Raw genomic sequence first — 56,926 nt, forward strand, 5'->3', positions numbered from 1 at the left:
GCCGATGCATGCAGCCGCTTCGAATGCGCGGTCTGCGTCCTGCTTCGGGACCGGGGTTGCGTGAGCATCCGGGGCTGCACCGGTGTTGACCGAAATGTAGCCACCAGCCTGGATGATGCGGTCCAGTGCGGAACGGTTGACAACCAGGTCCTTGATGATCGGGAATGCTTCTGCACGCCACGGCTCAATGGTGATGGTGTCACCGTCATGGAAAGTACGCATGTGAAGCTGGCAGGTCGTGGTGACCTCTGGGCCGTGGGCAATGCCGTTGATGACAATGCCACACTGACCGCAGATACCTTCACGGCAGTCAGAATCGAATGCGATGGGTTCTTCACCACGTGCGAAGAGTTCCTCATTGAGGACGTCAAGCATTTCAAGGAAGGACGACTCCTCGGAGATTCCCTTCACCTGGTACTCGTGCATCGCGCCACGGTCCTCGGGACCATCTTGGCGCCAGATCTTCAGTGTCAGGTTCACTTGTAGCTCCGCTGCTTCAGCTCGATGTTGTTGTAAATGAGGTCTTCCTTGTGGAGGATCGGTGGCTGGTCTTCGCCACCCCACTCCCACGCGGCGACGTACAGGAACTTGTCGTCATCACGAAGCGCTTCACCTTCGGGGGTCTGTGACTCGGCGCGGAAGTGGCCGCCACAGGATTCCTCGCGGTGAAGAGCGTCGATGCACATGAGTTCACCAAGCTCCATGAAGTCGGCAACGCGACCAGCCTTTTCGAGGGACTGGTTGAGTTCACCAATGGATTTGCCGGGAACGCGAACGTTCTGCCAGTAGTCTTTGCGAAGTTCGCGAATCATACCGATTGCCTTCTTCAGGCCTTCCTCGGTGCGCTCCATACCGCAGTATTCCCACATGATGTGGCCGAGTTCCTTGTGGAAGGAATCAACCGAGCGGGAACCGTTGATCGACATCAGGGTGTCGATGCGCTTCTGAGCCATCGAGAGAGCTTCGACAACGTCAGCGGACGATTCGTCCAGCTTCGGCAGATTGAAGCACTTGGAAAGGTAATCGTTGATTGTGTTCGGCAGGACGAAGTAGCCGTCCGACAGCCCCTGCATGAGCGCGGATGCACCCAGGCGGTTGGCGCCGTGGTCGGAGAAGTTTGCTTCGCCAGCAACGTACAGACCGGGAAGGTTGGACTCGAGATCGTAGTCAACCCACAGCCCGCCCATGGTGTAGTGGACTGCCGGGTAGATGCGCATCGGCACCTCGTAGGGGTTGTCGCCCGTAATGCGCTCGTACATATCGAACAGGTTGCCGTACTTCGCAGAGACGGCGGCCACACCCATGCGCTCGATCGCATCGGCGAAGTCGAGGTAGACGCCGCGGGCGACGCCGGCGATCTTCGGGCCGACGCCACGACCTTCGTCACACATGTTCTTTGCCTGACGCGATGCAATATCGCGGGGAACCAGGTTGCCGAAGGACGGGTAGATGCGCTCCAGGTAGTAGTCGCGATCCTCTTCGGGGATCTGACGCGGGTCCTTTTCGCAGTCTTCAGCCTTCTTGGGAACCCAAATACGACCGTCGTTACGGAGAGACTCCGACATGAGGGTCAACTTCGACTGCTGATCGCCGTGCTGCGGGATGCAGGTCGGGTGGATCTGCGTGAAGCAGGGGTTACCGAAATAGGCACCCTTGCGGTATGCGCGCCAGATTGCGGTGGCGTTACACCCCATCGCGTTGGTCGACAGGAAGAAGACGTTGCCGTAACCACCGGTTGCCAGGATAACTGCGTCAGCGACGTAGGTTTCCAGCTTGCCGGTTGCCATGTCACGGGCGACGATGCCACGGGCGCGACCATCGGAAACGATGATCTCAACCATTTCGTGGCGCGAGTATTCCTTGACCGTGCCGGCTGCAACCTGACGTTCCAGCGCCTGGTAGGCGCCGATCAGGAGCTGCTGACCTGTCTGGCCACGCGCGTAGAACGTACGGGAGACCTGGACACCACCGAAGGAGCGGTTGTCGAGCAGACCACCGTATTCGCGCGCGAACGGAACGCCCTGTGCGACGCACTGGTCGATGATGTTCGCGCTGACCTCTGCCAGACGGTAGACGTTGGTTTCGCGGGCGCGGTAGTCACCACCCTTAACCGTGTCGTAGAAGAGGCGGTAGACGGAGTCATTGTCGTTGCGGTAGTTCTTCGCAGCGTTGATACCACCCTGCGCAGCAATAGAGTGCGCGCGACGAGCGGAGTCCTGGTAGAAGAACACGTCGACGTTGTAGCCCATTTCGCCGAGCGAAGCAGCAGCAGCGCCACCCGCAAGGCCGGTGCCTACGATGATGACACGGAGCTTACGACGGTTAGCCGGGTTCACCAGAGCGGCGGAGAACTTACGCTGTTCCCAGCATTCGGCGATTGGCACATCAAGAGGAGCCTTGGCGTCAGCGATCTTCTCGCCTTCACGGTAGAGGCCCTTGATCAGGGTTTCAGTCATGAGTAATCAGCTTCCTCAAGAGATGAATCCGGCGGCGATTGCGATCGGAGGTGCCATGAACATCACGAAGATGATGGCGCCAACGAGGCCGGAGAGGACGATCATCGGCTTACGAGTCGCGGGGCGAACCCAACCGAGCGTCTGGAACATTGACCAGAAGCCGTGCGAAACGTGAATACATGCAAGACCGACGAAGATTGCGTACACGATGACGAGCAGCGGCGAGTTGAACGATGCAACCATGCGCTCGTAAGGCGTCGAATCAGCGGTGAAGCCCGTGCGGACAGTGCCGGTCGTGAAGTGCAGGATGTGGAAGATGAAGAGGAACAGGATCAGAACGCCGGACATGCGCATGGTGCGCGCGGCGTACGAATCGGTAACGGACTTCTTCACGACGTAGCGGGTCGAACGTGCGCGACGCGAACGCTTCCACGTGTATGCAGCTGCGTACAGGTGGATGACAAGCATCAGGAGCATCGCGGCGCGGAATACCCAGATGAATCCGCCGTGCGGGAAGATCGGCACGAAAGCCTCTTCCTTCAGCCAGTGTGCGTAATGGTCATACGCTTCCTGACCGAGGAACATCTTGAGGTTGCCGTAGGAGTGGAACAGCAGGAAGAAGACGAAAATGAAGCCCGAGATGGCCATCAGTTGCTTAATAAAAACACTGGTGGTCCACGCGCGGCGCTTCTTCGTTGCGACATTTGTAGTGGCCATGTCCCAAGAATATCCACACGTCTTCAAGCGTTTTAGGACTGTTGTCCGCCCTTGGTCCTAGATGAGCGTTTTGTCAGCTCAGTTTTCCGCGTAATTTAGCTAAATTCTTAGGGGCTTCCTTGGCGGTTTGGAGGCTGGTTACGCGTGCGACAGAGATGTTTCAGGCGGGTGTTGACTGCCTTTTACCTAACCGTCCTGTTTCAAATTTCGGGCATATGACAGTTTTGAGAAACCCGTCGTAAAACGCAGGTGCGCGCCTACTTGTGTGCTCTCTTCCGTCACCGTCACGCTCGACATTGAAGGGACGAGGCCACCCACACTTTCAGTTCGTCAGATCCAATCGCATGGCGATGCCGTCTTCGAGTGGATTCTTGAAATATCCCCTCAAGCGGTCCAGGACGATAAAACCTGAGCGTTCGTAGAGGCGTCGTGCAGCTTCATTCGACTCGCGAACTTCAAGGAACACGTAGTCCGCTCCAGCTTCACGTGCGCGAGATACCAGCAGGTCGAGGATCTGTTTACCCAGGCCCTGGCCTCGTACATGGGGGAAAACGCCGATTGTCATAATGTCGGCGCCATCGCCCACCACTTTCACTCCCCCGTAGCCGACAACCTGCAGGTCAGGGCCATCTGGGAGGGCCGCCAGGTAGTAGGTGGAAAACGGGGAGGCCAGCTCGTCGGCGATCATTCCCCACGTCCATGGGTCCTCCGGGAAAAGAGCTTCTTCAAGCGCAACCAGGATCTCTTCATCCCCCGGCTTTGCCTGATGGATCTCAACCGGAACGCCGGTCACATGCGCTCCATCGGCTGGCCGTGAATCTCGGGACGGCGCAAGTAGAGCGGCTCGGTGCCGAGGCGATCTTCTTCACCCTTGGCCAAACGAGCAGAAACAATACGCGACAGAACTGCCGGATCTCCATCAACGATCGGCCCCTTACCTGCGGGGGCAAGGCAGTCGACGGAGTGAGCGGGAAGTTCACCCGCGCTGATGATCAGACCGTCCGCATCACGCATCGAGTTGAGCAGGCTCTGAGCCGTGCCAACCTCAAGGCGGCCGATCAGACGCACATCATCGGCACCTTCTGCGACGTAGTGTCCCCAGTACAGTTCCTTACGGCGCGCATCAGAAACGGCGTACACGTGGGTGTCCGGGGGAAGCAAGTCGAGTGCCTGGCGGGCAATGACATCCAAGCTTGAGGCTCCGTAGACGGGCACGCCTGCCGCGAGCGCAAACACTCGCGCGGAGACGAGGCCCGCGCGCAGACCGGTAAACGGTGCAGGACCCGTACCAACCAACACGCGTTCAATACCAGCGTCCTTCGCCTCGACCGGCAGACCGGCTTGACCGAGTGTCTCGCGGACAAGCTCGGTGATCGATTCAGCGTGGTGACGCGTTGATTCGTTGTGAGCGTGTCCCACCACGGTTCCGTCTTTCAAGACGGAAACGATCGTGGCGGCGGAGGTATCAAGGCTCAGTTCAATCACAGGGGTAATCCTACTCGTCGGATCAGCGAGTCACGATGTGAGCTTCGGGAGCGGGCGATCCCAAGAAACGCGGGGCTTGCCAATCAGTCTTCGTCCAAGGTGGCAATCAGTTCGCTGGCGCGTGCCATGACTGCTTCGAGAACGCCGTCCCAGCGGTTGCCGTGCGGGTGGAGCGTAATGGTGCGCTCGCCGTCATCCATCGTTTCAAGGTCGATCGCGTCTCCGTCGTGGGCAGCTTCACCACCGGTCTTGCGCGTGACATCAATTTCGAGGCGCTCATCAGACAGGGCTTCCGTCTTACCTTCGCCCCATTCGACGACGGTCACGGACTCTGCCAGAGAAGAATCGAGGTCCAGGGTTTCGAGGTCTTCGAGGTCGCGGATGCGATAGGCGTCGGCGTGGATCAAGTCAGGACCGTCACCGAGGTTCGGGTGAACGCGGGCCACGATGAACGTCGGGGATGCCACACGGCCTCGTACCCCGATTCCTTCACCCACGCCTTGAGTGAACGTCGTCTTACCCGCGCCCAAACCGCCACGCAACATGATGAGATCGCCGGCACGCAGGTTTTCACCCAAAGCGCGCCCGAGGCACCGCGTTTCATCAGCGGAAGCAGACACCAACGACTGGGGTTCAGCGGTCATGAACAGTTCTCCTCACGTCGAGCCGCGCCAATATAGAGGCGCGGGATGCGTTCGCCCAAGCGGGCAACGATTTCGTAGTTGATGGTGCCGGCTTGGCTTGCCCATTCGTCAGCCAGTGGCGCGCCGGTGGCCGGGTCACCGAAAAGGATGACGCCGTCGCCAACCTGTGCGGGCGCATTCTCGGTGCGGCCAGTCGGCAGACCCGCCTCACCCGATGCCGGGCCAAGGTCGATGATGAACTGGTCCATACACACTCGGCCCACAATATGCGTGCGAATCGGCTCCCTATCCGTGTTGACAAGGACGGGGGCACCGTTCGATCCGGCGCGCAGAATACCGTCGGCATATCCGAGGGGCACCAGACCAACCCAACGCCTCGAGGATGAACGCCACGTGCCACCATATGAAGCAGGGGTGTCCTCTTCGATCACTTTGACACTGGTCAGTGGCGCCTGCAGGGTCATCGCGGGACGCAACCCCAAGTCAGATGCGGACGCCACGGCGGAGTTGGGGCTCAGTCCGTACATACCGATGCCGGCGCGCACCATGTCGTAGTGCGCTTCGGGATGCCAGAGGATGCCTGATGTGGCACTCAGGTGGCGAAGTTCCGGCCTAATTCCAGCCTGCGCCAGAATTGTGCAACCGGCCTCGAAAATTTCAACATGCGCCGCGGTTGATGCATTGCCCTCGTCGCTGGGGTCGTCCGCGCGCGACAGGTGACTCCACGCGCCGATCACCTCAACAAGACCCTCGTCGCGGGCCATCCGCACTGCCGAAGCAAGCGCCGGCAGATCCGCAAGCGTCGAACCCGCGCGCGACATGCCCGTATCGATCTTCACGTGAATGCGCGCCTTCTTACCCGTTTCGCGTGCAGCCGCGCAGATCTGGGCCAGCACCCAGGTCCAGGACACCGACAGATCCAAGTCTGCTTCGAGCGCCTGCGCCCAGTCAGCTCCCGAGGGGGCGATCCACGTCAGAATCGGCGCTTTCTCACGTGCTATTCCAGCTTCGTCGAGCGCGTATCGCAGAGTGAGTGCTTCACCGAGTTGCGCGACACCGAGCCACGAAGCTCCTGCCTCAAGCGCAGTCATCGCAACGGGAAGAATTCCATGCCCGTAGGCATCTGCCTTGACAACTGCCATCTGAATGGCCGTCGGCGCAGATTGTTTCAGCACCGCCAGATTGTCGGCAATGGCGCTGAGGTCAACGACAGCGCGCGCCGGGTACTGGGCGAAAGCGGAAGACTCTTCGTTCATCACGCTTCTAGTATCGCACCGGTGAACAAGCGCGCGTTACGGAGGGTCATCATTGTTGCGTTCACCTTCAGATTCGCGCGTCTCCCACCGCGCTTGTTCACCGTTTCCTCGTCAAACCACACTGCGCTTGTTCACCATTTACTCGTCAAACAGCACTGCGCTTGTTCAAGAAAACAGCTCGTCAGCACCAATTTGTTGAAACGGAGCACTGAACAAGCGCGGTAAAAATCAGGCGAGCAACTCCCCGATCACGCTCGACACGCATTTTGCAATCTGGATTGCGGTCACCGGGCCACCACTCACACTCACCTTCGACGCAGCGCGTTCGCCAGCACGCGCGTGAACAAGCGCGCCCGCAGCCAGAGCTTCAACAAGCGAAGTAGTTGATGAGCCTCGTTCACTCTTCGCACCCCACTGTGCCGCAAAGCCTGCGAGCAGGCCCGCCAGCACATCGCCACTTCCTGCGACTCCGGCCCAGCCACTCCCTCGCGGAACAATAACGATTTCGCCTTGCGGTGTTGAAAGAATGCACGAGGCCCCTTTCAGCAGCACATTTGCTCCACTGAGCTTCGCAAGAAGACGTGCGGCCTCTACCGGGCACTGCTCAACCCACCAGCGAGGGCGCTTCTGGCCCCATTGGCTAAACATAGCCTCGGCTTCGCCTGCGTGAGGGGTGAGGAGCACCCGCTCCAAGCCTCCCACCGTCGCCACTTCTCGGACAAAGGACAGCGCACCCGCATCAACAATCAGGGGAAGATGCGAGGCAACGCAGAACTTTGCCAGCTCGAGCGCGTTCACACGCGTATCATCATCCATTCCCGGACCAACCAGACCCGCCTGGATTCGACCACCGACACCAACGATCCCCGGCTCGAGCGTCAACACCAAGTCAAGGACTTGATCGGGCGCATCCAGACGCACCATGCCCACGCCGGAATAGCTGGCACCCAGACAACTCAGAGCGCCTGCTCCGGGGTAGGTTTCTGAGCCGACTACCAAGCCTGCGACTCCGCGCGTGTACTTGTGGTCCGCCCAATCGGGGCGAATGACAGTGCGGGCAACATCTTGGTCGGTCACGACTCGAACGTCTGATTCTTGGGCGTTAAAACCCAGCGGAACACACTGCAGAGTCCCCGTGTAATAGGCGGAGGGAGGAAGGACGAGTGGTGTCTTCAGCAATCCCATAGTGACGGTCGTTGTCGCAGACACTACTGGCCCCGTCACTTCCCCATCATCTGAGAACTGCCCGGAAGGCACGTCGACCGCGACGACCTTCACTCCCCGCGCTTGTTGAAGCTGGGCAAGCTCCTCGATGAACGAGCGCGCCGGTTCCCGAAGCTCGCCTGACGCGCCAATTCCAAGAATTCCATCGATCCAGATAGGAGCTTCCAAAGCCGTAGCAATGTTTGAAATGTCAGTGAGCGCCCACAACTTCGACCGCGCTTGTTCACCGTCAGCGCCACCGGCTGGATCCTGCTGATCGGCAAGCTTTTCCTGAACAAGCGCGTAAGCATCAAGAATCTGCACACCTGCCTCAAGCGCAACTGATCGGCCTCGTGAATGAGACTTCGGAGCAAGAAGTAGAGCCGAGCAGGAAAACCCCTGTTCAGCTAGGTAGGCGAGCGCATACAGAGCATCGCCTCCGTTGTCCCCGCCTCCAACAAGCGCGCACACGCGAGGAAGCGTCAGATAATCATCGCTTTCAACGCATCCGGGTGAAAAGGCGGGTGAACGGTGAACAAGCGCAGTGTTGCCGCGGTGAACAAGCGCGGTCACGGCTTCAGCTACTGCGTGTGCCGCTCGCTTCATTAACCAATCCGGATCGCCATCTCCAGCTTCTGTGTGGCGCGCTAAAAAGTCAGCCTCAATGGCACGCGCAGTCGCGCGATCGTTCACGAAGATCATGCAGTGATAGTGTCACCCCTTTGGGCACGCATCAACCTATTGCGCGGATTGTCGCGGTTTCTTCACTCTCAGGGGTCGGTGCCTCACGGTGAACAAGCGCGGTCGCATACACCCCAAACGGTGAACAAGCGCGGTGGTATAAGACCGGGGGATGTGCGCCAAGGCGCGGACGAAAAGGCCTCAGGCGGCGTCGAGCCCCTTAGCGACCCCCGCAAGCACCGCGCCGACGATAACCAGCGCAACACCAATGACAGTCCAACACAGTTCGCGACCCACGCGGTGCTCACCCAGCCAGAGGATACCGAGAGGAGTCGAAATCAGAATGCCGAGCTGCGACAGAGTGAAACCGGTCGCGACACCGACGCGTCCAGCGCCGACCTGGAGTAGGACGACGGCGGCACCCCACATCAGGCCGAGTGCCGTCATTTGCGCCATTGGGAGACTCACTAGCTTCGGAGCCTCGTCCCCCTTCCGGCGCGTGTCAACGGCGTACGCGATCAGGGCAACAAGGAAGTAGCCCGTCGCCTGCGGCAACAGGATCGAGGGACCATCCAGCCCAAAGGCACGACCAATCAGCACGTAACTCGAAAAAGCGAAGGTCGACGTCATCAGCAAACGCGTTCCACGCGCCCAATCCAGGTTCTTCGTATCGGAGCCTTCCTCGGTGCGTGAGACGAACCAAATACCCAGAATGAGGACGATAATCGCAGTCGCACCGACCGGGAGCGCCCCACCGTGACGCCATTCGCCGAACAGAAGAACACCACCCAGCGAGATCGCTGCCAACTGCCCGCCCGTCGACACCGGCATCGTGCGCGAGACACCCAGCACGTTGAAAGCAGCGACCTGGTCCACCAAACCCCAGCCGACAATCAATCCGGTAACAAAAGCGACGATCACATCGCGCACATTCCACTGAACCCCAAGGAAGGGCGTGACGGCGAGCGCAAAAATAAAACCACCCATCGTCAAACCGAGAACACGCTGCTGGTCAGTTGTCTTGACCGCGCCGGTGATGGTGGTTTGAAGGCCAAACAAAATCGATGGAACGAGCGCCCAGAGAATGTCGATCACGATAATCTCAATCCTGTTTTGGTGTACGAGGCCGGACTCGCATACTCGGTCAACAAGCGGATACAGCCCGATGGTAGTGGGATTTGTCCCACGAAAGCGAAAACGTCCGCACAAAACGAATCCTGCGTCTGCCACGACGGGTGGCAGACGCAGGAAAAGTCCAGTCAAGGATGCTTACTCAACGGTCACAGACTTAGCGAGGTTGCGTGGCTGATCGACGTCAAGGCCCTTCACGGTTGCAAGTTCGCAGGCGAAGATCTGCAGTGGGACAACCGTCAACAGGGGTGCGTACAGCGTCGGGATCGGAGGAATCCTGAACACGATTTCAGCGAATTCGTCGACGGAGGTGTCGCCTTCTTCAGCGATGACGATGGTCTTTGCACCGCGAGCGCGAACTTCCTGAATGTTTGCCAGAACCTTGTTGTGCAGTTCGGGACGACGCGGGGTCGGAACAACGATGATGACCGGCTGGCCTTCGTCGACCAGTGCGATCGGGCCGTGCTTGAGTTCGCCGGCCGCGAAGCCTTCTGCGTGGATGTAGCAGATTTCCTTGAGCTTCAGGGCGCCTTCAAGGGCAACCGGGTATCCGACGTGGCGACCGAGGTAGATGACGGACGTCGCGTGTTTCATGGTGCGAGCAAACTGTCGGACAGTCTCGCCCTGATCGAGGATCTTCTGGATCTTCGCCGGCGCTTCAGCCAGCTTTTCCATGTAGTCGATGATCTCGTCGGAGTACTTGTTGCCACGAACCTGGGCAAGGTACAGGCCAAGGATGAAGCATGCGGTGACCTGAGACGTGAACGCCTTGGTGGAGGCGACAGCGATTTCCGGGCCCGCGTGGGTCAGCAGAACAGCGTCGGACTCACGCGAAATAGTCGAGCCCGGAGTGTTCACAATTGCCACGACCTTCGCGCCCTGCTCGCGAGCGTGACGGATCGCCTGGATCGTGTCCATGGTTTCACCGGACTGCGAGATAGCCACAACCAGTGTTTTTTCGGTGACGACCGGGTCACGGTAGCGGAACTCAGAGGAAAGCTCGACCTCGACGGGGATACGGCACCAGTGTTCGATCGCGTACTTGGCGACCTGACCGGCGTAGGACGCGGTACCGCAACCGATCATGACGATCTTGTCGACGCCACGCAGGATATATTCGGGGATACGGACCTCGTCGAGTGCAAGGTGACCGGTGGAATCGATACGGTCTTCCAAGGTTTCGCGAACACCACGGGGCTGCTCGTGAATTTCCTTTTCCATGAAGGTCGGCCAGCCGTCCTTCGTCGCGCGATCCGAAGTGAAGTCAACTTCGTATTCCTTGAGCGGAACAACATTCCCATCATGGCCAAGAACAGTCACGCCACGAGCCGTGACAATGGCCATCTGATCCTGATCGATCTCGACAGCGCGGTTCGTGTGCTCAATGAATGCCAAAACGTCAGAACCGAGGAAGTTTTCGCCATCACCCAAACCAACGACCAGAGGCGAAGACCGGCGTGCCGCAAGAATAACCTCCGGCGCATCGGCTGAAACGAGTAGCAGCGTGAATGTGCCCTGCAGGCGCTCAGTAACAGCGCGCATCGCAGCAATCAGACGACGAACAGTATCTTCGCCAGCGTGCACTCCGGCAAGAGAACCGCCCCACTGCCCAGCGGTCCCGGCCTCGTACATCTTGGCAATCAGGTGGACGACAACCTCAGTATCCGTATCGGACGCAAAAGTGACGCCATCGGCGCGAAGTTCGGCGCGCAACGCGTCAGCATTTTCGATGATGCCATTGTGTACCAGAGCGAAACGACCGTCTGCGGACGAATGCGGGTGAGCATTCGCAACAGTCGGACGACCGTGCGTCGCCCAACGAGTATGACCGATCGCAGCGAAAGCATCGGCAGGCTTGAGGACCTCGATCTTGTCAGCAAGGTTCGCGAGCTTACCGACCGCGCGAATTACCTTCAGGCCGTCCGGAGTTGACAGAGCCAAACCGGCAGAGTCGTATCCGCGGTATTCCAGGCGAGCGAGGCCCCCCATGACGACCTCACGCGAACGAGCCGACGGGGTGCAACCAATATGTCCAACAATTCCACACATGCAAGCAATTCCAGCACATCGAGCGGAGTTGCGCTCGTCGCCTTGCCCACGTCCGACAGATCCCCGCCATTCTTCACACTTTTGCCTCAAAGGTGCATTCGAACAAGCGAGTGCGAGACAATGCCATCGTGACTTCCCACAACGCACACGCTTACTCTGCGATCTCCCCTTTTACGCGCATTGAACGCGCCGATTGGGATAGGTTGGTCGACCACACTCCCCTGCCGTTGACGCAAGAAGACATCACCAGGATCGCTTCCTTGGGCGACCCCATCGACATGAGCGAAGTCGACGCGATTTATCGCCCTTTGTCTGCGCTCCTTCAGCTGTACGTTGACGGCAGGCGACGCACCGCCCGCGAGCGCGCCACCTTCCTGGGCGAGCAAACGCCCACACCCACCCCTTTCGTCATCGGAATTGCCGGCTCAGTTGCCGTTGGAAAGTCAACCGTCGCCCGTCTTCTGCAACTTCTGCTCCAACGTTGGGAGCACACCCCGCGCGTCGACCTGGTGACAACCGACGGCTTCCTCTATCCGAACGCTGTGCTCGAAGAAAAGGGCATCATGGCACGCAAGGGCTTCCCGGAGTCCTACGACCGTCAGGCTCTGCTGAATTTCTTGGCCGCCGTGAAGTCGGGGGCGGGCGACGTCACTGCTCCCGTGTACTCGCATGTCATCTACGACGTTGTCCCGGGCAAAATCCTCCACATTGAGGCTCCCGACATTCTGATCGTCGAGGGAGTGAACGTTCTGCAACCCCCGCGCCTCCACCCTGGGGCGCTCGGTGTTTCCGTGTCTGACTACTTCGACTTCTCGATCTACGTCGATGCTGAAGAATCCGACATCGAGCAGTGGTATGTCGACCGGTTCCTCACTCTTCGCCAAACTGCCTTCTCGCGTGAAGATTCCTTCTTCCGCACTTACGCCAGTTTGACGGACACGGAGGCCGAAGCGACAGCGCGCATGGTCTGGTCGGCAATTAACTTGCCAAACCTGCGTGAAAACATCGCTCCCACTCGCGAACGCGCCACGATGATCTTCCACAAAGACCAGGATCACCGCGTCGATTCGTTGCTACTGCGTAAGGACTAGCGACCACCTTTCCCAGTTCGTGTCAGGGGCGACGAGGTCCCTTCTGAGACGCTGAACGCCTCTGGTGGTGAAGACAAAGCTCAACGGGCTCGGTAGAGGATTCCCCTACCGAGCCCGTTGATTGTCTCAGTCACGCCCCTAAGCGGATGCCTCGTATCAGATCGCCAAGTTTTCCTTCACCACGTCAGCGAGTGAGGCTGCGACTAAATCAGCCTGTTCCTGGGTGGCGGCCTCAACCATGACGCGCACCAACGGCTCGGTGCCCGACGGGCGAAGAAGAACACGACCGGTATCGCCGAGCTGTGCTTCAGCAGCCTTGACAGCCGTCGCAACAGCTTCGTTCGTCGCTGCACCGCTACGGTCAACCCCGCCCACATTGATGAGTGTCTGGGGCAAGCGCTCAACGAACGCAGTCAGATCCGCCAGGGAGCGACCGGATTCCTTCACCATGCGAGCAACCAGCAGGGACGACAGGATGCCATCACCCGTCGTTGCATGGTCGAGATCAATAATGTGGCCGGACTGTTCGCCGCCCAGCACATAGTTGGAGGCGCGCATTTCTTCGAGCACGTAACGGTCGCCGACTGCGGTCTGAACCGTCTTAATACCTTTGTCACGCATCGCGAGAATCAGACCGAGGTTCGACATCACGGTCACGACAAGGGTGTCTCCCTTGAGCTTGCCACGCTCACGCGCATCCACCGCGAGTGCGCCCATGATCTTGTCACCGTCGATCAGGTTGCCTTCAGCATCGACTGCCAAGCAACGGTCTGCGTCACCATCGTAAGCGACACCGAAGTCTGCCTTGTGCTCGACGACGGCCTTCTGCAGGCCTTCAGGGTGGGTTGAACCAGCATTGAGGTTGATATTGCGGCCGTCGGGTTCAGCGTTGATCACGATGACCTCGGCACCCGCTTCACGTAGCGTTAGCGGACCGAGCTCGAAGGCGGCACCATTAGCGCAGTCAACGACGATTGTCAGACCATTCAAGTCCGTGTTCACAGACTTCACCACATGGTCAACGTACAGGCGCTTCGCCTGCTCATGTTGCTCGTCGACCTCGCCGACACCGTCGCCGGTCGGGCGATCCCACTCGGTTCCGATCAGTGCTTCAATCTCATCTTCAACCGCGTCGGGGAGCTTGTAGCCACCCTGCGCGAAGAACTTAATGCCGTTGTCAGCCATCGGGTTGTGTGACGCCGAGATCATGACACCCAAGTCAATGTCGTCCTGCGAAGCAGTCAGGTAGGCAACGGTCGGAGTCGTCACAACGCCAAGAAGAGTCACGTCCATGCCTGCGCTTGCAAGCCCGGCAGCCAGAGCGTGCTCAAGGAACTCACCCGAAATGCGCGTATCTCGACCAATGACGACACGCGCTTTCGTCCCGTCACTGCGGAGCGCACCAAAGTAGCGAGCAGCAGCTTCACCGATCTTCAGCGCCAGGTCAGCCGTAATATCAACATTCGCGAGGCCACGGACACCGTCGGTGCCAAACATTCGTGCCATTTTAGTTCCTTCATTCACGCCGGCATCGCGCCGGAAAGCGTTGTGTCAGTTGCCCCCTAGCGTACCCGTGGCCCCGGCGAGTTCGGTTCTTCTGCGGCCCCGTCTGTCACTTTGCGAGAATTTCCACCCTCGCGTATTTCCGGTATCGCAAAGGACCACGAGGCCCGGATTCCGCTCTTCCCACCGCGCTTGTTCACCGCCAACACCGCAAAAACAGCGCGCTTGTTCACCGCCAACACCACAAAAGCAGCGCGCTTGTTCACCGCTGACACCCAAAAAGACCGCGCTCGTTCACCACTAACACCCAAAAAGACCACGCTCGTTCACCACTAACACCCAAAAAGACCACGCTCGTTCAGTGCGAGGCATCAACAAGTACGCGGCCTCGTCAATGAGAGACCACGCACACGACAAAGCCGGATGCCGTGAACAAGCGCGCTAGTCGCCGAGTAGCACGATGCCCTAAAAACACTTGTGGCCCCGCTCCACAAGGAGCAGGGCCACAAGCCAAGAAAACGAAGGATCAGCGCTTCGAGAACTGCGAAGCCTTACGTGCCTTCTTGAGGCCTGCCTTCTTACGTTCGATGACGCGAGCGTCACGAGTCAGGAAGCCAGCCTTCTTGAGTGCCGGGCGGTTGGCATCGCGGTCGATCTCATTGAGAGCGCGCGAAATGCCGAGGCGCAGGGCGCCTGCCTGGCCGGAGATGCCGCCACCGTTGATACGGGCGACAACGTCGAAACGGCCATCAAGGTCAAGAAGGACGAACGGGGACTTCACGAGCTGCTGGTGCAGCTTGTTCGGGAAGTAATCCTCGAGGGTGCGTCCGTTGATCTTCCATTCGCCGGTTCCAGGAACCAGACGAACACGGGCAACGGCCTCCTTGCGGCGACCAAGGCCCGCGCCGGGCGCGGTGATGGACTGGCCGGCGCCTGCGGGCGCGGTTTCAGTCTCAGTGGTGTACGAGCTAGGGGCGTTCTCCTCATCCAGCTCGACGATTTCGGTGGTCTCAGCCACGGTTCTCCTCAGTGCTTATGTCGATTATTCAGTGGCACGAAGCTCACTGAGCAACCTGGGTGATCTCGTAGGGAACCGGCGACTGGCCGGCGTGGGGGTGCTCAGCACCGGCGTAAACATGCAGCTTCTTGAACTGCATACGGCCGAGGCTGGTGTGAGGAAGCATGCCGCGAACGGCCTTCTCAACCGCGCGCTCAGGCGACTTGGCCATGAGGTCACGGTAGGAGGTTGAGGTCAGACCACCGGGACGACCAGAGTGGCGGTAGGCCATCTTCTGTTCGAGCTTCTTACCGGTCAGAACGACCTTGTCCGCATTAATGATGATGACGTTGTCACCCATATCCATGTGAGGGGCGAACGTCGGCTTGTGCTTCCCACGAAGAATGGCGGCAACCTGAGCCGCCAGGCGGCCGAGGACGACGTCAGTGGCGTCGATGACGTACCACTTCTTGTCTGCGTCCCCAGGCTTGGGTGAATAGGTGCGCACGGGCGTAACCTTCAATTCTTATCAGTCATGGAGCGTCGATCCCCAATGTCAGGATCGCGCTCGCGATGTAACGGTTCGCGCGAGGCGTCAGTTGCAACTCAACGGCGAGTGGGAATACACCGAGGGCGCTAGCTAACGCACAGCGTCATCAAGTCTATCGGGCAGGATTGAGCCGGTCAAAGTTGCCGGGCCTTTGTGTCCGATTCCTCAGTTGCTACTCCCTACCCCCACCGCGCTTGTTCACCGTGCGGGCAACCCGAAGAAAACCGTTCCGGTGATGATCCCGGCCCCGTGAATTGGTGAACAAGCACGCACGAACGCTGGCGCACCAAGGCAGACTGGGCCTAACTCCCGTCGCCACAACACGAATCGCGACGCGACCGCGCTTGTTGAGCGCGCGAGGCCCACTGATCCGGCGCCGGATAGTCCACGCCCTCCAAAGTCAGTCCGTGCGCAGGAGCAATCGGCGCCGCGCTTGTTCGAGAGCAGGCTTGAAGCAGCTCATACGGCCAGTCGACGCTCCGGCGACCCAAACCCACTTCAACAAGCGCGCCAACAAGCGAACGCACCATCGAGTGGCAGAACGCATCAGCGTCGACAAAACACTCAACAAGCACGGACTCTGATACGCCCTGTTGGGGAGTAAGCGCCCCCGAACGGTGAACAAGCGCCCCCGAACGGTGAGCAAGCGCTGTCGAAGACGGCTTGAATTCCAGGCGCGTCAGCGCGCGAATCGTTGTGGCTCCTTCGCGTGGCCGGCAGTACGACAGAAAATCATGCTCGCCAAGCAATGGGGCTGCTGCCCGATTCATCAAGTCAACATCTAGAGGTTGTTCAAGACTCAGAACATCAAAACGGCGGAGCGGATCGACTCCCCCGCTCATCAGCCGGTAGCAGTAATGACGTCCTAGAGCAGAAAAACGCGCATCAAAATCCGACGAAACAACATGCGCCTCGCGGATCACAACATCGGCCGTACCTTTGGGCGCATTCAGGGCACGATCGCGCATCCACTGCCCATACGCGCGCGCAATCACACCGTTCAATCGGCGAACAAGCGCGTTCGCACAGGCCTCCGCAGTCGCTTCCGCCCCTCGAGGCGCGACCTTTTCCCACCGCGCTTGTTCAACGTCGAAGTGGACCACTTGATGGCGCGCGTGCACTCCGGCATCCGTTCGCCCAGCGACCGTCAGCACAGTTGGGCACCGAAGTACGAGGCCTAAGCCAGCTTCAATTTCACCTTGCACGGTTCGTTGGCCTGGCTGGGAAGCCCACCCGTGGAAATTCGTCCCGTCGTAGCTGAGGTCAAGACGGATGCGAAGAGTGTGAGGTGCTTGAACAAGCGCAGCGGATTCTTCAACAAGCGCGACAGGTTCGTGAACAAGCGCGGTAAAAGCTAAGGGGTCGGAGTTGCTCATAGAGACCACGCGCGCACTCCCCCGATGATGCCTGCATCATTGGGCACGATGATGACATCGTCACCTAGGCGGGCGCGATGTCCGCTTGTAATCAGCTTCGAGTTGCCGCCTCCAAGGTAGAGACGGTCCCACATGTACATGGGACGAAGTCCATCGATGACGCGACGGACGCGACGCGACCAGTGTGCATCGCCAAGTCGTAGCCGTTCGTGTTCCCCGATGTAATCGTCGTAGGTCAGGCCCCAACGGACGAAGCCCTGCGACACTTCAACGTGAGGTGCCAGCACTCCGGAATCAAAGACTGCATTTCCGAGGCCCGTCCCCAGGGTGATGATCATTTCGAGCCCCGTACCGGTAATGACACCGGCTCCAGCAACCTCGGCGTCATTCAAAACCTTCGTGGGCAAGCCAAGCGCCCTTTCGATGCCTCCTCTCATGTCGAAATGGTCCCAACGTTCAACAAGTTCGGGAACCACTTTGGAGCGAGGGCCGGAGCGCGTGATGTAGTGCGGGGTAGCCACAACCACTCCGTGTCGGATCATTCCAGGCATTCCCATAGTCACACGGTCAGCTTGAGGGAGCTTGTTCGCCAGATCCTGCGCAACTTCGATCAAGAGCTCCGGCGGTAGCGGGTACGGCGTAGGCGTGCGAATCGCCGGTGCGATCATCGTGCCTCGTTCGTCAACGACGGAGCCTTTAATTCCGCCACCACCGCAGTCAATGGCGAGCGTCATGGGTTCAGACATGCCACCAACTCTAACGATCCACCGCGCTTGTTCACCGATTTAGTCCGAATTGTCGTCGATTCCCACCGCGCTTGTTCACCGCCATGGGCCCGCCTGCATATGCCCGATAGTCGGCCTGAGCATGAACAAGCGTGGTCACAAAACACCCCAAACGCGAACAAGCGTGGTCACAAAACACCCCAAACGTGAACAAGCAGAGCCACAAAAACACGCCACGCCTGAACAAGCGCGGTGGACGCAAACAAAAAGGTGGGGCCGGAAACGCATCAGCGTCTCCAACCCCACCTCAAAAGTGAGAGTCAATCACGGGCAAGCCCGCGACCTAGTCACTCAGCTTCAGATGCCTCAACCTCGGTCTCTTCAGACTTGGGGGCTTCCTCAACCTTTTCAGCAGGCTTTTCAGCTGCCTTGGCGGCAGTGTCTTCAGCCTTCTTCACAACAGCCTTCTTCTCGAGCTTCTCGAGAACGATTTCGATGCGCATGAGAGGAGCGTTGTCACCCTTACGGTTACCAACGCGGATGAGGCGGGTGTAGCCACCCTGACGCTCAGAATCGATGGCCGGCGCAATCTCGTCGAAGAGCACGTAGAGTGCTTCCTTCGAGGTGATCTTCTTAGCAACCGTGCGACGAGCGTGCATGTCGCCACGCTTTGCCTTGGTCACGAGCTTCTCGAAGTAAGGCTGCAGAAGCTTAGCCTTGGCTTCGGTGGTCGTGAGTGCGCGGTGTTCGATGAGCTGAGTCGCGAGGTTCGACAGGATCAGCTTCTGGTGTGCCGGGCTTCCGCCCAGACGAGCACCCTTCTTGGGGGTGGGCATTGTGTCTCCTACGGATTAGGTGCGTCCATCGGACGCATAAGGGTCAGATGGACTGTTCGTCGCTGAACTGGACCGAACCAGACTCAGAGGCACCCGGGATCGGCATAACCGAATCCTTGAGTGTCATGCCGAGAGTGGCCAGAGATTCCTTGATCTCTTCGATCGACTTGGTGCCGAAGTTACGAATATCAAGAAGATCAGCCTCGGAGTGAGCGACAAGCTCGCCCACGGTGAGGATCCCACGACGACGCAGCGCGTTGTAAGAACGAGACTGCAGGTTCAGGCTTTCGATCGGCAGAGCAAGGTCTGCTGCGAGGGTTTCGTCGGTGGTCGACGGACCCACTTCGATGCCTTCTGCTTCCTCGTTCAGTTCGCGCATGAGGCCGAACAGTTCAACAAGGGTCTTACCAGCCGATGCAAGAGCATCACGCGGGGTGATCGCCGACTTGGTCTCCACGTCGATGACGAGGCGATCAAAGTCGGTACGCTGCTCAACACGAGTTGCCTCGACCTTGTAGGTGACCTTGACAACCGGCGAGTAGATCGAATCGATCGGAATCCGCGAGATTTCAGCCTGAGGATCCTTGTTCTGCGCCGCGGAAACGTAACCGCGTCCACGCTCAACGGTCAGTTCGATCTCGAGCTTGCCCTTGTCATTGAGGGTGGCAAGGTGAAGATCCGGATTGTGGATCTCAACGCCTGCCGGCGGGGTGATGTCGCCAGCGAGGACGACACCGGGGCCGGCCTTACGCAGGTACATCACGACGGGTTCATCCATCTCAGAGGAGAGGACGATCTGCTTGATGTTGAGGATGATCTCTGCGACATCCTCCTTCACACCTTCGATAGTGCGGAATTCGTGGGCAACGCCATCGATACGGATGGACGTAACCGCCGCGCCCGGGATCGAAGAGAGCAGGGTACGACGCAGGGAATTACCCAGCGTGTAACCGAAGCCCGGTTCGAGGGGTTCGAGTGTGAAGCGTGAACGGTGTTCGCTGACTTTTTCCTCGGTGAGGATTGGTCGCTCTGCAATGAGCACGTCTTGGTCCTTTCTTCCCGGCGCCCGCCATATGACGCCGGACAGTGGATCCCACATGAGTGGGACGGAGGGTGTGAGCACGACCGAATGGTGTACTCAGACGTGGGGATGCGATGCCGGACGGCAAAGCATCCCGGTGCGACGAATCAGACGCGACGACGCTTCGGGGGGCGAGCGCCGTTGTGTGCCTGAGGGGTAACGTCCTGGATCGAGCCGACCTCGAGGCCAGCGGCCTGGAGGGAACGGATCGCGGTTTCACGGCCGGAGCCGGGCCCCTTAACGAAGACGTCGACCTTCTTCATGCCGTGTTCCTGGGCGCGACGCGCGGCCGCCTCTGCTGCAAGCTGCGCAGCGAAGGGGGTGGACTTACGCGAACCCTTGAAGCCGACCTGGCCAGACGAGGCCCAGGCGATAACGGCACCAGTGGTGTCGGTCAGGGAAACGATGGTGTTGTTAAACGTCGACTTGATGTACGCGTGACCGTGGGTGACGTTCTTGTTGAGCTTGCGGCGCGGCTTACGAGCAGCACCGGAGCGCGAAGTTTTTGCAGCTGCCATTGTGTTTAACAGTTCCTTCTTCAGTCGTATGAAGAACTATCCGCCGTAAAGGCTGGAAGTCCTTAGGCCTTACTTGGCCTTCTTCTTGCCTGCAACGGTGCGCTTCGGGCCCTTGCGGGTGCGAGCGTTGGTCTTGGTGCGCTGACCATGGACCGGCAGGCCACGACGGTGGCGAAGACCCTGGTAAGAGCCAATTTCGATCTTGCGGCGAATGTCAGCCTGAACTTCGCGACGAAGGTCGCCCTCAACCTTGAAGTTCGATTCGATGTATTCACGGAGCTTGACGAGATCTTCCTCGGTGGCGTCCTTCACGCGGACGTCCGGGCTGACACCCGTTGCTTCGAGGGTCTCGGCCGCGCGGGTGCGGCCGACTCCGTAAATGTAGGTAAGTGCAATCTCCAGTCGCTTTTCACGGGGGAGGTCGACACCGGCAATACGTGCCATGTTGTTGGTGCTCCAGTTGTTCTTCGGAGGTCGTCATCACATCTTCCGGATGAGCTATCCGGCCTCGGCCTCCGAACCGAGGGTCGCGTATTCGCGCTTGATGTGATCCTGTGGGCTGTTGTGCCCGGGTCAGCTACGTGAGGATTTCAGCCCTGACGTTGCTTGTGCCTGGGGTTGTCGCAGATGACCATGACATTGCCGTGGCGACGAATCACCTTGCACTTGTCACAAATCTTCTTGACACTCGGCTTGACCTTCATGGTTATTCCTCCACCGTCCGTAGACGGTCGTGTCGGGGTTTACTTGTAGCGGTAGACGATACGGCCTCGGGAGAGGTCGTAGGGGCTCAGTTCGACGAGAACTCGATCCTCGGGGAGGATTCGAATGTAGTGCTGTCGCATCTTTCCTGCAATGTGGCCGAGCACAACGTGCCCATTGGCCAGTTCCACACGGAACATCGCGTTCGGCAGGGCCTCAACGACCGTGCCTTCCATTTCGATGACGCCGTCTTTCTTTGCCATATCCTCCGTCTGTCCTCTACGTTCTTCGGATGAGTCATGGCCCAAGGGCCACGGGGCGCATGCAACACGTACGACACAGCCGACATGCGACACGCCCGAAGATCTAGAGTACAGCAAAAGCACATCCCTCTGGTAGTTGACTGCCCTGTCGACTGCCTCACCTTCGGCCGGATTCATCGACAAGGAGGGAAGCGCTGGCCAAGTTCATCGACGAGGACTCGAGCGCGGGCCGAGTTCATTGACGAGGACGAGAGCACGAGCCGAGTTCATCGACAAGGAGGGAGCGGTGCAGCGGACGAGACAAAAGGCTTAGTCCTTTTCTCCCCTACTGTGATGCCTTGCCATTTCAATGACACCTGGAAGCTACGACACCTGGGAGCTGCACAGAGCATCGCCATCCCCGCATCCCACACAGCATCTTCTGTAACGAAAGTGGCCCCTCCGTCTTGAAAACATGGAGATACTGGGATCACCTGCCTCAAATCAACAAAGGAGTTGTCATGACGCACAGACTCAGACGCGCGGTGGCGTCATGTTCATAAACGGCAGAGCATCAACCGGTAGCGCTGCCTGGTGGAACGTCGGCTTCGCCCTCTGTCTCGTAGGCGTCGCGTTGACTGCACCGCGCTGGAACTGGATCTTCTGGGTGGGCGCCCTCGTCTACATCGTCCGCGCCTTGGTCATCGTCGCGAAGAGCCACAGCTCCTCGAAGAAATCGGGACATTCCCCGGACGAGCACTCCCCCCGCTAACGGATCGGTCGGCTTGGGCTCAGTCGATCACCGATCGCCCGACCTGATAGATACTCCGGCAGGAGAATCGCAGAGTCGCGGGGCACGGACAAAGGTAAGTGTCCGCGTCGCTGTGCGCATTGTCGCACCACGCTTACGGCGCTGACCTCGCCTCGAGGAGCAGAGTCATCGCCGACCTCGCCACGAGGAGCAGAGCCAGCGTTGCGACATTTGTGTCAGAGCTCGATCGGTTCGACCCCGAAAGGCGCGAGCCCAGCCTTTCCATAGTCGGGGGCGGTGAGCACGCTGATGCCATCGTCGAGGATCGCGACCGTGTGCTCCCAATGGGCGGCGTCCGAACCATCGACGGTACGGACAGTCCATTCGTCAGATTCGGTGAGGGTCTCGATCGAACCCGAAGTCAGCATCGGCTCAACCGCAAGGACCATACCGGGCTTCACGCGCGGAAAGATTCCACGAGCGTCGTAGTTCAGGACCTCGGGATCCTGGTGCATCGCGGTGCCGATACCATGGCCTGTGTATTCCTCGATGATGCCGGCTTCCCAACCGAACTCGTCGTCATACTTGGCAACGACTTCTTCGACGGCGCGACCGACGCTGGAAATGCGACGCCCCTTTTCGAGGGAAGCGAGAGCTGCCCACAGAGACTCGCGCGTCACAACGTCCAGTTCACGGCGACGCTTCATCATGGCCTCGTCAACTCCCTGAGGGTGAGCACCCGAGCCACGCTTTCCTGCCATGAAGGACTCGTCGTCCACCCACTCGTCACCAACGATGATGGAGAACGCCGCGTCACCGTGCCACTGCTTGCCACCGTGAGACACCCACGCACCGCAGTCGAAGGAGACGATGTCCCCATCCTTCAGCTTCTGCTTGCCGGGAATACCGTGGACGACCACATCATTTACGGAGATGCAGACCGTGGCTGGGTAGCCGTAGTAATTGAGGAAGTTCGAGGTCGCTCCCCCGCGCCTAATCGCGTCGGCGGACACTTCATCCAGTTCAGCCGTAGTCACACCAGCGCGCACCGCTTGGCGCAAGCTCGCGTGAATGTCAGCAACAATCAAGCCAGCTTCACGCATCCAGCGGATCTGGTCTCGAGTCTTCAACTCAATACGCTGCATAACGGTCAGTTCTTCGCGACAGAATTGAGGACAGCGAAAATACGCTCGGTCACTTCGTCGATCGAACCCGAACCATCAACAACCTGAAGCAAATCATGGTCGGCGTAGTACGCCGCAACCGGTTCTGTCTGCTGGTGATAGACCTCAAGGCGGTGACGCATGACAGGCTCAGTATCATCGGTGCGATGCTGTTCCTCGGCACGCTTCATCATGCGGGTCACAACTTCGTCCTCATCAACCTGGATTTCAAGAACCAGGTCAAGCTTGATGCCGACCTCTTCGCACATGTCGGCAAGCACATGAGCCTGCTCCACGTTGCGCGGGTAGCCGTCAAGAAGAAAACCGTTCGCAGTGTCCGGAGCAGACAGACGCGCCTTCACCATCGCATTGGTCACCGAGTCAGGAACGAACTCACCACGGTCGATGAATGCCTTGGCCTGCAGGCCAATCTCAGTGCCTTCAGACATATTCGCACGGAAAATCTCTCCGGTAGAAATAGCCGGAATACTCAGCTTTTCCGCGATTCGAGTAGCTTGCGTCCCCTTGCCTGCGCCGGGCGGACCCAAAAGAACCATGGCGGTCATTGTAAGAATCCTTCGTAGTGATGCTGCTGAAGCTGAGTATTAATCTCCTTCACGGTCTGCAGACCGACGCCCACAATAATCAGAAGCGTCGTGCCCCCGAACGGCATCTGCGACTGCGAAATCTTCAGGGGGATAATAAGGAGTGACGGCAACAGGGCAACGATCACAAGGTAGAGTGCGCCGGCACTCGTAATGCGGTTGATGACGTAGGACAGGAACTCAGCGGTCGGACGACCTGCGCGAATACCCGGAATGAAGCCACCGTAGCGCTTCATGTTGTCAGCAACCTCTTCGGGGTTGAATGTAATCACCGTGTAGAAGAAGGCGAAGAAGAGAATCAGGAGTGCATAAATCGTGAGGTAGACCCACGATCCCTGATGTAAGTTCGCCGAAATCCACTGAACCCAACCGTCGGTCTGGGTACCAAACTGAGCAATCATCAACGGCAACGCAAGAATCGACGAGGCGAAAATAACCGGGATAACGCCAGACATATTGATTTTCAGCGGGATGTACGTCGTCGTGCCACCGTACTGGCGACGACCGATCATGCGCTTCGCGTACTGAACTGGAATGCGACGCTGAGCCTGCTCAATGAACACCACGGCGAGCGTAACGGCGAAGAGGAGCAGAAGGATCGCGATCACGGCACCCCACTTGCCAGACTGACCGATGGCCAGCATCTGGGAGGGAAGACGGGCAATGATCGAAGTAAAGATAAGGAGCGACATGCCGTTGCCGATGCCACGCTCGGTGATCAATTCGCCGAGCCACATGACCACGCCGGTACCCGCCATCATGATGATGATCATGATAAGGAACATCCACCAAGAGTCATCTGCCAAAACGTTCGCGGAACAACCGGAGAACATACGTCCGGTGCGAGCCAATGTCAGTGTTGTCGTGGCCTGTAGAACGCCCAGGAAGATCGTCAGGTAACGCGTGTACTGCGTCAGCTTGGCTTGACCGGTTTGTCCTTCCTTATGGAGGTCATCGAAACGCGGAATGACAACACGCAAAAGCTGAATGATGATCGACGCTGTGATGTACGGCATGATGCCGAGTGCGAAGATCGATAGCTGGAGCAACGCGCCACCGGAGAACAGGTTCACGAGGTCAAGAAGATTCGCTTCTTCCTGCTGAGCCAGACATTGTTGGATCGCGGTCGAGTCAACGCCGGGGGTCGGAATGTATGAACCCAGGCGGAACATCGCCATGATAAACAGCGTAAACAGCAGCTTACGACGAAGGTCAGGGGTGCGGAACGCCTGTGCAAATGCACTAAGCAAGGCTTCCTCCTACGGGTAATGGGAATGCTGGAGCATGTGCCCTAGCGACCGTGTCAGACTACCGGAAAAATGGCTCCGTGTAGACATCGGCCTTGGGTTCAAAGGTTCTGCGAGGAACCGTCTATCAGTTTAAAACACTAAAAGGGGGTGATCCGGATTGATGCCGGACCACCCCCAATCAGCTGTCAGCGTGCGGAAATGGTTCCGCCAGCTGCGGTGATCTTCTCCTGAGCAGAAGCTGACCAGGAGTCAACTTCGATCTCAAGCTTGACGGTGAGCTCACCGGTGCCGAGCACCTTAACCGGAGCGCCGTCACGAACCGCGTGCTTTGCGACAAGATCCTCGACCGTCACCTTGCCACCCTTGGGGAACAGTTCCTCAAGCTTGGCAACGTTGACGACCTGGTACTCAACGCGGAAGGGGTTCTTGAAGCCACGGAGCTTGGGCAGACGCATGTGAATCGGCATCTGGCCACCTTCAAAGCCTGCAGCCACCTGGTAGCGAGCCTTCGTACCCTTGGTACCGCGACCAGCCGTCTTGCCCTTGGAGCCTTCACCACGACCAACGCGGGTCTTGGCGGTCTTGGCGCCGGGGGCTGGACGGAGGTGGTGCAGCTTAACGATCTGCACCTTTTCGCCTGTTGTGGACTTGGAGTCCGCCATGGTCAGTCGACCTCCTCAACGGTCACCAGGTGACGAACCGTGTGAACTGCACCGAGAACGGTCTCGGTGTTCTCACGGACGACGCTCTGGCCGATCTTACGCAACCCGAGGGTGCGCAGAGTGTCCTTCATGTTCTGCTTGGCGCCGATCGACGACTTGGTCTGCGTGATCTTGATGTTCGCCATCACTCATTCACCCCCGCGGAAGCCTTTTCTGCCTCAGCCTTTTCAGCCTTGGCCCGCTTCTCAGCTTCACCCTCTGCGCGTGCGCGGAGCATCGAAGCCGGAGCAACGCGCTCCAGCGGAAGACCGCGACGTGCTGCAACAGCTTCAGGCTGTTCCAGTTGCTTGAGGGCATCAACAGTCGCGTGAACAATGTTGATTGCGTTGTCAGAGCCGAGCGACTTGGTGAGCACGTCGTGCACGCCAGCTGCCTCGAGCACTGCACGAACCGGACCGCCGGCGATAACGCCGGTGCCCGGTGCTGCCGGGCGCAGAAGCACGGTGCCGGCGGCATCGTGACCCTGAACCAGGTGCGTGATAGTGCGACGGATCATCGGAACGCGAATGAAATTCTTCTTCGCTTCCTCAACGCCCTTGGAAATGGCCTGGGGAACTTCCTTGGCCTTTCCGTAGCCAACACCGACGGTGCCTTCGCCATCGCCCACGACAACCAGAGCGGTGAAGGAGAAACGACGTCCACCCTTCACAACCTTGGAAACGCGGTTGATGGTCACAACACGTTCGATGTATTCATTCTTTTCGTTGCCACGACGTGTATCGCGGTCGCCACGACCATTACGGCGGTCGCGACGCTCGCCGTCGCCCGAACGCTCAGAGCCTTCCTGACCGTTCCTGCCTCGCTGCGGTGCAGCCATCAGATGATCTCTCTTTCCTTCGATCCGGTCACAGCTCGAGGCCACCCTGACGGGCAGCTTCGGCGACGGCCGCAACGCGGCCGAAATACTTGTTGCCACCACGGTCGAAAACGACGGCGGTGATGCCGGCCGCCTTCGCACGCTCTGCAACGAGAGCGCCAACCTTGGTTGCCTTTTCGGTCTTCGTGCCAGTCATGGTTTCGACGCCGGACTCGAAGTCGGAAGCAGAAACCAGGGTGTGACCGACGGTGTCGTCGATAACCTGAGCAACGATGTGACGATTCGAGCGGGTGACGACCAGGCGCGGACGCGCCGGGGTACCGTTGATCTTCTTGCGAAGGCGAATGTGACGACGCTTGCGAGCGACGAACTTGCCCTTGCCCTTGACCGTGTACGCCATCACTTACCAGCCTTTCCGACCTTGCGACGGATCGTTTCGCCCACGTAGTGGATGCCCTTGCCCTTGTAGGGTTCAGGCTTCTTCAGCTTGCGGATGCGAGCTGCGGTTTCGCCAACGAGTTGCTTGTCGATGCCGTGGACCGTGAACTTGGTCTGCGACTCAACGGTGAACTCGATGCCTTCCGGAGCTTCGACCGGAACGGTGTGCGAGAAGCCGAGAGAGAACTCGAGGTTCTTGCCCTTGGCGACCACGCGGTAACCGGTACCGGTGATTTCGAGTTCCTTCTTGTAGCCCTCGGTCACGCCAACGATCATGTTCGCAATAAGGGTGCGAGTCAGACCGTGGAGCGAACAGGAAAGGCGCTCATCGTCCGGACGGGAAACCAGAATCTGACCGTCTTCAATAGCCACCGTGATGGGGGCTGCGACGGTGTGTGAAAGTTCGCCCTTCTTGCCCTTCACCTTAACGTCTGCACCGTTAACGGTGACGTCGACGCCTGCGGGGATAGCAATGGGTTGCTTACCGATTCGCGACATTGTTCAGCCTCCTGTTCACCAGATGTAGGCGAGGACTTCCCCACCTACACCCTTGTCGGCTGCCTGACGGTCGGTGAGCAGACCGGAGGACGTGGACAGAATTGCCACGCCCAGGCCGCCGCGAACCTTAGGCAGGTTGGTGGACTTGGCGTACACGCGCAGACCCGGCTTGGAAACGCGCTGCAGACCCTGGAGAGCCGCTTCGCGGTGCGAACCGTACTTCAACGTGATGGTGAGGGTCTTGCCCACGCGGGCATCCTCAACCGAGGTCGAAGCAATGTAGCCCTCTTCGACCAGGATGTTTGCGATCGCGTTCTTCATCTTGGAGTACGGCATGGAAACCGTATCGTGATGCGCACGATTCGCGTTACGCAGACGCGTCAGCATGTCTGCAATGGGATCAGTCATTGTCATTGGGGAAATTCCCCTTCCTCGTCGTGGTTTCTCCTTTTGAGACCTACGACGTCAGTGTTTTACCAGCTGCTCTTGGTGACTCCGGGGAGTTCGCCAGCAAGGGCGAGCTCTCGGAGGCAAACGCGGCACAGGCCGAACTTGCGGTATACCGAGTGGGGGCGACCACAACGGTTGCAACGCGTGTATGCACGAACGCCGAACTTCGGCTTACGTGCGGCCTTGACCTTCAGGGATGTCTTCGCCATGGGTCAGTCCTCCTTGAACGGGAATCCGAGATGACGCAGGAGCGCACGGCCCTCATCATCGGTGGAGGCCGAGGTAACGACGGTGATATCCATACCGCGAACTCGGTCAATCGAATCCTGGTCGATCTCGTGGAACATGGACTGTTCCGTCAGACCGAAGGTGTAGTTACCGTGACCGTCGAACTGCTTGGCCGACAGACCGCGGAAGTCGCGGATACGCGGAAGAGCAGTTGAGAGAAGACGATCGAGGAATTCCCACATACGATCGCCACGGAGCGTGACGTGAGCACCGATGGCCTGGCCTTCGCGTAGCTTGAACTGTGCGATGGACTTCTTTGCCTTGGTGGTCACGGGCTTCTGGCCAGTGATAGCGGTGAGGTCGCGGATTGCGCCCTCGAGTGCCTTCGAATCGCGAGCTGCCTCACCAACACCCATGTTCACGACGATCTTGGTCAGACCGGCAACCTGCATGATGTTCTCATGCTTGAACTCGGTGCGGAGGGCGTCACGAATTTCGGAGACGTACTTTTCCTTGAGACGCGGGGTCATGTTCAGATCTCCTTGCCCTGCTCGATGCCGCGCTTGGCGCCACCGCGGGTCACGCGAACGCGGACGGTCCGGGTGCGGCCATCGCGCTCGACGACATCCTCGCGGAAGCCGACGCGCACGCGCTGCTTGGTTTCGGGATCGACCAGTGCGACCTTTGCGATCGAGATCGGGGCTTCGATGGTCTCGATGCCACCGGTCTGCCCCTGGGTCTGGCCCTGGCGAACGTGACGGGTCTTCAGGTTGATGCCTTCGACGAGAACCTTGCCCTCAGCCGGGAAAACCTTGATGACGCGTCCCTGCTTGCCCTTGTCGCCAGCCTTGAGGGGTTCGAGGCCCTCGGCTGCACGGCGGGCGTTGCGCTCTGCGAGCTTCTTCTCGTCGGATGAACGACCGCGAACGACCTCAACCAGGTCACCCTTACGGATCTTGGCTGCCATCAGATCACCTCCGGTGCGAGCGAGACGATACGCATGAAGCGCTTGTCGCGCAGCTCACGGCCGACTGGGCCGAAGATACGCGTGCCACGCGGTTCGCCGTTGGAATTGATAATGACGGCTGCGTTCTCATCGAAACGAATGTACGAACCGTCGGGACGGCGGGTTTCTTTGCGAGTGCGGACTACGACTGCCTTGACGACTTCGCCCTTCTTGACGTTGCCGCCGGGGATTGCGTCCTTGACGGTGGCGACGATGGTGTCGCCAATACCCGCGTAGCGTCGAGCCGAGCCACCGAGCACGCGGATGGTCAGGATTTCCTTTGCACCCGTGTTGTCGGCGACCTTAAGTCGCGACTCCTGCTGGATCATTTTCTATTGACTCCTGTTGTCGAGCTGGTTCTGTTGGGAGCATTACTTCCCTCGAGCCTTGCCGAACGTGCATGAACTATTGCGCATCGATGCCGACAATAGTGAGAACGCACCACAGGATTAAATATGGTGTTGCTCGCTCTCACTACCGACGCGAGGCACAGTGCACCTTGCGTCACGCAACCCTCCAAGAGTACCCCACTTCCCCACTGACTTGAAACCGCCAGTTTCGTGAGGTGTGCCCCATCCACCGCGCTTGTTCGCCAACATCCCCTCCCTCCACCCCGCGCTTGTTCACCGTTTCGAGTTCACGAGGCCACGCAGCTTCATTAACCAACACACGCGAATAGGCGCGAAGAACGATGTTCGATTTCTTGAACAAGCGCGGCCAAAAAAGGGGTGGCCAACAGTGAACAAGCAGGTTCAAGCGTGGACAAGCGCAGTCACCTTGAGGCGCTATTTCGTGAACAAGCGCGGGGAAAGCGCGCAAAACAGCAGGGAGCCCGGCTCCCCAAACCGGGGAACCGGGCTCATTACAAACCTCAGTGACGAATCACTTGGCCTTTTCGATGATCTCCACTACTCGCCAGTGCTTGGTAGCGGAAAGCGGACGAGTCTCCATGATGCGAACGCGGTCGCCAATGCCACATTCGTTGTTCTCATCATGAACCTTGACCTTCTTGTTACGACGCATGACCTTGCCGTAGAGGGCGTGCTTCACACGATCCTCAATCTGGACAACGACGGTCTTATCCATCTTGTCAGAGACAACCAGGCCAATACGAACCTTGCGGTCGTTACGCGCGGTGCTATCTGCCATCAGAATCACTCCTCAGTGCTCGGGGCGGTGCGGTAGCCAAGCTCCCGCTCACGCGCGATCGTGTAGATACGGGCGATGTCACGGCGCACGGTCTTCATGCGACCATGATCCTCGAGGTTGCCAACAGCCTGTGCGAAGCGCAGGTTAAAGAGCTCGGCCTTAGCCTTCTCGAGTTCCTTGGACAGCTGGGCGTCGTCCATGGCATCGAGGTCGGAAGGGGTAAGTGCCTTTTCCGCCATCAGATGTCACCACCCTCTCGGACCACGAAACGGGTCTTCATCGGAAGCTTGTGCTGAGCGCGACGCATAGCTTCGCGTGCAAGCGCCTCGTCGACGCCACCCAGCTCGAACAGAATACGACCCGGCTTGACGGGGGCAACCCACCATTCAACCGCGCCCTTACCGGAACCCATTCGGGTTTCAGCCGGCTTCTTGGTCAGCGGACGGTCCGGGAAGATGTTGATCCACACCTTGCCGCCACGCTTGATGTGACGCGTCATAGCGATACGAGCTGCCTCGATTTGACGGTTGGTCACGTATGCGCCGGTGAGTGCCTGGATACCGTAATCGCCGAACGCCAGTTCGGTGCCACCGGTTGCATTACCGGTACGGTGCGGGCGGTGCTGACGGCGCCACTTTGTACGACGGGGAATGAGCATTGGGCTCAGGCCTCCGATCCGTTTTCAGTAGCTGCGGGCGCCTCGGTTGCGGGCGCCTGCTGCTGAGCGGTCTCCTGGTTCTGGCGTCCGCCGCGGCGCTGGCCACGACGGTCACTGCGACGTCCGCCACGGTTGGCCTGCTCGGCCTGCTGGCGTGCGAACTCGCGCTCGGTGATGTCGCCCTTGTAGATCCACACCTTGACACCGATACGACCGAAGGTCGTGCGTGCCTCGTGGAATCCGTAGTCAATGTTCGCGCGGAGGGTATGAAGCGGAACGCGACCCTCACGGTAGAACTCGGAACGGCTCATTTCGGCGCCACCAAGGCGACCGGAAACCTGAACACGAATACCCTTGGCGCCTGCGCGCTGCGCGGACTGAATGCCCTTGCGCATTGCACGACGGAAGGAAACGCGAGCAGCGAGCTGTTCTGCAATGCCCTGTGCGACAAGCTGAGCATCCATGTCGGGGTTCTTAACCTCGAGGATGTTGAGCTGAACCTGCTTGCCGGTGAGCTTTTCGAGGTTCTGGCGGAGGCGATCAGCCTCTGCGCCACGACGACCAATGACAATGCCCGGGCGAGCGGTGTGGAGGTCAACGCGAACGCGATCACGCGTACGCTCAATATCGACCTTCGAGATGCCTGCGCGCTCGAGGTTCTCGGTCAAGTTCTTGCGGATTGCAACGTCCTCTGCAACGTAGTCAGAGTAACGCTGTCCCTTGGTGGTCGAGTCGGAGAACCAGCGGGAGCGGTGATCCGTGGTGATTCCCAGGCGGAACCCTGTGGGGTTAACCTTCTGGCCCATTTCAGCGGGCTCCCTTCTTCTTGTCTTCCTTGGTACCGACGACGAGGGTGATGTGGCTCGTGCGCTTCAGGATGCGACCTGCGCGTCCCTGTGCACGCGGGCGGAACCGCTTCATAGTCGGACCTTCATCGACGAATGCTTCGATGACCAGCAGGTCTGCCTCGTTGAAGGTTTCGCCAGCCTGTTCGGCCTTGACCTTCGCGTTGGCAACGGCGCTCATGAGCACCTTGCGGACATCGGTGGCGACTGCCTGCGGTGCAAACCGCAGGATGTCAGCGGCCTCCAGAGCAGCCTTGCCACGAACCTCGTTCACGACACGGCGGGCCTTCTGGGGCGTGACGCGGACAAAACGCGCCTGCGCCTTAGCTTCCATTTATCTGCCTCTTCTTCCGTGGAGGCCGGCTCAGCGCCGGCGTCCCTTTCGATCGTCCTTGTCGTGGCTGCGGAAAGTACGCGTGGGAGCGAACTCGCCAAGCTTGTGACCCACCATCGACTCGGTGATGAAGACGGGAACATGCTTGCGGCCATCGTGCACCGCAAAGGTCAGACCCAGGAAATCCGGGGTGATGACCGAGCGACGCGACCAAGTCTTGATGACATTCTTTGAGCCGGATTCGATTGCGGCGTCGACCTTCTTGAGCAGGTGGTCGTCGACGAACGGGCCCTTCTTCAAACTGCGTGGCATAGTTATCGACTCCTACTCAGCGGTTCTTACCGGTCTTGCGACGGCGAACGATCAGACGATCGCTGTCCTTGTTCGGACGGCGGGTACGACCCTCAGGCTTACCCCACGGGCTAACCGGATGACGGCCACCAGAGGTACGACCTTCACCACCGCCGTGCGGGTGATCAACCGGGTTCATAACAACACCACGGACGTGCGGGCGCTTGCCCTTCCAGCGCATACGGCCGGCCTTGCCCCAGTTGATGTTGGATTGTTCAGCGTTGCCGACCTCGCCGACCGTTGCACGGCAGGTGATTTCGACGTTGCGGATTTCGCCGGACGGCATACGCAACTGGGCGAAGCGGCCTTCCTTGGCGACGAGCTGAACGGACGAACCGGCGGAGCGGGCGATCTTTGCGCCGCCACCGGGCTTGAGTTCGACAGCGTGGATAACGGTACCGAGCGGGATGTTACGCAACGGCAGATTGTTACCGGGCTTGATATCGGCGCCGGCGCCTGCTTCGATGCGGTCACCCTGGTTCAGCTTGGCCGGTGCCAGGATGTAGCGCTTTTCGCCATCTGCGTAGTGCAGAAGGGCGATGCGAGCGGTACGGTTCGGGTCGTACTCGATGTGAGCGACGACTGCCGGGACACCGTCCTTGTCATGACGACGGAAGTCGATGACGCGGTACTGACGCTTGTGGCCACCGCCACGGTGACGCGAGGTCACGCGGCCGTTCGAGTTACGTCCACCGGTCTTGTGCAGCGGACGAACCAACGACTTCTCGGGCTCGGAGCGGGTGATCTCAACGAAATCAGAGACCGACGCGCCACGACGACCCGGGGTCGTGGGCTTGTATTTGCGGATTCCCATTTTTGTCCTCTACCTCTCCGGTTTTCAGGCCTGATCGCCGAAGATGTCGATGGCGCCTTCACGCAAGGTCACGATTGCTCGCTTGACGTCCTTGCGCTTGCCCTGACCCGTGCGGGTCCGGTAGGTCTTGCCCTTACGGTTCTGAGTGGCCACCTGACCGACCTTGACACCGAAGATTTCTTCGATGGCAATCTTGATTTCGGTCTTGTTGGCGCGCGGGTCAACCTCGAAGGTGTACTTGCCTTCATCCATGAGGATGGAGGATTTCTCGGTGACGACGGGCTTCAGAATGATGTCGCGCGGGTTCTTGCCCGCTTCGAGGGTGCTCACTTGGTCTCCTCCTTGGTGCCGAGGAAGGACTCCATGGCTGCCAGGGTGAACACGATATCGTCGGCGTCAAGGACGTCGTAGGTGTTCAGCTGGTCTGCCCAAAGGACGTGAACCTCGGGAGCGTTACGCAGGCTGAGAGCGGTGAGCTCATCGTTACGCTCGATGACGACGAGAGCCTGACGGTCCTCGACGATCGCGCGAAGCGCTGCGAGAGCGGACTTCGTCGACGGCTTCTCACCTTCGATGAGAGCGGTGACGATGTGGATGCGACCTGCGCGTGCACGGTCAGACAGAGCGGAGCGGAGTGCGCCCTGCTTCATCTTCTTGGGGGTGCGCTGATCGTAGTCACGTGGCTGCGGGCCGTGGACGATGCCACCACCGGTGAAGTGCGGTGCACGGATCGAGCCCTGACGAGCGTTACCGGTACCCTTCTGGCGGAACGGCTTCTTGCCACCACCAGAAACCATGCCACGCGTCTTGGTTGCGTGCGTACCCTGTCGGGCAGCAGCAAGCTGTGCGACGACGACCTGGTGCATCAGCGGAATGTTCGTGGGAACGTCGAAGATCTCTGCGGGGAGGTCAACCGAAGCTGCCTTCTTGCCCTTGAGATCGAAGACGTCGATGGTCTGAACGTCAGCCATTTCACGCACCCTTCACGGACGAGCGAACCAGGACCACGGAGTTCTTCGGACCCGGGATGGCGCCACTGATGAGCAGTAGGCCCTTCTCGGTGTCGACTGCCTGGACCTTGAGGTTCTGGACGGTACGACGAACGCCACCCATGCGGCCGGCCATGCGCAGGCCCTTGAAGATGCGTCCGGGGGTTGCGCAAGCACCGATCGAACCGGGCTTGCGGTGGTTACGGTGTGCACCGTGCGAAGCGGAAACGCCGGCAAAGCCGTGACGCTTCATAACGCCTGCAAAGCCCTTGCCCTTGGTGTTGCCGGAAACGTCAACAGCCTGTCCAGCCTCGAAGGTGGAAGCGTCGAGTTCCTGACCCACCTCGTAAGAGTCATGGGCGGAGGTGCGGACCTCGGTCAGGTGACGACGGGGTTCGACGCCAGCCTTTGCGAAGTGGCCTGCGAGAGGCTTGGTGACCTTGCGTGCTTCGATTTCGCCGAAACCGATCTGAACGGCGGAGTAGCCGTCGACCTCTTCGGTGCGAACCTGGGTCACAATGTTAGTGCCGACCTGCACGACAGTGAGGGGCACGAGGCGGCCGTCAGCGTCCCAAACCTGGGTCATGCCGAGCTTGCGGCCGAGCAACGCCTTAATCGGCGCAGCTGCGTGCTGCTTGTTGTCAGTAGTCATTGCAGATGTCCTCAGAGCTTGATCTCGATGTTGACGTCTGCGGGCAGGTCGATACGCATGAGCGAATCGACAGCCTTCGGCGTCGGGTCGATGATGTCGATGAGCCGCTTGTGTGTGCGCATCTCAAAGTGCTCGCGGCTGTCCTTGTATTTGTGGGGCGACCGAATGACGACAAACACGTTCTTTTCGGTCGGCAGTGGAACCGGGCCCACAACAGTGGCACCTGCTCGTTGCACGGTGTCCACGATCTTGCGCGCGGAGCTGTCGATGACCTCGTGGTCATACGACTTCAGCCGGATGCGGATCTTCTGTCCCGCCATGCCGTCTTACCTCTTCTCGTACAGATTCGTCACCGGTCCCCGCACTCGGGCGTGTCGCTTAAAAAAGTGACACACATATTGCGCGGTTCCTTCTTATGTGAAGGTGGACCGTTGTCTTGTCCAAAGATCACGGGCGTTTCAGCCCAGTCCGCAGAATCCCTGCGGAACCGCCCCACGGGTCGCGAGGCAACCGTTCAAGTCTGACAGAGCCACACCTTTCCTAGCAAGTTTGAACTCGCCATCTGGAGTGTGAATCCTCATACATTACACGGACGATTAAATTACTTGTCAGCCCCCATGCGCTTCGACTTGGAGCCTTTAGCCCACAGGTGCTTGAAGCACCGCGAATCAGTGTACCCGCACTCGGGCGTGTCGTCTACCTGGGGGTGTACTAGCACGAGGCGCCTGCGGGGCACCGACCAGAGGTTCAGTGCTCCACAGTCACCCTAGTATTCGCTAATGACGCTGGGCGTCTCAGTCGCATTTCTGACGAACTGCACACACATCCGCAACCAGGCAGAGGATTCCGAGTCCGCCAACGAGCGTTCCATTGAAGCCGGTCTTCGCGATCTTTCGCGGCCTCGAATTGTTGGTGTTCGGGGGGTCAGACGGTGTCGGGTTGTTCGGCCCAGCCGGGGCGGGCTTGTATTTCACCGTGTACGTAATACCCACCTGAGTCTTCGCATCCGCACCCTCAGGCGTCTGCTCACCAGTCCAGGTGAACTTGAACTGAATATCACGACCACCCGTCGCAGCCGACTTCGACGCCAACGCAGCAAAGTGCCCCGACACCGACCCTTTAACCGTGTACTCCGTATCCGCCGTCGACGCCGCCCCGACGAACAAGCACGCAAACACGACGAACAAGCACGCAAACAACCACGAACAAGCACACACAAAAAGCGAAAAGGCCGCCACCCCCTGACGGGGATGGCGGCCCTTCGAGGTCCGCTGGACCGAAGCTCTCACCCGGTCCGGACGAGCCGCCTCAGCGGAACGCCCGACCGGAGTCGATCACTTCTCGATCGCAGTCACACGACCGGAACCAACCGTGCGACCACCCTCGCGGATCGCGAAGCCGAGGCCCGGCTCCATAGCGATCGGCTGGATGAGCTCGACGGTGATCTCGGTGGTGTCGCCCGGCATGACCATGTCGGTGCCCTCGGGGAGGGTGATGACGCCGGTCACGTCCGTGGTGCGGAAGTAGAACTGCGGACGGTAGTTCGAGAAGAACGGGTTGTGACGACCGCCTTCTTCCTTCTTGAGGATGTAGACCTGTCCGGTGAAGTTGGTGTGCGGGGTGATCGAACCGGGAACGGCAACGACCTGACCGCGCTCAACCTCATCGCGCTTGGTGCCACGCAGGAGGAGACCACAGTTCTCGCCTGCCCATGCTTCATCCATGGACTTGTGGAACATCTCGATACCGGTAACGGTGGTCTTCTGCGGTTCGCGGATACCGAGGATTTCAACCTCAGAGTTGATCGGGAGCTTGCCACGCTCAACACGACCGGTAACAACGGTGCCACGGCCGGTGATGGTGAAGACGTCTTCGATCGGCATGAGGAACGGCTTGTCCATGTCGCGCTCAGGAGTCGGCACGAAGGTGTCGACTGCCTCCATGAGCTCCTCGACCTTAGCAACCCACTGCGGATCACCTTCGAGAGCCTTCAGCGCGGAAACCTGGATGATCGGGGCGTCACGATCGAAGTCCTGGGACTCGAGCAGGTCGCGGCACTCTTCCTCAACGAGCTCCAGCATTTCCTCATCGTCGACCATATCGGCCTTGTTGAGGGCAACCAGGATCGTCGGAACGCCAACCTGGCGAGCAAGCAGAACGTGCTCGCGGGTCTGAGCCATCGGGCCGTCGGTGGCGGCGACAACGAGGATTGCGCCATCCATCTGAGCTGCACCGGTGATCATGTTCTTGACGTAGTCGGCGTGGCCGGGGGCGTCAACGTGTGCGTAGTGACGCGCCTCGGTCTGGTACTCGACGTGGGAAACGTTAATCGTAATGCCACGCTCACGCTCTTCAGGAGCGTTGTCGACGTTTTCGAACGGGGTGAACTCGTTCAGTTCCGGGTACTTGTCGTGCAGAACCTTGGTGATTGCTGCGGTAAGCGTGGTCTTGCCGTGGTCAACGTGACCGATGGTACCGATGTTGACGTGCGGCTTGCTGCGCTCGAACTTGGCCTTCGCCACTTGTGTCCTCCTGGACTCGGGTAGTTTTTCTAGCCTTTGGCTACGTGCAACTCTAACACCCAGCCGGCCGAAACCTACATGGAAATTGTTGGTATGTGAGGCGGGTCGCTACGCTCGCGCTAATTTCTTAGCGCGAGCAAGCGAAACGCGACGGATCGGGACTCACTCGCCCCGGGACTTGCCGACGATTTCGTCAGCGACGTTACGCGGAACTTCCGCGTAGGAGTCGAACTCCATCGAGTACACTGCACGGCCCTGCGTCTTGGAACGCAGGTCGCCAACGTATCCGAACATTTCAGAGAGCGGAACCTGTGCCTTGACGACGCGGATACCGTGCTGCTCATCCATGGACGAAATCTGTCCACGACGGGAGTTCAGGTCGCCGATGACGTCGCCCATGTACTCCTCAGGAGTACGGACCTCAACGGCCATGATCGGCTCAAGAAGAACCGGGCTTGCCTTCTTCGCGGCTTCCTTCAAAGCCATCGAACCGGCAACCTTGAACGCCATTTCCGAAGAGTCAACTTCGTGGTACGCACCATCGAGGAGCGTTGCCTTGATGTCAACCATCGGGTAGCCGGCGAGAACACCGGACTGCATGGCGTCTTGGATACCAGCGTTAACCGAAGGAATGTACTCGCGCGGAACGCGGCCACCAGTGACCTTGTCCTCGAACTCGTACTCTTCCTCGGAGCCTGCGGGGATAGGTTCGAGAGCGATGATGACACGCGCGAATTGGCCGGAACCACCGGTCTGCTTCTTGTGCGTGTACTCGTACTTCTCGACCTTCTTGCGGATGGTCTCGCGGTAGGCAACCATCGGAGCACCGACGTTTGCTTCAACCTTGAATTCGCGACGCATACGGTCAACGATGATGTCCAGGTGAAGCTCACCCATACCACCGATGATCGTCTGGCCAGTCTCAGCGTCGAGCTCGACCGTGAAGGTCGGGTCCTCTTCGGCGAGCTTCTGAATTGCGACGCCCATCTTTTCCTGGTCAGCCTTCGACTTCGGCTCAACCGCAACCTGGATAACAGGCTTCGGGAACGTCATCGATTCGAGAACGATCGGCTTGTCGATTGCGCAGAGCGTATCACCAGTGGTCGTGTCCTTCAGGCCGATAACCGCGTAGATGTGGCCAGCATGTGCCTGATCCACAGGGTTTTCCTTGTTGGAGTGCATCTGGAAGATCTTGCCGATGCGTTCCTTCTTGCCCTTGGTGGAGTTCAAGACCTGTGCGCCAGAGTCCACCTTGCCGGAGTACACGCGGACGAAGGTGAGCTTGCCGTAGAACGGGTGAGCAGCAATCTTGAATGCAAGAGCTGCGAACGGTTCGTTCTCGTCAGGCTTACGGGACTCGGTCTCTTCTTCGGTTTCCGAACCGGGCTTGAAGCCACGGACGGACTCAACGTCCAGCGGAGACGGGAGGAAGTCAACAACCGCGTCGAGCACGGGCTGAACACCCATGTTACGAAGAGCGGTACCGCAGTAAACCGGGAATGCGCGACCAGAGATCGTCAGCAGGCGGATGCCTTCCTTAATCTGCTCGACGGTCAGCTCACCATTCTCCAGGTATGCCTCGGTCAGCTCGTCGGAGCCTTCCGCAGCAGCCTCGATCATGAGTTCACGGTATTCTTCCGCGCGTTCCTGCAGATCCTCGGGGATCGGGCCACGAACAACGAGGGAGCCGAGGGTCGCCTCGCCCTTGTCGTCTTTTGCCGGGTAGCGCAGGGACTCCATCGAGAGCAGGTCAACCTGACCCTCGAAGTCATTCTCTGCACCGATCGGGAGCTGCATGACGATCGGGGTCGCGTGGAGGCGATCCTTAATCGTCGAAACGGAGAAGTAGAAGTCAGCGCCCATCTTGTCCATCTTGTTGATGAAGCAGATACGCGGAACCTCGTACTTGTCAGCCTGACGCCACACGGTCTCAGACTGTGGCTCAACGCCTTCCTTACCGTCGAAGACTGCAACAGCGCCGTCGAGCACACGCAGGGAGCGCTCAACCTCAACCGTGAAGTCAACGTGGCCGGGGGTGTCGATGATGTTGATCTGGTTGCCGTTCCAGAAAGAGGTAACAGCGGCGGACGTAATCGTAATGCCGCGTTCCTTTTCCTGTTCCATCCAGTCGGTCGTCGAGGCGCCGTCGTGGGTCTCGCCGATCTTGTAGTTAATGCCCGTGTAGAACAGGATGCGTTCCGTCACGGTCGTCTTGCCGGCATCAATGTGAGCCATGATGCCAATGTTTCGAACCTTGTTAAGGTCGGTAAGCACGTCTAGTGCCACGAGTGCGATCCTTCGCTCGAAGTGATTGTGAATTCGCGGGCAAAATTAAGGTTGACGAAAACCGAAGATCCCGGCCTCGTCACCCAAAATCACCAGCGGTAGTGAGCGAACGCGCGGTTCGACTCGGCCATCTTGTGCATGTCCTCACGACGCTTCACGGCGGCGCCGAGACCGTTGGAGGCATCCAGGATCTCGTTCGCGAGGCGCTCGGTCATCGTCTTTTCGCGACGCTGACGCGAATAGTCAACCAGCCAACGCAGGGCAAGGGTCGTGGCGCGCGCGGGGCGAACCTCAACCGGAACCTGGTAGGTCGCGCCACCAACACGGCGGGAGCGAACCTCAAGGGCGGGACGAATGTTGTCAAGAGCGCGCTTCAGAACCGAAACCGGTTCCTGCTCGGTGCGCTCACGCACGGTCTCCAGTGCACCGTAAACGATGCGCTCTGCAACGGTCTTCTTACCGTCGAGGAGTACGCGGTTGACGAGCTGGGTCACGACCTTCGAGCCGTAGACCGGATCGTCGACGAGGGGACGCTTAGGAGCTGGGCCCTTACGAGGCATTACTTCTTCTCCTTCTTCGCGCCGTAGCGGGAACGAGCCTGCTGGCGACCACGAACACCCTGGGTGTCGAGGGAGCCACGAACGATACGGTAACGGACACCCGGGAGGTCCTTCACACGACCACCGCGAACGAGCACGATCGAGTGCTCCTGCAGGTTGTGGCCTTCACCGGGGATGTACGCCGTAACCTCAATGCCGGACGAAAGGCGCACACGAGCAACCTTACGGAGGGCTGAGTTCGGCTTCTTCGGGGTGGTGGTGTACACGCGGGTGCACACACCACGTCGCTGAGGCGAGCCCTTAAGCGCTGGGGTCTTCACCTTCGAGCGCTTCGAGCTACGACCCTTGCGGACGAGCTGCTGAATGGTAGGCACTGGTTCTCCAGTTTCTTTCCGTCGGAGGCCTTTCGATTGAGCAATCGCGAAAGGCCCTTGTCTAGTCATCCATGGCTTGACGAATCCCCTTACGGACACACGCATGTCCGCCAAGGGGCCGGTGCGCCATGATAGCCACCGTTCGGCTGGCCAGAGAATGACGCCCGGAGCTCCGACGGACGGAGCCCGCTGTCAGCGAAAGCTGACGAAAGAGAACCCGTAAATTCACGGGAACCTCGTCTAGTTTACGAGGCTTGGGGTTTCTTGGTCAAAGGCACAACTCGTGAGGTGCGCCCCACTTCCCCCACCGCGCTTGTTCACCACCGCCCGCCCCACCCACCGCGCTTGTTCACCACCAACGATCCCTCATTTAGGGCACCGCGAACCCTTTTCCAAACGCTGACGGACTTGAACGCCTAGGAGCGCTTTGCTTCAACAAGCGCGCCAAAGTCGCAAAACTACGCGCTTCCCTCCCCGTATTGAGTTCCGCAACGGTGAACAAGCGCGGTAGTTTTCCACAGTTTTCACACACCCCGACTTATCAACATTTCGCTCTAGGGAGCCTCGCACATTCCTCCTCCATCGCGGAAGCTAGACACCTACTTCCCCCCTTCAGCCCACAATCGAGGTCCCCATGCACCGTTTCCAGGCGCCTCGCATCCGCGACGTCCGCAAGGCAATGACATTCACCCGCCCGCACCGAGCTTCGCGCGACGAACTCACGTACAACGTCGAAATACGAAGAGGCGCTTTCCTGAGCGTCACCTACCTCTCGACACTTCCTCAGCATTGGCAACGCGAACAGGCCGTCCAACTTGCTCGCATTATCGCTGTTCAGCACACTCATCCGCGATGCGTTCCAACGGGTATATCAGCAGCGTACTTGCACGGTGCCCGCGCGTTTGATTACCCCGGCGACGTCCATATGGCTTCCCTGTCGAATTCAACGCGTTCTGCAAAGGCGTTACCAGCGGTCACTCTCGGCGAAGAAGTACTAGCCAGTCGTGCCACAATCGTGTTTCACCGGATGCTTCCTATCGCCAATCACACGTGCAGGATTGATGGAGTGCGGAGTTTGACCTTACATGACGCGCTGTTGACACTCGCAGTGCAGGAGTGCGGTGCGCTAGCTTTCTCGATGGCTTGCTCGGGGATGCGCCTGTTGATTGAGAACACACGAAGCAGAAGCATTGGATTCAAAAAACGCCTTCGAACACTCAGGCAGTCGTTGAGCGCTCAGTTCAAACAGCTCGAATCGGGCCATCGCCATCGCGCGGACGGCTCTTGGCTGTTCGCTCACGCCGATGCCGCGTGCGAGAGTCCTGGAGAAAGCCACATCCTATGGATTCTGCGTTCAAGCGGACTAGCTGGCATTGAAACGCAGTGCGAAGTCACAAGTAACGGCAACCGTTTCTTCTTCGATCTCTGCTTTCCTGAGGCTCGCGTCGCAATCGAGTTTGATGGGCGTTTCAAGTATGGGGACAGTGGCTTAGAGATTGACGAGGCTACGGCCAAGCAAGTTCAACGACAGACACAGTTAGAGGCCGACGGTTGGCACTTCATCCGTTTCCGTTGGGAAGACTTGCCAGACTGTTCGAAGATATTGAATTCCGTGTTCATGCTACTTCTGCAGGTTGAGGCTTGTCCGGCCACTATGAAACGCGCTCGCGTCCACGCCTGACACCTCGCCTGCCTCTACTGACCGAATCAATCCACCGTTTTACTGACATTTCCGCCCTTGCCACTCGGCACCCCTGCCACTGCCTAGGCACTACGGTGTCGCCTCGCGTCTGATGCCGCTTCCTCATCCCCGCGCTTGTTCACGACTTACAGTCACATTTCGTAACTTCTGTGTCCCGCGCTCGTTCGACGGCGCACCAAATACAACCTGTTCGCTCTGAGCGAACAGGCGCTTGTTCACCGTTCGCCGACGGTGAACAAGCGCCGAAAGGCAGACGACAACATATACAAAGCGTGGCGCCCGAGCGAACAAATCACATCAAGCGCCACGCCTCGTATTTAGCCGGTCATTGCCTGGCTAAAGAGCAACTACTACTCACGGAACGACATACCGAAGTCGATCGCACCAAGAGCATCGAGGAAGTCCTCGGAAACTCCACCATCCTGGAAGTCCATCTGCGTGTAGTTCGAAGCAGCAAGCGCTTCCGCAGTCGGCTCAACGGTGACTCGGTTGTAACGCGACAAGCCGGTACCAGCCGGGATGAGCTTACCGAGAATGACGTTCTCCTTGAGGCCAACGAGCGAATCAGACTTGCCGTTCATCGCTGCCTCAGTGAGAACCTTCGTCGTTTCCTGGAAGGATGCCGCCGACAGCCACGAGTCGGTTGCCAGCGACGCCTTCGTGATACCCATAAGCATCTGACGACCGGAAGCAGGTTGCCCGCCCTCGGCAGCGACCTTGCGGTTCTGCGCCAGGTAAGCCATACGGTCAACAAGCTCGCCGGGCATGAAAGTCGTATCACCGGGCTCAAGGATGGTAATTCGACGCAACATCTGGCGAACGATGACCTCAATGTGCTTCGCGTGGATACCGACGCCCTGATCGCGGTAGACCTTCTGGACCTCGTCAACAAGCTGCTTCTGCGCGACGGAGCGACCCATGATGCGAACGATTTCCTTCGGATCAAGCTGACCCTCAGTCAGAGGCTTGCCTGCCTCGACATGCTCGCCTTCAGCGACAAGAAGCTCCTGACGACGCGAGACCTCAATAACGTCATCTTCCTTCGCATCATCACGAGTAATGACGATGCGACGAACCGACGGATCCTCGTCATCAATGTGAACGCGACCAGCGGCCTCGCTCATCTTTGCTTCCATCTTCGGACTACGAGCCTCAAAGAGTTCCTGAACTCGTGGCAGACCCTGGGTAATATCAGCTGCAGATGCGGCGCCACCGGTGTGGAACGTACGCATCGTGAGCTGAGTACCGGGCTCACCAATCGACTGCGCGGCGATAATGCCAACTGCTTCACCAATATCAACCTGCTTGCCGGTAGCCAACGAGCGACCGTAGCAGGCAGCACAGGTGCCGACCTGCGATTCACAGGTGAGGACGGAACGGCAGGTGATCTCTTCAACGCCTGCTTGCGCAAGGGCGATGAGCTCATCGTCACCAAGATCGGTGCCTGCGGGCATGATGACCTCGCCGGCTTCGTTCACAGCATCGCGGGCAAGGTTACGCGCATATGCGGTGGTCTCAACCGTTTCGAGAGCCTCCCAAACGCCGTCGACCTTCTTCGCGATCTTGATCTTGACGCCCTGGCGGGTGCCACAATCCTCTTCACGAACGATGACGTCCTGCGAGACGTCAACCAGACGACGAGTCAGGTAGCCAGACTCTGCGGTACGAAGTGCCGTATCAGCAAGACCCTTACGAGCACCGTGCGTTGCGATGAAGTACTCGAGAACGGTCAAGCCTTCGCGGTAGTTCGCCTTGATCGGACGCTCAATGAGCTTCTGCTTCGGGTCGGACACCAGACCACGCATACCTGCGATCTGCTGGACCTGTGACCAGTTACCACGCGCGCCCGAGTTGACCATGCGGTACACGGTGTTGCGATCGTCGAAGTTACCGCGCATGTCATCTGCAACCTTCTGGGTGCATTCGAGCCAAAGGTCAACGAGGTCCTTGTAGCGGTTTTCTTCGAGGATGAAGCCTGCGTCGAAGTCTTCCTGAATCTTGGCTGCGCGAGCCTCGTATTCAGCAAGAATTTCTTCCTTGCGTGGCGACGCCTGGATGTCGGAGAACGCGATCGTGATACCCGACCACGTCGACCAGTGGAAGCCGGCCGACTTCAGGGCATCGAGGCATTCTGCAACCAGAACGTTCGGGTAACGCTGGGTCAGGGTGTTGACGATCTGACCGAGCTGCTTCTTGCCGACGACCTCGTTCACGAACGGGTAGTCAACCGGTAGCTGCTCGTTGAAGATCGCGCGACCGAGGCTGGTTTCGAGCAGAACATCGTCGCCCGGTTCCCAACCTTCAGGTGCTTCCCAATCGGCCGGCGGAACGATGCCGTCGAAGCGAATGAGAGCCTTCGCGTTGAGGTCAAGCAGACCCATGTCGAACGCCATAATCGCTTCAGCGGCACTGGAGAACGACGGCACGATGGGGTTGCCGGCAGAATCCTTGGCAACTTCGATCGTCGAATCCGGTTCCGAAGTCAGGTGGAACAGGCCAATGATCATGTCCTGTGACGGCATCGCAACGGGGCGACCGTCGGACGGCTTCAGAATGTTGTTCGTCGACAGCATGAGGATACGCGCTTCAGCCTGAGCCTCGGCACCCAGTGGCAGGTGGACTGCCATCTGGTCACCGTCGAAGTCAGCGTTGAACGCGCCACAGGCGAGCGGGTGCAGCTGAATGGCCTTACCTTCAATGAGCTGAGGCTCGAACGCCTGGATACCCAGACGGTGAAGGGTAGGTGCGCGGTTCAGTAGCACGGGGTGCTCGCGGATAACGTCGTCGAGGACGTCCCACACCTCGGGGCGCTGACGCTCGACCTTGCGCTTCGCTGCCTTGACGTTCTGCGCGTAGTTCTTCTCAACGAGGCGCTTCATGACGAAGGGCTTGAAGAGCTCGAGTGCCATCTGCTTGGGCAGACCACACTGGTGGAGCTTCAGCTGCGGGCCGACGACGATGACCGAACGGCCAGAGTAGTCGACGCGCTTACCGAGCAGGTTCTGACGGAAGCGACCCTGCTTGCCCTTGAGCATGTCAGAGATCGACTTCAGCGGGCGGTTGCCCGGGCCTGCAACGGGGCGACCACGGCGGCCGTTGTCGAAGAGCGCGTCTACAGATTCCTGCAGCATGCGCTTTTCGTTCGCGACGATGACGTCCGGCGCACCCAGTTCAAGCAGTCGCTTGAGTCGGGTGTTGCGGTTGATCACTCGACGGTACAGGTCGTTGAGGTCGGAGGTCGCGAAGCGGCCACCGTCCAGCTGAACCATCGGGCGCAGGTCCGGCGGAATAACCGGAATCTTGGTCAGGACCATCGATGCCGGCGAGTTGCCGGTCGCGATGAAGGCGTTGATGACCTTCAGGCGCTTGATGGCACGTGCTTTACGAGGCCCGGAGTCGGACGCAATGGTCTGACGGAGGGATTCGACTTCGGCTTCAAGATCGAAGGTTTCCAGGCGCTTCTGGATGGCAGCTGCGCCCATGTCGCCCTTGAAGTAGGTGCCGTAGCGGGCGACCATCGCGCGGTAGAGGCGCTCGTCACCGATCAGGGCACCGACCTTCAGGTTCGTGAAGTTATCCCACACGACCTCAAGACCGTCGATGTCACCGTCGAAGCGCTTACGAAGGCGCGCCATGTCCTTCTCGGCGCTCTTGCGGAGCTTTTCGCGTTCCGCGGCGGAGGCGCCATCAGCTTCGAGAGCAGCGAGGTCAGCTTCAAGCTTCTCGGCTGCCTGGTTGATGGCGTCGTCACGGCGGTCTTCCATCTGCTTCTTCTGAACTTCGAGTTCAGCGCGCAGATCCATGAGGTCCTCGTCGCGGCCCTTTTCGTCGATTTCGGTGACCATGTATGCGGCGAAGTAAATGACCTTTTCGAGGTCCTTCGGAGCGAGGTTCAGCACGTAACCGAGGCGCGAGGGCACGCCCTTGAAGTACCAGATGTGGGTGACCGGTGCGGCGAGGTCGATGTGGCCCATGCGCTCGCGGCGAACCTTAGAGCGCGTGACCTCGACGCCACACTTTTCACACACGATGCCCTTGTAACGGACACGCTTGTACTTGCCACACGCGCATTCCCAGTCGCGTGTGGGGCCGAAGATCTGTTCACCGAACAGGCCGTCGCGCTCGGGCTTGAGCGTGCGGTAGTTGATGGTCTCCGGCTTCTTGACTTCACCGTGTGACCACGAAGCGATGTCATCGCTTGTGGCCAGGGTGATCTTCAGGCTGTCGAACGTTTTGGCGTCCAGCAAAGTCATCTCTCCCTATCAGATCGCGTCGATGGTCGCCGCGGCGTTCGGACGGGCATCAAGTGTGATGCCGAGGTCTTCGCGCGCGTTGAAGTCTTCTTCCTGGTCACGCAGGTCAATGGCGTTGCCGGCTGCGTCGAGAGCTTCGACGTTCAGGCACAGCGAGCGCATTTCCTGGATGAGAACTCGGAAGGACTCGGGGATTCCGGGCTCAGGAATGTCTTCGCCCTTGACGATCGCTTCGTAGACCTTCACACGACCGGTCGTGTCATCCGACTTGATTGTGAGGAGTTCCTGGAGCGCGTAGGCTGCACCGTAAGCTTCGAGCGCCCACACTTCCATCTCACCGAAACGCTGGCCACCGAACTGGGCTTTACCGCCCAGTGGCTGCTGCGTGATCATCGAGTACGGGCCGGTTGAACGGGCGTGAATCTTGTCGTCAACCAGGTGGTGGAGCTTGAGCATGTAGGTGTAGCCCACTGCGATCGGATACGGGAACGGTTCACCGGAACGACCGTCGAACAGGCGGGCCTTGCCCTGCTCGTTCGTCAGACGGTTGCCGTCGCGGTTCGGGTTCACGTTACGCAGCAGGCCTGCGAGTTCGTCGGCTTCAAGACCGTCGAACACGGGGGTTGCCACGAGAGTCTCAGGTTCGGTGGTGATGCCGTCAGCCGGGAGGTGACGGGTCCATGCTTCGCCGGCCTCGACAGCCTTGGAAGCATCCCAGCCCTGGTGAGCGAGCCAGCCGAGGTGGTATTCGAGTACCTGGCCGACGTTCATACGGCCGGGGACACCAAGCGGGTTGAGGATGATGTCAACCGGGGTTCCGTCTTCGAGGAACGGCATGTCCTCGACCGGCAGAATCTTGGAGACAACGCCCTTGTTACCGTGGCGGCCTGCCATCTTGTCACCAATGGTGATCTTGCGACGTTGGGCGACGTAGACGCGAACGGTCTGTCGAACGCCAGGGTTGAGTTCGTCTTCTTCGTCGTTGAATTCGCGGACGCCGATGACGATGCCTTCCTGGCCGTGAGGAACACGCAGGGAGGTATCGCGAACCTCGCGGGCTTTCTCACCGAAGATTGCGCGCAGAAGGCGTTCTTCGGAGGTGAGCTCAGTTTCACCCTTCGGGGTGACCTTGCCAACGAGAACGTCGCCAGCGGTAACCTCGGCACCAATGCGGATAATGCCACGTTCGTCTAGGTCAGCGAGTGACTCTTCGGAGACGTTCGGGATATCGCGGGTGATTTCTTCTTCGCCGAGCTTGGTTTCGCGGGCGTCGACCTCGTATTCCTCGATATGGATCGAGGTGAGGACGTCCTCTTCAACGACGCGACGCGACAGGATGATCGCGTCTTCGTAGTTGAGGCCTTCCCACGACATGTAGGCGACGAGCAGGTTCTTGCCGAGTGCGACTTCACCATTGTCGGTTGCCGGACCATCAGCCAAGACGGAGCCGGCCTCAACGCGGTCGCCTTCGTCGACGATGACACGCTGGTTGGTGCAGTTGCCCGGATTCGAACGTTCGAACTTTTCAAGACGGTAGGTGTCGCGACCGCCTTCGTCCGTGGAAACGATGATCATGTCTGCCGAAACTTCGGAAACAACACCAGCGTGGGTGGCGATGATCATTTCACCGGAGTCCTGTGCTGCACGACGTTCCATACCGGTACCGACCAGCGGCGCTTCGGTGGTCAGCAACGGCACTGCCTGACGCTGCATGTTCGCGCCCATGAGTGCGCGGTTTGCGTCGTCGTGCTCGAGGAACGGAATGAACGCTGCTGCAACAGACACCATCTGACGTGCGGACACGTCCATGTAGTCAACTCGGTCGCGCAGGATCAGTGTCGGGTCTTCGCCGGCGACACGGCAGAGGACATGGTCTTCTGCGAAAGTGCCGTCGTCGTTCAGACGGGACGAGGCCTGTGCAATGTAGTGACCGATTTCGTCGTCTGCGGTCAGGTATTCGACCTCGTCGGTGACTTTTCCGTTGCGAACAACGCGGTACGGGGTCTCAACGAAACCGAAGGGGTTGATGCGACCGAAGGTTGCGAGCGAGCCGATCAGACCAATGTTCGGGCCTTCAGGGGATTCGATCGGGCACATGCGGCCATAGTGCGACGGGTGGACGTCACGAACTTCCATGCCTGCGCGTTCACGGGACAGACCGCCAGGGCCAAGAGCCGACAGACGACGCTTGTGCGTCAGACCTGCAAGCGGGTTGTTCTGATCCATGAACTGCGACAGCTGGGAGGTGCCGAAGAATTCCTTGATCGCTGCAACAACCGGGCGGATATTGATCAGCGACTGAGGAGTAATCGAGTCGGCTTCCTGGGTCGTCATGCGTTCGCGGACGGTGCGCTCCATGCGGGACAGACCTGCGCGGACCTGTGCCTGAATGAGCTCGCCAACTGCGCGAATGCGGCGGTTGCCAAAGTGATCGATGTCGTCCGCTTCAACACGGAGTTCGACAACCTCGCCTCCGTTGCGGGTGCCGAGGAAGGTCTTCTCACCCTTGTGCAGAGCGAGCATGTACTTCACGGTTGCAACGACGTCATCGATGGAGAGAGTCGAAGCCTTCGGATCTGCGTCGGTGCCGAGCTTCTTGTTGATCTTGTAGCGACCGACCTTTGCCAGGTCGTAGCGCTTCGAATCGAAGTAGAAGTTGTTCAGCAGGGTGCGTGCCGATTCGACGTTTGCGGGCTCGCCGGGACGGAGCTTGCGGTAGATGTCGACGAGGGCTTCTTCCTGGGTCTTGACGGTGTCTTTCTCGAGGGTCTCGAGGAGCACCGGGTATTCGGCAAACTCTTCACGAATCTCAGATTCGGTCATGCCGATTGCCTTGAGGAAGTGGGTGACAGGTTGCTTGCGCTTGCGGTCAATACGAACGCCAACAGAATCGCGCTTGTCGATTTCAAATTCGAGCCATGCGCCGCGACTAGGAATGACCTTTGCGCTGAACGTTTCACGGTCGGTGGAACGCTCGGAAACGCGCTCGAAGTAGACGCCCGGGGAACGGACGAGCTGCGAGACGACAACACGCTCAGTGCCATTGATGATAAAGGTGCCACGCGGGGTCATGAGCGGGAAATCGCCCATGAACACGGTCTGACGCTTGATCTCAAGGGTCTCGTTGTTCATGAACTCCGCGGTCACATACATCGGTGCAGAGTATGTGTAGTCCTTGGTCTTTGCTTCTTCGATCGAGTACTTCGGTCGTTCGAGCTGGCATTCCCTGAACGTAAGGGACATGGTCTTGCCCAAGTCCTCAATCGGCGAAACTTCTTCGAAGATTTCTTCAAGACCGGAGACGTCGGGGACGTCGTTACGGCCTTCCGCCTTAGCGGCTTCGACGCGAGCCTTCCACGCGTCGTTGCCCAGCAGCCAATCGAAGCTCTCGACCTGCAGGCCCAGAAGGTTCGGGGCTTGAAGCGGTTCGGCGAGCTTAGCGAATGAGATGCGGTTCCTGGGCTGGTTGGCAGTGCTACTGGCAGCCAAAGGGGATCCTTCCCTGCATTTTCGGTGCGCACACACGCCTTCGCCCATTATCTGACTCCGTCCATCCCGCTCAGCGCCTGATACAGCAGGGTGGATACGGATCACCTCGGGCACAATAAGGCGCAAGTATCAATGATAGGGATCCGTGGCTCCTCACCTCAATATCTTTTGGCGTTTGTGCCGAGTTTCACGCAACTACCACGTTGGCGCGTCGATCACGCTCCAGTGTGCCGCGATCGCAGATTTATTCGCCTTCGATTCTGCTCATCTTGGTCGGAGTTTTCGACGAGGCCTCGCACATCACCCTTGCAGGGTTTGCCTGATTTCTTGAGCCATCAGGGCTAATGCCCGAAACTTCAAATTCAGTGAAAGATGTTTCGCTTCTCTAGCGATGGTCGCTAGTGCCTGCAAAATTATTGAAGGATTATTAGCAATTCACGAATTCACAGTAACTCGAGATGCTGAGAGCACACAGCGACAATCGCCTTCGACGCCAGCTTGGGAACAGCGTAAGTTTTCGGATTTCTATAAAACTGTCGAGAGCGGCAATCGGCTTCCTAAAGCAATGATGGAAGAGGGGAACCTGCCTTACGTCGTCGCGCGTCTTACAAACAATGGTATCGAAGGTTTCATTTCGAAAGAATCTCGCGATTTTAACGGGAATAAGGTAAAAATATTCCCCGAAAACAGCATTACCTTCTCTATTGATAATCCAGATGCCATCTTTGTTCAGTGCGAACGTTTCTGCACTTCAAACATCATGCGCGTGTTACATAATGACTACTATGGCCTAAGTGAATCTTGTTTCTTTATGGAATCGTTAAAGAAGTTAACGGCAGGATATAACTGGTCATTCAAATTTAGTGGCCCCGTTGTAATGAGTTCACCCATTATGATTCCAACACTTAAGAACCGCGGTGTCGCCTGGGAGGAAATCAAAGCCATTGGAGTATTGCTCAATCGTCTTGACTCCCTCATCACCCTTCATCAGCGTGAGCCACGATTTGCTGATACAGGTTAAATAAGAGTCGAAAGAGCCCTCATGACGATGTCAATGTCCTTGTTCTCGAGCTCTTGGATGACGTGCAGATAGGTTTCCTGAGTGGTGGTCATGCTTGCATGCCCGAGCCTTCGGGATACGCTGGCGATGGATACGCCAGCGAACAGCAAAAGTGATGCATGCGTATGCCGCAGCCCGTGGACGGATATGGCAGGCACGCCAACATTTTTGCAGTGGCGCGCTAAAACGCTGTTAGCCGTCGAGTTATAGACCGTTCCCTTCGCAAATATGGGCTCAGTCGGCGGAAGATCTTTGAGCAGCCCAGAAAGTTGCATGATGAGTTGCCAGTCGAGTTGAACCTTCCGCACCGAGGAGGCGTTTTTCGTGGGGACGAATCCACCGCCGTTCTTGTAATCCCAGGTCTTGTTCACCGAGAGCGTTTGATGAGCAAAGTCAAAGTCTTCGGGGGTAAGCCCAAGGGCTTCGGAGAAGCGAAGGCCCGTTTTAGCGACTATGAGAATAAGCCAATCCCAACTCGGCCCGCCTGATAAATCAAGGTCGCCGAGCATGGCATGAAGCTCAAACTGATTGAGATACTTGATCTTTTTCGCACGTGGCTGTTTTCCTTTAATGATGGCCTTGCGCGTAGGGTCGCGGGGAATGAATCCTTCGTCAACTGCGTCAAGGATCGCTCCCTTAAGCTGATGGTGGAAGTCCATGGTTGTCTGGCGTTCGTGGTGCTCTGCGTAACCATTAATGAGCTGCTGGTACGAGGTCCGGTCCAGATCTTTTATCTTCAGGTCTGGAATCAGTTTGGCTAGCCAAGACTGCGTGAGACGGTACTTTCCCATGGTGACCTCACGGATGGCCCCTTCTTTGTAGACGCTAATCCATTGCGAGTAGTAATCGCAGAAAAGCGACTCTTCATTGATACTGATTGGCATTTTTACCCTCTTTCATCATGTGGGGGTGGCTCACGCTGATGAAGGGTGATGAGGTGGTCGAGGCGGGAGAAGAAGGTGCCGATGGCGGCCTGCTCGGGAAGCGAGGGAGCCAACAAAGGCATCTCCTTCATCTTCGAGAAGTCAACGCTTTCTACGGTCGTCCCCGTCTTCCCGTAGTCTCGCAGCAGGCTTTCGTTGTGGACTATGAAGTGCTGCAGAAGCCATAGCCCAATGCACTTTGAATTCGGTTGAATGACACGAATATCCTGATTGACCGTAGAAGGTTTGCGCAGCTCAGCAATGGGAAGGGTGTGCCGGAGTATGCCGCTTCGCGTGACCATAACGAGCGAGCCCTCAGGGTATAGCTTGAGCTCCGATGCGCCCGCTTCGGTGATCTTCGTTGTCGTATCGTCAAGGTAATGCTGCTTCACATCCTGCGATGTAACCCAAAGAATCGAGCCGCCGTTATAGTTCGCAGGGTTAGCCATCGAGGGCGTATGTCCACCTCCAAATGATCCAAAATCCCCCAACTTACGCTGTTCCCAAGCTGGCATGAAAAGGCCGGGAGCGTATCCCGACCTCAGGCGATTACCTGACGTGTCATTCGATGTCGAAGCCACCGGACTCGAGGAATCTCCTCAGCAGCTTGTCAACCCTGGCATTAACCTTGAAGGGAGAGATCTCCCTTCTGTCAACCCTCTCGAAGTATGCCCGAGCCTTAGCCTTGTCAACGGTGTCCACAAGCGCCTTGAATCTTCCGAAATCGTTAATATTGGCTTCGTTGATGTCGAGCCTCATCATGGCCTCAAGCTGTTCCTCGTCAACCCCGATGGCATCAACGAGCTTGGCGACCTGTTTGTTCCGGGCGCGCTGGGCATAGCGGGTGATGTAGTCCCTGAGCGTCATTCCCGACTCGACCGAGACCTCTCCGGACTGGATGTCATGGATGAAGAGTTCCGCGAACCCCTGGTCCTCCTGGGACAACGTAGCGAAGGTACGATGGAGGTTCGCGTAGAGAGCGTCGATCTCCTCGGGCGAGACATCTCCCTGCTCGAGAGCCTTGAGCCACTTGGTAAAGTTCTCGTTCATGTACTGGGTGTCGATTTGCCCGGTGTTGATCTCGGTAAGATAGCCCTTGATGTCGAACGGGGCAACAGGCACTGTTTCGTCCTCGGGAGGATCGGTTCTCGTGCTCAGTTCCTTGTACCTACGAACCAATGCGTTGAAGCGACTCTCGTCGAACGCGACTTCGACCATCTCGGTTGTTCCGGTATCGGGATCCTGATCTCCGAAAACCTCAGTATCGCCCCAGGAGAAGCCCTGCACCTTGACAGCCTCAAGATGCTCGTGGAACGCGTTGAACAGCTCGGCGAACTTCGCCTTGGCCGCGTCGCTCTCGGGCAGCTTGCTGAAATCCTCGCTCCCACCTTCCTTAAAGACTGTTTCCATCTGGGCGAACAGCTCGTTGCACTTGGCCATGTTCTCGGGCAGCTTGCTGGCGAACAGTCCGAATGGCTTGTCCCCGGAATAGAGCTTCACCGCTTCCTCGATGTTGCGGCGCATGGTGTGGGGCTTGCGGTAGTAGCGGATGACACCGAAGGGCTTCTCGTCGCCCGCGAACAGGCGGTTGGTGCGGCTGATCGCCTGGATGAGCAGGGCGTAGTCGATGACCTTGTCCAGATAGAGGACGTTTATCCACTTGGAGTCGAAGCCGGTGAGCATCTGGTCCACCACGATGAGGACGTCGATCCTCTCTTCGGGATGGTTCTCGACGTTGAGATGCGGCCTCTTGTGAGCCAGGCGCGCGGCCATGTCCTTCTTCATGGCGGCATGGGTCGGTATCGTGTACTCCCTGCCGTATGTGGCGTTGTAATGCTCGATGATCTCCTTGAGGCCCTCCTCCTTGTTTATCGCCTTGTCACCCGAATTGTCGATGTTAGGGTCGAAGAGCGCCGTGACCTTGAGCTGCGGGACCTCGTCCCTGAACATCCTGAAGTACTCGATGGCCTCGGCGATGGAGCTGGTGGCCAGGATCCCATGGAACTTGCCGCCATGAGAGATGCGCTCCCAGCCGGATAGGATGTCCTCCACCACCTTCCTGCGGTGCTCGTCGTCCCGGTACTGGACAGATGGCACGAAGTGCTCGATGCCGTACTTCTCGGAACCTGGCTTGTCGTTGACATCGCCCATGCCAACCTTGGACGTATCCATCCAGTAGTAGTAAACCTTGCTCTTGCGGTCGTCCAAGAGGGCGTCGCCAACGCTGTTCGCCTTGGCTTTGTTCAGCGCCACCGCCTCACGCACGGAGGCGTCCTTGAAGGTGCACACCATGTAGGGGTCGAATCCCAGCACGTTGCCATCGCGGATGCCGTCAGCGATGCTATAGCGGTGTAGCTCGTCGCCGAAGACGTCCGTGGTGGTGGACATCTTCTTTGCGTTCTCCTCGTGGATGGGAGTGCCCGTGAACCCGAAGAACAGGGCGTCGGGGAAGGTGTTCTTGATCGTGCGTAGCATGTCGCCGAAGGTCGAGCGATGGCATTCGTCGATGATGAACACGATGCGCTTGCCCCTCATCTGCTCCAGGTCGGAATCGGTGATACCGCCCTCCTCGGAGCGGATGAGGCTCATTTTCTGGATGGAGGTGACGATCAGCATGTCGTTGACGGAGCTGCTCTTGAGCCGGCTACGTAGCTCCGCGGTGTTCTCCGTGCCCTGCACAGCGTCGTCGGCTGCTGCGAACGCGCGGTACTCGGCGAGGCTCTGGGTTCCCAGCTCGATGCGGTCCATGAGGAAGACCACCTTGTCAGCCTTTCTAGAATTGGCGATGAGCTGCGCGCTCTTGAAGCTTGTCATGGTCTTTCCAGAGCCCGTGGTGTGCCAAATGTACCCGCCGCGAATGCCCGGCATGCCCCATTGCTTGCGAGCGTTCACCTTGGCAACGCGGTCGGAAATCGCACGCGCCGCGTAAAGCTGATAGCTGCGCATGACCTTGAGTGCGCCGTCGGACTCGTCGGCGACGGTGTAGAAACCGATGAGCTGGTGCGCTTCGGGAATCGAGAGGAATTTAGAGGCGATAGTCTTCCAATCGTTGACAGGTTCGTTGTTGAAGTCCGCCCAATGGAAACAGAAGCGCTCATTGACCTTCCCTCCGGTGCCGGGGGACGCGAAGTAGAGCATCTCTTCAGGGTTCATGGCGACGAACACCTGGACCAGAGAGAAGATGCCGGTGAAGACTCCCTCGTGCAGGTACTTGCTGATCTGATTGACGGCCTGGCTCGCAGGGACGCCCGTGCGCTTGAGCTCGATGTGGATCAGTGGCATGCCGTTGATGAGCAGCATCACGTCGCCACGGCGGACACCTGTCAGTTTGCTCGACGTGGTGAATTGGGGCTGCTGTGCGATCTGGTACCGCGTCTGGCCAGTGGCAATCTCCTGCGGGCGGAAGATCTTGAGGGATACCTCCTTGCCGCAGTGGAGCTTATCGTCTGCATTGTCTCGCGTAATGGCCACGGTCTTGCCGTTGATGAAAGCGTTAAGTTTCAACGGGGTTCGCAGGGACGTCACCTGCTCCAGGATTTGGGCCATCTCAGAATCGGTAAGGGGGCAGCCGTTCAGGCGATCGATGTTGTTGTTGTTTTCGAAGATAATGGCGGCCCAGTTGTCTACGAGTTGTTTCTCGGTGGGGTTCCAGAGAACTCCGTCCTTGTCATCCCAGCCGTTGTTCTTGAGATTGGCGATGAGTGCCTCTTCGAACTGGGCTTCGTTCTCGAAAATCATGCTGCCTCCTTTTCTGGTGATAGAGCGTGGGGGTGCGTCGTATTTCGCACACGCTGATGAAGGGTGATGAGGGAATTCAATTGAGTGAAGAAGCATCCTATTTGCTTTTGTTCTTCCGTTGAGCATGGCAAAGTGAGCGCGGTTTCAAAGAAATCGTCTGGTGCAATATTAAGCAGCCCGTGATTTCGCGCGCCTTCAGCAGCAATCATCTGAACCGCACCATGCCAACGATTCGTCTCGTAATACGTTACCAAGAAATCAGGGTCTCCTTGATCGAGCCCGAAGCAGATGTACAGCGTGGATAAGCAGCCCTTTTCGTACTTGGTCAGGCGTTTAATCGCTCCCCATGGACTGTCGCCCGAAGTGCTCTTGTTGTAGGCGAACTCTCCGTTCTCCAGCAAGTAATACCCGCTCATATCACGGCTAGCGACTTGATTGTTGAAGTAGTCGCGCTGGTCCACAAGCCCATGCTGAGCCGAGATGGTGAGGGGAAGGTCGGACTGGTTGCCCTCGTTTTTCCGGATCACCCGATGAGCAACCTCCCCCAACTTACGCTGTTCCCAAGCTGAATGTTTAACTCGGGTCTTATTCATTCGAAAGGCCCAAGTCTTCAGTTTTATAAACGCAATATCCCTCGTAGTGGTAGCTCGCGTCGATGCCCTTCATGAACACTTCTCGGTCGTCAATCGCCGTCGTGAGCGCAGATTTCAGGACATGCTTGATCTCAATGGTGCGAACAGGGCTTCTCTCCATGGCAAGTAGGTAGTCTTCCTTGTCTACCTTGCTCCAGTCGACAACCTCTCCCAGTTCCGTTTTGAGAATGAGGTCGAGCCAGATTCGCGCGCTCCTGCCGTTTCCCTCCCTAAAGGGATGGGCGATGTTCATCTCGACGTATTTGTCCACGATCTCATCGAAGGTAGACTGGGGCATCTTTTCGATCGAATCCAAGCTTGACTTAAGATACATCAGGGGAGCGAATCGAAAACCGCCCTTAGCAAGGTTCACCGTGCGAATCTTGCCGGCGAATGGATAAACATCCTGAAAAAGGTACCCATG

The 56,926-nt window shown here is 58.6% G+C and carries 61 protein-coding genes (2 of these 61 cut by a window edge); 4 read left to right on the plus strand and 57 right to left on the minus strand.

All coding sequences use genetic code 11. The annotated features are described in order from the left end of the window. The 10 genes from QP503_RS01875 to glmS all read right to left on the minus strand — a co-directional run. On the minus strand, positions 1-480 hold the 5' portion of the coding sequence (locus tag QP503_RS01875; protein ID WP_179369883.1) for a succinate dehydrogenase/fumarate reductase iron-sulfur subunit. Its footprint begins 264 nt before the window's first position; the window shows 480 of its 744 coding nt (coding positions 1-480); the start codon lies at positions 478-480; its stop codon lies off the left edge, out of view. Next, on the minus strand, positions 477-2,456 hold the full coding sequence (locus QP503_RS01880) for a fumarate reductase/succinate dehydrogenase flavoprotein subunit (protein ID WP_285101112.1): 1,980 nt from the start codon (positions 2,454-2,456) through the stop codon (positions 477-479). Before QP503_RS01880 ends, QP503_RS01875 begins: the two co-directional genes overlap by 4 nt. A 15-nt stretch (positions 2,457-2,471) precedes the next feature. Continuing rightward, positions 2,472-3,173 (minus strand): succinate dehydrogenase cytochrome b subunit, encoded by a 702-nt coding sequence (locus QP503_RS01885; protein ID WP_006681457.1) that lies wholly within the window; start codon positions 3,171-3,173, stop codon positions 2,472-2,474. A 322-nt stretch (positions 3,174-3,495) separates the two neighbouring features. Beyond that, a complete protein-coding gene (rimI, locus tag QP503_RS01890; protein WP_006681458.1) occupies positions 3,496-3,966 on the minus strand; it encodes a ribosomal protein S18-alanine N-acetyltransferase in 471 nt (156 codons plus the stop codon). Further along, entirely contained in the window at positions 3,963-4,658 is a 696-nt protein-coding gene (gene tsaB, locus QP503_RS01895) for a tRNA (adenosine(37)-N6)-threonylcarbamoyltransferase complex dimerization subunit type 1 TsaB (RefSeq protein ID WP_285101114.1), read from the minus strand. Before tsaB ends, rimI begins: the two co-directional genes overlap by 4 nt. Before the next feature lie 83 nt (positions 4,659-4,741). Continuing rightward, positions 4,742-5,302: a tRNA (adenosine(37)-N6)-threonylcarbamoyltransferase complex ATPase subunit type 1 TsaE gene (gene tsaE / locus QP503_RS01900; protein WP_006681460.1), complete on the minus strand. Its 561-nt coding sequence runs from the start codon at positions 5,300-5,302 to the stop codon at positions 4,742-4,744. Next, the gene (gene alr, locus QP503_RS01905) at positions 5,299-6,558 is read right to left on the minus strand and encodes an alanine racemase (protein ID WP_179370293.1); all 1,260 of its coding nucleotides are present in this window, start codon (positions 6,556-6,558) and stop codon (positions 5,299-5,301) included. Before alr ends, tsaE begins: the two co-directional genes overlap by 4 nt. Before the next feature lie 228 nt (positions 6,559-6,786). Beyond that, the gene (locus QP503_RS01910) at positions 6,787-8,463 is read right to left on the minus strand and encodes a bifunctional ADP-dependent NAD(P)H-hydrate dehydratase/NAD(P)H-hydrate epimerase (RefSeq protein WP_285101116.1); all 1,677 of its coding nucleotides are present in this window, start codon (positions 8,461-8,463) and stop codon (positions 6,787-6,789) included. A gap of 180 nt (positions 8,464-8,643) precedes the next feature. Beyond that, the gene (locus tag QP503_RS01915; protein ID WP_285101118.1) at positions 8,644-9,537 is read right to left on the minus strand and encodes a GRP family sugar transporter; all 894 of its coding nucleotides are present in this window, start codon (positions 9,535-9,537) and stop codon (positions 8,644-8,646) included. Between the two features lie 174 nt (positions 9,538-9,711). Continuing rightward, positions 9,712-11,622 (minus strand): glutamine--fructose-6-phosphate transaminase (isomerizing), encoded by a 1,911-nt coding sequence (glmS, locus tag QP503_RS01920; protein WP_179369891.1) that lies wholly within the window; start codon positions 11,620-11,622, stop codon positions 9,712-9,714. A gap of 128 nt (positions 11,623-11,750) precedes the next feature. On the opposite strand from glmS, the gene coaA reads away from it, so the two are divergent. Further along, the gene (gene coaA, locus QP503_RS01925) at positions 11,751-12,713 is read left to right on the plus strand and encodes a type I pantothenate kinase (RefSeq protein ID WP_006681465.1); all 963 of its coding nucleotides are present in this window, start codon (positions 11,751-11,753) and stop codon (positions 12,711-12,713) included. 156 nt (positions 12,714-12,869) lie between these two features. On the opposite strand, the gene glmM is transcribed toward coaA, so the two are convergent. The 11 genes from glmM to infA all read right to left on the minus strand — a co-directional run bounded on the left by glmM (position 12,870) and on the right by infA (position 21,264). Beyond that, positions 12,870-14,219 (minus strand): phosphoglucosamine mutase, encoded by a 1,350-nt coding sequence (gene glmM / locus QP503_RS01930; RefSeq protein WP_285101121.1) that lies wholly within the window; start codon positions 14,217-14,219, stop codon positions 12,870-12,872. 523 nt (positions 14,220-14,742) lie between these two features. After that, positions 14,743-15,234, minus strand: a complete 492-nt coding sequence (rpsI, locus tag QP503_RS01935; protein ID WP_006681467.1) for a 30S ribosomal protein S9 — start codon at positions 15,232-15,234, stop codon at positions 14,743-14,745. 43 nt (positions 15,235-15,277) lie between these two features. Next, positions 15,278-15,721, minus strand: a complete 444-nt coding sequence (rplM, locus tag QP503_RS01940; protein WP_103631684.1) for a 50S ribosomal protein L13 — start codon at positions 15,719-15,721, stop codon at positions 15,278-15,280. A 344-nt stretch (positions 15,722-16,065) separates the two neighbouring features. Further along, entirely contained in the window at positions 16,066-17,148 is a 1,083-nt protein-coding gene (locus tag QP503_RS01945; protein ID WP_285101123.1) for a tRNA pseudouridine synthase A, read from the minus strand. Beyond that, positions 17,136-17,885, minus strand: coding sequence for an ROK family protein (locus QP503_RS01950; protein ID WP_006681470.1), 750 nt, complete (start codon positions 17,883-17,885; stop codon positions 17,136-17,138). The genes QP503_RS01945 and QP503_RS01950 overlap by 13 nt, the downstream gene beginning before the upstream one ends. Before the next feature lie 326 nt (positions 17,886-18,211). Continuing rightward, the gene (gene rplQ / locus QP503_RS01955) at positions 18,212-18,700 is read right to left on the minus strand and encodes a 50S ribosomal protein L17 (protein ID WP_006681471.1); all 489 of its coding nucleotides are present in this window, start codon (positions 18,698-18,700) and stop codon (positions 18,212-18,214) included. Positions 18,701-18,743: 43 nt separating this feature from the next. Further along, entirely contained in the window at positions 18,744-19,742 is a 999-nt protein-coding gene (locus QP503_RS01960; RefSeq protein WP_006681472.1) for a DNA-directed RNA polymerase subunit alpha, read from the minus strand. 146 nt (positions 19,743-19,888) lie between these two features. After that, positions 19,889-20,299: a 30S ribosomal protein S11 gene (gene rpsK, locus QP503_RS01965; protein WP_006681473.1), complete on the minus strand. Its 411-nt coding sequence runs from the start codon at positions 20,297-20,299 to the stop codon at positions 19,889-19,891. 69 nt (positions 20,300-20,368) lie between these two features. Beyond that, the gene (rpsM, locus tag QP503_RS01970) at positions 20,369-20,743 is read right to left on the minus strand and encodes a 30S ribosomal protein S13 (protein ID WP_006681474.1); all 375 of its coding nucleotides are present in this window, start codon (positions 20,741-20,743) and stop codon (positions 20,369-20,371) included. A gap of 146 nt (positions 20,744-20,889) precedes the next feature. After that, positions 20,890-21,003, minus strand: a complete 114-nt coding sequence (rpmJ, locus tag QP503_RS01975; RefSeq protein WP_003790577.1) for a 50S ribosomal protein L36 — start codon at positions 21,001-21,003, stop codon at positions 20,890-20,892. 39 nt (positions 21,004-21,042) lie between these two features. Then, on the minus strand, positions 21,043-21,264 hold the full coding sequence (infA, locus tag QP503_RS01980; protein ID WP_040318576.1) for a translation initiation factor IF-1: 222 nt from the start codon (positions 21,262-21,264) through the stop codon (positions 21,043-21,045). Between the two features lie 573 nt (positions 21,265-21,837). On the opposite strand from infA, the gene QP503_RS01985 reads away from it, so the two are divergent. Further along, entirely contained in the window at positions 21,838-22,062 is a 225-nt protein-coding gene (locus QP503_RS01985; RefSeq protein ID WP_285101125.1) for a hypothetical protein, read from the plus strand. Positions 22,063-22,230: 168 nt separating this feature from the next. Here the strand turns inward: QP503_RS01985 and QP503_RS01990 are convergent, their stop codons facing one another. The 29 genes from QP503_RS01990 to rpsL form a co-directional block, all read right to left on the minus strand. Beyond that, positions 22,231-23,139, minus strand: a complete 909-nt coding sequence (locus QP503_RS01990; RefSeq protein ID WP_285101127.1) for a type I methionyl aminopeptidase — start codon at positions 23,137-23,139, stop codon at positions 22,231-22,233. Between the two features lie 5 nt (positions 23,140-23,144). Then, positions 23,145-23,723, minus strand: a complete 579-nt coding sequence (locus QP503_RS01995; protein WP_285101129.1) for an adenylate kinase — start codon at positions 23,721-23,723, stop codon at positions 23,145-23,147. Then, on the minus strand, positions 23,720-25,012 hold the full coding sequence (gene secY / locus QP503_RS02000) for a preprotein translocase subunit SecY (RefSeq protein ID WP_006681479.1): 1,293 nt from the start codon (positions 25,010-25,012) through the stop codon (positions 23,720-23,722). Before secY ends, QP503_RS01995 begins: the two co-directional genes overlap by 4 nt. A gap of 185 nt (positions 25,013-25,197) precedes the next feature. After that, positions 25,198-25,674, minus strand: coding sequence for a 50S ribosomal protein L15 (gene rplO / locus QP503_RS02005; RefSeq protein WP_006681480.1), 477 nt, complete (start codon positions 25,672-25,674; stop codon positions 25,198-25,200). Positions 25,675-25,676: 2 nt separating this feature from the next. After that, entirely contained in the window at positions 25,677-25,862 is a 186-nt protein-coding gene (gene rpmD / locus QP503_RS02010) for a 50S ribosomal protein L30 (RefSeq protein ID WP_179369897.1), read from the minus strand. After that, on the minus strand, positions 25,859-26,551 hold the full coding sequence (gene rpsE / locus QP503_RS02015; protein WP_006681482.1) for a 30S ribosomal protein S5: 693 nt from the start codon (positions 26,549-26,551) through the stop codon (positions 25,859-25,861). Before rpsE ends, rpmD begins: the two co-directional genes overlap by 4 nt. Before the next feature lie 28 nt (positions 26,552-26,579). Then, complete coding sequence (gene rplR, locus QP503_RS02020; RefSeq protein ID WP_006681483.1) at positions 26,580-26,951, minus strand: 50S ribosomal protein L18; 372 nt, start codon at positions 26,949-26,951, stop codon at positions 26,580-26,582. Beyond that, complete coding sequence (gene rplF / locus QP503_RS02025) at positions 26,951-27,487, minus strand: 50S ribosomal protein L6 (RefSeq protein ID WP_006681484.1); 537 nt, start codon at positions 27,485-27,487, stop codon at positions 26,951-26,953. The genes rplR and rplF overlap by 1 nt, the downstream gene beginning before the upstream one ends. A gap of 15 nt (positions 27,488-27,502) precedes the next feature. Then, entirely contained in the window at positions 27,503-27,901 is a 399-nt protein-coding gene (rpsH, locus tag QP503_RS02030) for a 30S ribosomal protein S8 (protein WP_006681485.1), read from the minus strand. Positions 27,902-27,960: 59 nt separating this feature from the next. Then, positions 27,961-28,146, minus strand: a complete 186-nt coding sequence (locus QP503_RS02035; RefSeq protein WP_006681486.1) for a type Z 30S ribosomal protein S14 — start codon at positions 28,144-28,146, stop codon at positions 27,961-27,963. A 3-nt stretch (positions 28,147-28,149) separates the two neighbouring features. Beyond that, complete coding sequence (gene rplE, locus QP503_RS02040; protein ID WP_101627638.1) at positions 28,150-28,695, minus strand: 50S ribosomal protein L5; 546 nt, start codon at positions 28,693-28,695, stop codon at positions 28,150-28,152. 2 nt (positions 28,696-28,697) lie between these two features. After that, positions 28,698-29,132 carry a 50S ribosomal protein L24 gene (gene rplX, locus QP503_RS02045; protein WP_006681488.1) on the minus strand — a complete coding sequence of 145 codons (435 nt, stop codon included), beginning with the start codon at positions 29,130-29,132 and terminating at the stop codon, positions 28,698-28,700. Further along, positions 29,132-29,500 carry a 50S ribosomal protein L14 gene (gene rplN / locus QP503_RS02050; RefSeq protein WP_006681489.1) on the minus strand — a complete coding sequence of 123 codons (369 nt, stop codon included), beginning with the start codon at positions 29,498-29,500 and terminating at the stop codon, positions 29,132-29,134. Before rplN ends, rplX begins: the two co-directional genes overlap by 1 nt. 553 nt (positions 29,501-30,053) lie before the next feature. Then, positions 30,054-30,320, minus strand: a complete 267-nt coding sequence (gene rpsQ / locus QP503_RS02055; RefSeq protein ID WP_006681490.1) for a 30S ribosomal protein S17 — start codon at positions 30,318-30,320, stop codon at positions 30,054-30,056. Positions 30,321-30,325: 5 nt separating this feature from the next. Next, the gene (gene rpmC / locus QP503_RS02060) at positions 30,326-30,559 is read right to left on the minus strand and encodes a 50S ribosomal protein L29 (protein WP_006681491.1); all 234 of its coding nucleotides are present in this window, start codon (positions 30,557-30,559) and stop codon (positions 30,326-30,328) included. Beyond that, complete coding sequence (rplP, locus tag QP503_RS02065) at positions 30,559-30,978, minus strand: 50S ribosomal protein L16 (RefSeq protein ID WP_006681492.1); 420 nt, start codon at positions 30,976-30,978, stop codon at positions 30,559-30,561. Before rplP ends, rpmC begins: the two co-directional genes overlap by 1 nt. Positions 30,979-30,983: 5 nt before the next feature. After that, positions 30,984-31,784, minus strand: a complete 801-nt coding sequence (rpsC, locus tag QP503_RS02070) for a 30S ribosomal protein S3 (protein ID WP_006681493.1) — start codon at positions 31,782-31,784, stop codon at positions 30,984-30,986. 1 nt (position 31,785) lies between these two features. Continuing rightward, a complete protein-coding gene (gene rplV / locus QP503_RS02075) occupies positions 31,786-32,157 on the minus strand; it encodes a 50S ribosomal protein L22 (protein ID WP_006681494.1) in 372 nt (123 codons plus the stop codon). Between the two features lie 30 nt (positions 32,158-32,187). Then, the gene (gene rpsS, locus QP503_RS02080) at positions 32,188-32,469 is read right to left on the minus strand and encodes a 30S ribosomal protein S19 (protein ID WP_006681495.1); all 282 of its coding nucleotides are present in this window, start codon (positions 32,467-32,469) and stop codon (positions 32,188-32,190) included. A 16-nt stretch (positions 32,470-32,485) separates the two neighbouring features. Next, complete coding sequence (gene rplB / locus QP503_RS02085) at positions 32,486-33,322, minus strand: 50S ribosomal protein L2 (RefSeq protein WP_006681496.1); 837 nt, start codon at positions 33,320-33,322, stop codon at positions 32,486-32,488. A gap of 24 nt (positions 33,323-33,346) precedes the next feature. Beyond that, positions 33,347-33,652 carry a 50S ribosomal protein L23 gene (rplW, locus tag QP503_RS02090; RefSeq protein WP_006681497.1) on the minus strand — a complete coding sequence of 102 codons (306 nt, stop codon included), beginning with the start codon at positions 33,650-33,652 and terminating at the stop codon, positions 33,347-33,349. Next, complete coding sequence (gene rplD / locus QP503_RS02095; RefSeq protein WP_006681498.1) at positions 33,649-34,293, minus strand: 50S ribosomal protein L4; 645 nt, start codon at positions 34,291-34,293, stop codon at positions 33,649-33,651. Before rplD ends, rplW begins: the two co-directional genes overlap by 4 nt. A 1-nt stretch (position 34,294) precedes the next feature. Continuing rightward, the gene (gene rplC / locus QP503_RS02100) at positions 34,295-34,963 is read right to left on the minus strand and encodes a 50S ribosomal protein L3 (protein WP_006681499.1); all 669 of its coding nucleotides are present in this window, start codon (positions 34,961-34,963) and stop codon (positions 34,295-34,297) included. A gap of 11 nt (positions 34,964-34,974) precedes the next feature. Beyond that, positions 34,975-35,283 (minus strand): 30S ribosomal protein S10, encoded by a 309-nt coding sequence (gene rpsJ, locus QP503_RS02105; protein WP_006681500.1) that lies wholly within the window; start codon positions 35,281-35,283, stop codon positions 34,975-34,977. A 474-nt stretch (positions 35,284-35,757) separates the two neighbouring features. Continuing rightward, positions 35,758-36,150: a hypothetical protein gene (locus tag QP503_RS02110; protein ID WP_285068104.1), complete on the minus strand. Its 393-nt coding sequence runs from the start codon at positions 36,148-36,150 to the stop codon at positions 35,758-35,760. Positions 36,151-36,297: 147 nt separating this feature from the next. Beyond that, positions 36,298-37,485, minus strand: a complete 1,188-nt coding sequence (gene tuf, locus QP503_RS02115; protein ID WP_006681502.1) for an elongation factor Tu — start codon at positions 37,483-37,485, stop codon at positions 36,298-36,300. Between the two features lie 162 nt (positions 37,486-37,647). Continuing rightward, positions 37,648-39,771: an elongation factor G gene (gene fusA / locus QP503_RS02120; RefSeq protein WP_006681503.1), complete on the minus strand. Its 2,124-nt coding sequence runs from the start codon at positions 39,769-39,771 to the stop codon at positions 37,648-37,650. Positions 39,772-39,860: 89 nt separating this feature from the next. Continuing rightward, positions 39,861-40,331, minus strand: a complete 471-nt coding sequence (rpsG, locus tag QP503_RS02125) for a 30S ribosomal protein S7 (protein WP_006681504.1) — start codon at positions 40,329-40,331, stop codon at positions 39,861-39,863. Next, the gene (gene rpsL, locus QP503_RS02130; RefSeq protein WP_006681505.1) at positions 40,331-40,705 is read right to left on the minus strand and encodes a 30S ribosomal protein S12; all 375 of its coding nucleotides are present in this window, start codon (positions 40,703-40,705) and stop codon (positions 40,331-40,333) included. The genes rpsG and rpsL overlap by 1 nt, the downstream gene beginning before the upstream one ends. A gap of 634 nt (positions 40,706-41,339) precedes the next feature. Here rpsL and QP503_RS02135 point away from each other — a divergent pair. Continuing rightward, complete coding sequence (locus QP503_RS02135; protein ID WP_285084442.1) at positions 41,340-42,386, plus strand: endonuclease domain-containing protein; 1,047 nt, start codon at positions 41,340-41,342, stop codon at positions 42,384-42,386. Between the two features lie 371 nt (positions 42,387-42,757). Here QP503_RS02135 and QP503_RS02140 read toward each other — a convergent pair whose 3' ends face one another. Both QP503_RS02140 and rpoB read right to left on the minus strand, forming a co-directional pair. Next, positions 42,758-46,654 (minus strand): DNA-directed RNA polymerase subunit beta', encoded by a 3,897-nt coding sequence (locus QP503_RS02140; RefSeq protein WP_103633255.1) that lies wholly within the window; start codon positions 46,652-46,654, stop codon positions 42,758-42,760. Positions 46,655-46,669: 15 nt separating this feature from the next. Next, positions 46,670-50,149, minus strand: coding sequence for a DNA-directed RNA polymerase subunit beta (rpoB, locus tag QP503_RS02145; RefSeq protein ID WP_006681508.1), 3,480 nt, complete (start codon positions 50,147-50,149; stop codon positions 46,670-46,672). Between the two features lie 391 nt (positions 50,150-50,540). Here rpoB and QP503_RS02150 point away from each other — a divergent pair, with 391 nt between their 5' ends. Then, positions 50,541-51,170 carry a restriction endonuclease subunit S gene (locus tag QP503_RS02150; RefSeq protein WP_285101131.1) on the plus strand — a complete coding sequence of 210 codons (630 nt, stop codon included), beginning with the start codon at positions 50,541-50,543 and terminating at the stop codon, positions 51,168-51,170. On the opposite strand, the gene QP503_RS02155 is transcribed toward QP503_RS02150, so the two are convergent. The 5 genes in view from QP503_RS02155 to fic are tightly spaced (at most 46 nt apart) and all read right to left on the minus strand, a layout consistent with a single transcriptional unit that may run on beyond the window. After that, positions 51,167-52,093: a site-specific integrase gene (locus QP503_RS02155; protein WP_285084598.1), complete on the minus strand. Its 927-nt coding sequence runs from the start codon at positions 52,091-52,093 to the stop codon at positions 51,167-51,169. The two genes, QP503_RS02150 and QP503_RS02155, sit on opposite strands and share 4 nt — an antisense overlap. A 2-nt stretch (positions 52,094-52,095) precedes the next feature. After that, complete coding sequence (locus QP503_RS02160) at positions 52,096-52,647, minus strand: restriction endonuclease subunit S (RefSeq protein WP_285101133.1); 552 nt, start codon at positions 52,645-52,647, stop codon at positions 52,096-52,098. 46 nt (positions 52,648-52,693) lie between these two features. Beyond that, the gene (locus QP503_RS02165) at positions 52,694-55,870 is read right to left on the minus strand and encodes a type I restriction endonuclease subunit R (protein ID WP_285084600.1); all 3,177 of its coding nucleotides are present in this window, start codon (positions 55,868-55,870) and stop codon (positions 52,694-52,696) included. Further along, positions 55,867-56,463, minus strand: a complete 597-nt coding sequence (locus QP503_RS02170) for a restriction endonuclease subunit S domain-containing protein (protein WP_285101135.1) — start codon at positions 56,461-56,463, stop codon at positions 55,867-55,869. The genes QP503_RS02165 and QP503_RS02170 overlap by 4 nt, the downstream gene beginning before the upstream one ends. Next, on the minus strand, positions 56,456-56,926 hold the 3' portion of the coding sequence (fic, locus tag QP503_RS02175; protein WP_103632337.1) for a protein adenylyltransferase Fic. 150 nt of this gene lie beyond the right edge of the window; only the last 471 of its 621 coding nucleotides appear in the window; its start codon lies beyond the right edge, outside the window — the gene reads right to left on this strand; it ends in the stop codon at positions 56,456-56,458. Before fic ends, QP503_RS02170 begins: the two co-directional genes overlap by 8 nt.

The sequence above is a fragment of the Pauljensenia sp. UMB0895 genome (assembly GCF_030218905.1).
Classification (GTDB): Bacteria; Actinomycetota; Actinomycetes; order Actinomycetales; family Actinomycetaceae; genus Pauljensenia; species Pauljensenia turicensis_A.

What these genes read in the sequence shown, in the direction of transcription:
- rplR (WP_006681483.1), bottom strand. Translation starts at nt 26,951, where the DNA reads ATGGCGTACACGGTCAAGGGCAAGGGCAAGTTCGTCGCTCGCAAGCGT.
- rpmC (WP_006681491.1), bottom strand. Translation starts at nt 30,559, where the DNA reads ATGGCGGAAAAGGCACTTACCCCTTCCGACCTCGATGCCATGGACGAC.
- QP503_RS02155 (WP_285084598.1), bottom strand. Translation starts at nt 52,093, where the DNA reads ATGCCAATCAGTATCAATGAAGAGTCGCTTTTCTGCGATTACTACTCG.
- QP503_RS01910 (WP_285101116.1), bottom strand. Translation starts at nt 8,463, where the DNA reads ATGATCTTCGTGAACGATCGCGCGACTGCGCGTGCCATTGAGGCTGAC.
- rpmJ (WP_003790577.1), bottom strand. Translation starts at nt 21,003, where the DNA reads ATGAAGGTCAAGCCGAGTGTCAAGAAGATTTGTGACAAGTGCAAGGTG.
- rplQ (WP_006681471.1), bottom strand. Translation starts at nt 18,700, where the DNA reads ATGCCCACCCCCAAGAAGGGTGCTCGTCTGGGCGGAAGCCCGGCACAC.
- QP503_RS02170 (WP_285101135.1), bottom strand. Translation starts at nt 56,463, where the DNA reads ATGAATAAGACCCGAGTTAAACATTCAGCTTGGGAACAGCGTAAGTTG.
- QP503_RS02165 (WP_285084600.1), bottom strand. Translation starts at nt 55,870, where the DNA reads ATGATTTTCGAGAACGAAGCCCAGTTCGAAGAGGCACTCATCGCCAAT.
- rplX (WP_006681488.1), bottom strand. Translation starts at nt 29,132, where the DNA reads ATGGCAGCCAAGATCCGTAAGGGTGACCTGGTTGAGGTCGTTCGCGGT.
- QP503_RS01880 (WP_285101112.1), bottom strand. Translation starts at nt 2,456, where the DNA reads ATGACTGAAACCCTGATCAAGGGCCTCTACCGTGAAGGCGAGAAGATC.
- rplF (WP_006681484.1), bottom strand. Translation starts at nt 27,487, where the DNA reads ATGTCGCGAATCGGTAAGCAACCCATTGCTATCCCCGCAGGCGTCGAC.
- QP503_RS01995 (WP_285101129.1), bottom strand. Translation starts at nt 23,723, where the DNA reads ATGACCGCCATGGTTCTTTTGGGTCCGCCCGGCGCAGGCAAGGGGACG.
- QP503_RS02150 (WP_285101131.1), top strand. Translation starts at nt 50,541, where the DNA reads ATGGTCGCTAGTGCCTGCAAAATTATTGAAGGATTATTAGCAATTCAC.
- rpsQ (WP_006681490.1), bottom strand. Translation starts at nt 30,320, where the DNA reads ATGGCAGATAGCACCGCGCGTAACGACCGCAAGGTTCGTATTGGCCTG.
- rpsJ (WP_006681500.1), bottom strand. Translation starts at nt 35,283, where the DNA reads ATGGCGGGACAGAAGATCCGCATCCGGCTGAAGTCGTATGACCACGAG.
- rpsE (WP_006681482.1), bottom strand. Translation starts at nt 26,551, where the DNA reads ATGGCTGCACCGCAGCGAGGCAGGAACGGTCAGGAAGGCTCTGAGCGT.
- rplO (WP_006681480.1), bottom strand. Translation starts at nt 25,674, where the DNA reads ATGGCGGACTCCAAGTCCACAACAGGCGAAAAGGTGCAGATCGTTAAG.
- rpsH (WP_006681485.1), bottom strand. Translation starts at nt 27,901, where the DNA reads ATGACAATGACTGATCCCATTGCAGACATGCTGACGCGTCTGCGTAAC.
- rpsC (WP_006681493.1), bottom strand. Translation starts at nt 31,784, where the DNA reads ATGGGCCAGAAGGTTAACCCCACAGGGTTCCGCCTGGGAATCACCACG.
- rplB (WP_006681496.1), bottom strand. Translation starts at nt 33,322, where the DNA reads ATGGGAATCCGCAAATACAAGCCCACGACCCCGGGTCGTCGTGGCGCG.
- rplN (WP_006681489.1), bottom strand. Translation starts at nt 29,500, where the DNA reads ATGATCCAGCAGGAGTCGCGACTTAAGGTCGCCGACAACACGGGTGCA.
- QP503_RS01990 (WP_285101127.1), bottom strand. Translation starts at nt 23,139, where the DNA reads ATGCAGCGTATTGAGTTGAAGACTCGAGACCAGATCCGCTGGATGCGT.
- rplE (WP_101627638.1), bottom strand. Translation starts at nt 28,695, where the DNA reads ATGACCCCGCGTCTCAAGGAAAAGTACGTCTCCGAAATTCGTGACGCC.
- alr (WP_179370293.1), bottom strand. Translation starts at nt 6,558, where the DNA reads ATGAACGAAGAGTCTTCCGCTTTCGCCCAGTACCCGGCGCGCGCTGTC.
- rplV (WP_006681494.1), bottom strand. Translation starts at nt 32,157, where the DNA reads ATGGAAGCTAAGGCGCAGGCGCGTTTTGTCCGCGTCACGCCCCAGAAG.
- infA (WP_040318576.1), bottom strand. Translation starts at nt 21,264, where the DNA reads ATGGCAAAGAAAGACGGCGTCATCGAAATGGAAGGCACGGTCGTTGAG.
- QP503_RS02160 (WP_285101133.1), bottom strand. Translation starts at nt 52,647, where the DNA reads ATGCCAGCTTGGGAACAGCGTAAGTTGGGGGATTTTGGATCATTTGGA.
- QP503_RS01950 (WP_006681470.1), bottom strand. Translation starts at nt 17,885, where the DNA reads ATGTCTGAACCCATGACGCTCGCCATTGACTGCGGTGGTGGCGGAATT.
- glmS (WP_179369891.1), bottom strand. Translation starts at nt 11,622, where the DNA reads ATGTGTGGAATTGTTGGACATATTGGTTGCACCCCGTCGGCTCGTTCG.
- QP503_RS02135 (WP_285084442.1), top strand. Translation starts at nt 41,340, where the DNA reads ATGCACCGTTTCCAGGCGCCTCGCATCCGCGACGTCCGCAAGGCAATG.
- rpsM (WP_006681474.1), bottom strand. Translation starts at nt 20,743, where the DNA reads ATGGCACGTATTGCCGGTGTCGACCTCCCCCGTGAAAAGCGACTGGAG.
- rplC (WP_006681499.1), bottom strand. Translation starts at nt 34,963, where the DNA reads ATGACTACTGACAACAAGCAGCACGCAGCTGCGCCGATTAAGGCGTTG.
- glmM (WP_285101121.1), bottom strand. Translation starts at nt 14,219, where the DNA reads ATGGCACGAATGTTTGGCACCGACGGTGTCCGTGGCCTCGCGAATGTT.
- rpsG (WP_006681504.1), bottom strand. Translation starts at nt 40,331, where the DNA reads ATGCCTCGTAAGGGCCCAGCTCCTAAGCGTCCCCTCGTCGACGATCCG.
- rpsK (WP_006681473.1), bottom strand. Translation starts at nt 20,299, where the DNA reads ATGGCAGCTGCAAAAACTTCGCGCTCCGGTGCTGCTCGTAAGCCGCGC.
- rplP (WP_006681492.1), bottom strand. Translation starts at nt 30,978, where the DNA reads ATGCTCATTCCCCGTCGTACAAAGTGGCGCCGTCAGCACCGCCCGCAC.
- QP503_RS01885 (WP_006681457.1), bottom strand. Translation starts at nt 3,173, where the DNA reads ATGGCCACTACAAATGTCGCAACGAAGAAGCGCCGCGCGTGGACCACC.
- rplD (WP_006681498.1), bottom strand. Translation starts at nt 34,293, where the DNA reads ATGGCTGACGTTCAGACCATCGACGTCTTCGATCTCAAGGGCAAGAAG.
- tsaE (WP_006681460.1), bottom strand. Translation starts at nt 5,302, where the DNA reads ATGACCGCTGAACCCCAGTCGTTGGTGTCTGCTTCCGCTGATGAAACG.
- rpsS (WP_006681495.1), bottom strand. Translation starts at nt 32,469, where the DNA reads ATGCCACGCAGTTTGAAGAAGGGCCCGTTCGTCGACGACCACCTGCTC.
- QP503_RS02035 (WP_006681486.1), bottom strand. Translation starts at nt 28,146, where the DNA reads ATGGCGAAGACATCCCTGAAGGTCAAGGCCGCACGTAAGCCGAAGTTC.